Below are 56,270 nucleotides of genomic sequence, written 5' to 3' on the forward strand. Positions count from 1 at the left end.
TCCTCCACACCTACAACCACCACCGCTGCCACACCGCACTCGGCGGCCAGCCGCCCATCAACCGCGTCAACAACCCTGCGGGTCAATACACCTAGAAGCCGCTGCGGGCCCCGCCGTCCACCGGCACCATGATCCCCGTCAGGTACGAGGCCGCGGGCGAGAGCAGGAACGCGGCCGTGCGGCCGAACTCCTCCGGGGTGCCGTAGCGGCGCAGCGGGATGCCCGCCTCGTTGGCGGCGCGGGTCGCCTCCGGGTCGGGGGAGAGGCCGTCCAGCCGGCGCATGCGGTCGGTGGCGATGCGGCCGGGGAGTACGCCGACGACGCGGATGCCGCGTGGGCCGAGCTCGTCGGCGAGGGACTTGGCGAACCCGGCGAGGCCGGGACGCAGGCCGTTGGAGATGGTCAGGCCCGCGATCGGCTCGTACACCGACCCGGAGAGCACGAACCCGATGACGCCGCCCTCGTCCAGCTCCGCCGCGGCGGCGCGGGCGAGCCGCACGGCACCGAGGAAGACCGTCTCGAAGGCGGCCTGCCACTGCTCGTCGGTGTTGTCGGCGGCGAAGCCGGGCGCGGGCCCGCCGACGCTGATCAGTACGCCGTCGAAGCCGCCGAAGTGCTCGCGCGCCGCCGCGACCAGGCGGCCCGCGGCGGCCGGGTCGGCGTTGTCGGCGGCGACGCCCACCGCGTTCGCGCCGAGTTCGGCCGCGGCCTCGGCGACGGTCTTCTCGTCGCGCCCGGTGACGACGACCTTCGCGCCGTCGGCGACGAGCTGACGCGCGGTGGCGTTGCCGAGGCCGCGGGTGGCGCCGGTGACCACGTAGACACGGTTTTCCAGTCCAAGATCCATGCGCCTAGTCTCGCTCGTCCGCGCCGTAGAGCGCGAGGGCGGTGTTCACCAGGCCGATGTGGCTGAACGCCTGCGGGAAGTTGCCGAGCTGGCGGCCGCTCACCGGGTCGTACTCCTCCGCGAGCAGGCCCACGTCGTTGCAGAGCCCCACCAGGCGTTCGAACAGCGCGCGCGCCTCCTCCGTGCGCCCCGTCAGGTGCAGGGCGTCCGCGAGCCAGAAGGAGCAGACGAGGAAGGTGCCCTCCTCGCCGGGCAGGCCGTCGACCGTGTTCCCCGCCGCGGTGTAGCGCAGCATCAGGCCGTGGTGGTCGAGCTCGGCGCGGACCGCGTCGACGGTGCCGATGACGCGCGGGTCGTCGGGGGGCAGGAAACCCGTACGGGGGATGAGCAGCAGCGAGGCGTCCAGTTCGGCGGAGCCGTAGTACTGGGTGAAGGTGTTGCGCTCGGCGTCGTAGCCGCGCTCGCAGACCTCGTGGTGGATCTCGTCGCGCAGCTTGCGCCAGCACTCGACGTCGCCGCGGAGGTCCGGCTGCTCCTCCAGGGTGCGCACCGCGCGGTCCGCGGCGACCCACGCCATCACCTTGGAGTGCACGAAGTGCCGGTCGGGGCCCCGCATCTCCCACAGTCCCTTGTCCGGCTCGCGCCACTTCTCGCGCAGGAATTCGAGCAGGCTGAGCTGGAGGTTCCACGCGTGCGGGCGGCTGTGCAGGCCCGCCTTGCGCGCCAGGAACAGAGAGTCGGCGACCTCGCCGTACACGTCGAGCTGGAGCTGGTCCACGGCCTGGTTGCCGACGTGCACCGGACGCGAGCCCTCGTAGCCAGGCAGCCAGTCGACCTCGTACTCGGGCAGCCGCCGCTCCCCGGCGAGGCCGTACACGATCTGCAGGTCGTCGGCGTTGCCCGCGACCGCGCGGAGCAGCCAGTCGCGCCATGCCTCGGCCTCCTCCAGGTAGCCGGCGGCCACCAGGGCGTTCAGCGTGAGGGTGGAGTCGCGCAGCCAGCAGTAGCGGTAGTCCCAGTTCCGTACGCCGCCGATCTCCTCGGGCAGGGAGGTGGTGGGGGCGGCCACGATGCCGCCGGTGGGCGCGTAGGTGAGGGCCTTGAGGGTGATCAGGGAGCGGACGACGGTGTCGCGGTGCGGTCCCTCGTAGTGGCAGCGGTCGGCCCAGGCGCGCCAGTCCGCGAGGCTGTGCTCCAGCGCCTCGTAGGGGTCGACCAGTGGCGGGCGCGGTTCGTGGGAGGGGTGCCAGGTGAGGATGAACGCCACCTTCTCGCCCTCCTCGACGGTGAACTCGGAGTGGGTGCCGTAGGCGTGGCCCCAGGTGCGCACCGCGGGCTCGCTGCGCAGCCAGACGGAGTCGGGGCCCGCGACGGCGACGCGGTGGCCGTCCACCTGGCGCATCCACGGCACGACCGAGCCGTAGTCGAAGCGGAGCCGGAGCGTGCTGCGGACGGTGACGCTGCCCCTGAGGCCCTCGACGACGCGTACGACGTCGGGGGCGCGGTCACGCTGCGGCATGAAGTCCGTCACGCGGACGGAGCCGTCATCGGTGTCCCACTCGGAGTCGAGGACGAGGGAGTCGGGCCGGTAGGCGCGGCGGGTGCAGGACCCCGCGTCCTTCGGGGCGATGCGCCAGTGGCCGTTCTCCTCGTCGCCGAGCAGGGCGGCGAAGCAGGCGGCGGAGTCGAAGCGGGGCAGACACAACCAGTCCAGCGAGCCGTCACTGCCGACGAGGGCGGCGGTCTGGTGGTCGCCGATGAGCGCGAGGTCTTCAATGGGGCGAGACACGCAGAACGCGTTCCCGCGAGTCGGCTCCCCCAATCGGCGGGCCGGGACAAACGGTTCCGGCCTGCCGCTTCAGCCGTCCGCGGGTGGCCGGATGGCCGGCTTCCCGCGTCGTCGGCTCAGACCGCCGCGGGCGTCGGCTCCCGCCCGGCGGCCGCCGCGTCCGCGCGGTCGCGGCGCTCCCTGCGGACCAGGACGACCCAGCCCACCGGGACACCGGCGGCGAACAGCCACCACTGGACCGCGTACGCCATGTGGGCGCCGATGCTGCTGTGGTCGGGCTCGCCGATCAGCTCGGGGGTGTCGCCGGCGGGCTCGGGCGAGGTCTGCTCGACGTATCCGCCGAGGACCTCCTTGCCGAGGCTGTGGGCCTGCTGGCCGCTGCTGATCAGCATGATCTGACGGTCGGGCAGCCCGCGCACGTCCTTGATGCCGCTCGCCGCGGACGTCTCGTCGGCCATCAGGCGGCCGGTGACGACGGTCCTGCCCCGGGGCGGCGCGGGGATCTTCGGGAAGGCGGTCTGCGGGCCGTCGGCGGGAATCCAGCCGCGGTTGACGAGCAGGACCTTGCCGTCGTCGAGGACGAAGGGGGTCAGGACGTGGAAACCGACCTTGTCGTCGGAGTTCGTGCGGCGCCGCACGACGACCTCGTGCTCCGTGTCGAACCTGCCCTCGGCGCTCACCCTGCGGTACAGATCCGTCCTGGGCACCTCGTGCCCGGGGGAGGTGATCTCCTCGGCCGGGACCGGGTGGGCGGAGAGCGCCTCGGAGATCCGCTGGTTCTGCGCGACGCGGTGCTCGTGCCGGTGCAGCTGCCAGAAGCCCAGCTCGACCATCACGGGGATGAGAACGAGGGCGATGAGGGTGAGGATCACCCACTGCCGGGACAACAGGAAGCGGTACACCCCACGACCGTACAACTCGGTCATGGGGTGTCCGGAGGTGGGGTCGGGGTCAGACCTTGTCGATGATGCCCACCCGGCCCTCCGCGCGTGAGCAGTGGGCGCCGCAGTACCAGTGCCCGTCGACCTCGACGCCCTGGCCGATGATCCGGCACCGGCAGTGCTCGCAGATGGGCGCCATGCGGTGGATGGCGCAGGAGAAGCAGTCGAAGACGTGCACCGCGCCCTGCGCGTGCACCTCGAAGGACATGCCGTAGTCGTTTCCGCAGACCTCGCAACGTGCCATGCGCCACAGCGTGGGACGCCGCGGCGGTGCGGGGCGAGCCGTCGGCGGGCGAGTCGCCCGCCAATCACCCGTCTGACGGTCGCCGCGCCGCCGGCCGGCCCTTCATCCCTCCGAGGCGGGCGCCACGTCGGGGAGGAGCTGGCCGAAGGCGGCCTCGTCGATCACCGGGGTGCCGAACGCGCGCGCCTTGACCGTCTTGGAGGTGCCCGATTCCGGGTCGTTCGTGACGAGCAGGCTGGTCAGGCGCGACACGCTCGTGGCGATGTGCAGGCCCGCCTCGACCGCCCGGTCCTCAAGGAGGTCGCGCTCGATGGACGTGTCACCGGAGAACGCGATCCGCATGCCCTGCTTGAGCGGTTTGCCCGGTTCGTAACGCCCCGGGTTCGGATACGGGCACGGCGGGCGCTTGCGCGAGGGGCGCCAACTCGCGGGCCGGTACGCGGCGGAGGGCGCGGACCCCGTCGACTGGCGCACGACCCGGGGCGGGCCGTCGGACCACTCGGTGAGCGGACGGCACTCCAGGAGCGGCAGCCGGACATTGCCGCCGGCGGCCGCGAGGAGGCTCGGGCGGAACGCCTCGGCGAGGACGCGCGCGTCGTCGAGCGCGTTGTGCGCGTGGCGCTGCTCGACGCCGAAGTGCGCGGCCAGCGACTCCAGCTTGTGGTTGGGCAGCGGCAGCGCGAGCTCCTTGGAGAGCGCGATGGTGCACAGCCGCTGCCGCACGGGGGCGGTGCGCTCCGCGCGTGCGTACTCCCTGGCGATCATCGACCAGTCGAAGACGGCGTTGTGCGCGACCAGGACGCGGCCGTCGAGGCGGCTCGCGAACTCCTCGGCGATGTCCCCGAACAGGGGCGCGTCCGCGAGCACCTCGGAGGTGAGGCCGTGGATCCAGACGGGGCCCGGGTCGCGCTGGGGGTTGACCAGGGTGTACCAGTGGTCCTCGATCTCGCCCCTGGCGTCCACGCGGTAGACCGCGGCCGACACTATGCGGTCGTCGCGGGCCAGGCCGGTGGTCTCGACGTCGACGACCGCGTACCCCGTTGGATACGCGGCCGGCCAGGGGGCGGCGGACGCTGCGGTCGTGCGGTCTTCGAGCATGGTCCATGAGGATACGGGCCGCGACTGACAGTCAGCTCCCCGGTCCGACGAGCCCGGTCACCAGAGCCGTGACGGAGGTGGTGAAGAGCGCCTCCTGGTCGAGCGGTGCGGCGAGGGCGCGGGCGAGCGCGCCGTCCCGCTCCGCCGCCTCCGCCGTCCACAGCTCCTCCTCCCCGGGGCGCTGGACGGGGGCGCGTTCACGGTTGCGCTCGACCAGGACGTGGCCGACGACGTGCACCTGGACGGCGCGCACGGCGTCGGCGGCCCGGACGCCGCGCAGCCCCGCCCCGTGCACCTCGTGCACCAGGGCGCGCTGGGCGGGCAGGAACATCCGTTCGGTGAGCCCGCGTTCGTGGACCATCGCCACCAGGTGCGGGCGGTCGAGAAGCAGCCGGCGCAGCGCGCTGGCCACGGAGACGATCCGCCGGGCGGGCGTGCGGCCGGTGGGGCGGATCTCGCCGAGGTCGGCCAGCGTGCGCTCGACCAGGGCGTCGAGGAGGGACTCGCGGTTGCCCACGTGCCAGTAGATCGAGGTGACGGCGGTGCCCAGCTCGGCGGCGAGACCGCGCATCGTCAGGGCCCGCGGACCGTGCCGCTTCACCAGGCCCTCGGCCGCGGCGAGCACGTCGTCACGGTCCAGCGTGCGCGTCTCTTTCCCCTTCACGGCTCCTGTTGTAACTGTGTTACAGGCGCCTGGCAAGCCTTGGCGACCCCGCACGCCGCAATACCCGCAAGTCCCGGTCGCGGGCCTCCGGTCCGCGCTGACGAAGGGCGGCACGACATGGCACGCGTACGGTACGGGGCGCGCGACGAGGCGGAGACCGCCGCCGCGCGCACCGCGGCTTCGAGGCTCCCCGACATCTGGTCCACGGGCGTGGTCGCTCTCTGGGAGAGCGACCCCGACGCGGTCGCGGCCGTGCTGCCGCCGCCGCTGAAGCCCACGGGGCGGCCCCTCGTGCGGGCCGCCGTCAGCAAGGTGGACCTGCCCGGCTATCCGCTCGGCGCGGGCTCCGTGGCCGTCGCCGCCGAGCACGGGGGAGTGCGGGGCTGGTATCCGCTGGTGATGCCGATGACCCACGAGCGCGCCCTGACCGGGGGCCGCGAGGTCTTCGGGGAGCCGAAGAAGCTCGGTGAGGTGGAGGTCGAACGCGCGGGCCCGGTCGTGCGCGCCTCGCTGGCGCGGCACGGCATCGCGTTCGTGGAGGTGCGCGGCGCGGTCGACGGCGCCCTGCCGCTCCCCGAGCCGACGGCCAGGACCGACTTCTACTTCAAGTTCCTGCCCGCGGTGGACGGTTCGGGCTTCGACAGCGACCCGGTGCTCGTGCACTGCGTACGGAACGAGAAGGTCCGCAAGCTGGAGAGCGTCACCGGGGACGTCGTCCTGCGCGAGTCGGTGTACGACCCCGTGGCCGATCTGCCGGTGCGCGCGCTCGTCGGGATCACCATCGGCGAGAAGACCACCGGCCAGCGGGGCCGCGTCGTCGAGCGCGTCGACGCGCGGGCCCTGCTGCCCTACGTCCACCAGCGCTACGACGACCCCGCGCAGATCCTCGACGGCCCGCCGGAGGGGAGCGTCTGAGATGGAGCTGCGCGAAGGGCAGGTCGCCGTCGTCACGGGCGCGGCGAGCGGCGTCGGCCTCGCCATGGCCCGCCGGTTCGCCGCCGACGGCCTCACGGTCGTCCTCGCCGACGTCGAGGAGGGCGCCCTGGAGAAGGCCGCCGCGGGTCTGCGCGCCGACGGGGCCGCCGTGCACGCGCGCGTGGTCGACGTCGGACGGCGCGAAGAGGTCGTCGCCCTGGCCGACGACACGTACGACAGGTTCGGCGCCGTCCACGTGCTCTGCAACAACGCGGGGGTCGGATCGGGTGCCGAGGGCCGCATGTGGGAGCACGAGCCGAACGACTGGAAGTGGGCGTTCGCGGTCAACGTCTGGGGCGTCTTCCACGGCATCCAGGCCTTCGTGCCCCGGATGATCGCGGGCGGCGGGCCGGGGCACGTCGTCAACACCTCCTCCGGCGACGGCGGCATCGCGCCGCTGCCCACCGCCTCCGTGTACGCGGTCACCAAGGCGGCCGTGGTGACGATGACCGAGTCGCTGTACGCCCAGCTGAGGGCGGAGCACGCGCGCGTGGGCGCCTCCGTGCTCTTCCCCGGCCCCCACATGCTGCGCACCGGCCTGTGGGAGTCGCACCGCAACCGGCCCGAGCGGTACGCCAAGTCCCGCCCCCGCAGGACCCCTTACCGCAGCCTCGGCCAGTGGGAGGCCGCGATGCGGGAGGCGGGCGAGGAGGTCCGCTTCACACCCGTAGAGGAGGTCGCGGACTTCGTGGCGGAGGGCATTGCGGCCGGCCGCTTCTGGCTGCTGCCGGCGAGCGAGCACAGCGACCGGCAGATCAGGGCGAGGGCGCGGTCGATGCTGGACCGCGCCGACCCGGCGTACCTGGAGAGCTTCATCCTGGACCGAACGGAGCGCCACCCATGAGCGACGACGGCAAGGGGCACCAGGACCCGTACCTGGTCATCTCCTCCGACTGCCACGCCGGACTGCCCACCGAGGAGTACCGGCCCTACCTCGAAGGGCGCTTCCACCGCGCCTTCGACGGCTTCCTCGGTGAGCGCGGCGCCCGCCGCGAGGAGGCGACCCGGCTCGGCATCCGCAACGACGCGTTCGCCGACAAGTGGTTCAAGGACCACGAGGAGGGTCTGCGCGGCGGCTGGGAGACCGCGCGGCGCCTGAAGGAACTGGACGGCGACGGGGTGGCCGCCGAGGTCGTCTTCCCCGACGCGGACGCCGTGGACAGCCGCACGGCCGCGCCCTTCGGCGTGGGCCTCGGACTCTCCGGCGACCAGGACCCCGAACTCGGCATGGCGGGCGCGCGGGCGCACAACCGCTGGCTCGCGGAGTTCGTGTCCGAGCGTCCCGAACGGCACTGCGGCGTCGCCCTGCTGCCGGTCACCGGAGAGGTGGCCCGCGTCGTCGCCGAGATCCACCGGGCCAAGGAGTCGGGGCTCGGCGCCTTGATGATCCCCTCCATGTGGGTCGACAAGGCGCCCTACCACGACCGGCGTTACGACCCGGTGTGGGCTGCGGCGGCCGAGTGCGCGATGCCCGTGCTCACGCACTCCGGGGCGGCACCCCGGCACGAGTACGGGGACCACCTCGGGATCTACGTCTCCGAAGTGACCTGGTGGCCCGCGCGGCCGCTGTGGTTCCTGCTCTGGTCGGGCGTCTTCGAACGCCACCCGGGGCTGAGGTTCGGTGTCGCGGAGTCCGGCTGCTGGTGGCTGCCGAACCTGCTGTGGTTCATGGACCGCCTCTACCTGGGCGCGCACGGCGGCAAGAAGCTCTCCCCGTTCGCGGAGCTGAAGCGGCCCCCGCACGAGTACCTGGACCGGCAGGTCTTCGTCTGCGCCACCAACACCAAGCGGCGCGAGCTGGCCCAGCGGTACGAGATCGGCGTCGACAACATCCTCTGGGGCAGCGACTTCCCGCACCCCGAGGGCACGTGGCCCGACACGCGCGCGTGGCTGCGGAAGACCTTCCACGACATCCCCGTGGCGGAGACCCGCCGCATGCTCGGCCTCGCGGCGGCCGAGGTCTTCGGCTTCGACACCGGAAGGCTCGCACCGCTGGCCGCCCGCATCGGCCCCACGCCCGCCGACCTCGGGCAGGACCCCGACCAGACGGCCGTGGCGGCGTCCTGGGCGCGCTCGCGCGAGACGGGCCGCCACTGGCTGACCGGCCACGACTTCCCCGTGCTCGGGGCGGACTCATGACCGGGGACCGCTACACCGTCATCTCCGCCGACTGCCACGCGGGAGCCGACCTCCTGGACTACCGGCCCTACCTGGAGTCCCGCCACCACGACGCCTTCGACGCCTGGGCGGCCACCTACGTCAATCCCTACGAGGACCTGCTCGCCGACACCGCCGACCGCAACTGGAACTCGGAGCGCCGCATCGCCGACCTGGAGGCGGACGGCATCGTCGCCGAGGTCGTCTTCCCCAACACGATCCCGCCCTTCTTCCCCTCCGCCTCGCTGATGGCACCGGCCCCCACCCGCGAGGAGTACGAGCGGCGCCGGGCGGGGCTGCGCGCCCACAACCGCTGGCTCGCCGACTTCTGCGCCGCCGCGCCGGGCCGCAGGGCGGGCGTCTTCCAGATCCTGCTCAACGACGTGGAAGAGGCGGTCGGCGAGATACGCCGCTCGGTGGACGCGGGCCTCACGGGCGGCGTCCTGCTGCCGGGCACTCCGCCGGGTTCCGGTCTGCCGGAGCTGTACTCGTCGGCGTACGACCCGATCTGGGCGGTCTGCGCGGAGCTGGGCGTCCCGGTCAACCACCACGCGGGTTCCGCGTCGCCGCCGCTGGGCGACGAGCCCGCCGCGCGGGCGGTGTTCATGGTCGAGACGACGTGGTTCTCGCACCGGGCGCTGTGGCACCTCGTCTTCGGCGGCGCCTTCCGCCGCCACCCGGAGCTGCGGCTCGTCCTCACCGAGCAGGGCTCCGGGTGGATACCGGCGGTGCTCGACATGCTGGACTACTACCACGCCCGGCTGGTGGCGGCGGCCAGGAGCAGGGGGGCCGCGGAGACGGCCGAGTCGAAGTTCGGCGCGGGCCTCGCCGAGGCCATGGGCAAGGGCCCCTCCGAGGTGTGGCGCGAGAACTGCTTCGTGGGCGCCAGCTTCATGCGCCCCCACGAGGCGGCCCTGCGCGACCGCATCGGCCTCGACAAGATCATGTGGGGCAGCGACTACCCGCACGACGAGGGCACCCACCCGTACTCCCGCGAGGGACTGCGCGCCGCCTACGCGGGCCTGCCGAGGGACGAGATCGCCGCCATGGCCGGCGGCAACGCGGCCCGCGTCTACGGCTTCGACCTGGACCGTCTCGGAACGATCGCCGCGCGCGTGGGCCCCACGGTGAGCGAACTGGACGAACCCCTCAAGGAGCCCCCCGCCGACGCGACGAGCCCGGTCTTCGCGCCGGGCGGGGCGGTACGCGTCTGGTGAGCGACGGCTCCCGCGCCAGAGGTCCCGCCCCGGTGTTCGGGGCGGGACCTTTGGCAGGGATCGCCAACATCCCTCCCGTACCGACGGTAATACTTGTCGGTAACAACCCCTAGCCGCGAGCCACCGGCCGTTCTACGGTGCACGCATGTCCCCGAACCTGCCCGATGTCGTGCTGTGGTCCATCCCGGCCTTCGTGCTGCTCACCGTCGTCGAGATCGTGAGCCACCGAATCCATCCCGCCGCCGACGGGACCGCCGCGGGGTACGAGGCCAAGGACGCCGCCACCAGCGTCACCATGGGCCTGGGCAGCCTCGTCTTCGACTTCCTCTGGAAGATCCCGATCGTCGCCGTCTACACCGCGGTGTACGCGCTGACGCCGCTGCGCGTGCCCGTCCTGTGGTGGACGGTCCCGCTGATGCTGCTCGCACAGGACTTCTTCTACTACTGGTCGCACCGGGGCCACCACGTGATCCGCATCCTCTGGGCCTGCCACGTGGTGCACCACTCCAGCCGCAAGTTCAACCTCACCACCGCCCTGCGCCAGCCCTGGACCAGCCTCACCGTGTGGCCGTTCTACCTGCCGCTCATCGCCTGCGGCGTCCACCCGGCGGCGCTCGCCTTCTGCTCGTCCGCCAACCTCGTCTACCAGTTCTGGATTCACACCGAGCGCATCGGCAGGCTGCCGCGCCCCTTCGAGTACGTCTTCAACACGCCCTCGCACCACCGCGTCCACCACGCCTCGCAGGGCGGCTACCTGGACCGCAACTTCGGCGGCATCCTGATCATCTGGGACCGCGTGTTCGGCTCCTGGGTCGCCGAGACCGACCGGCCCGTGTACGGCCTGACGAAGAACATCGAGACGTACAACCCGCTGCGCGTCGCCACGCACGAGTACGCCGCCATCGCCAGGGACCTGAAGGCGGCCTCCGGTTGGCGCGAGCGTGCGGGACGGCTCTTCCGGGGCCCCGGCTGGCAACCGGGTGCGAACGCGGTGCCACCGGCCCCCGAAGCGCCCGGCGAGAGCCCCGCGCCGATGGCGGAGCGGGTCGCGTGACGCGACGACGGCGGCCCTCGCCGCGGCTGCTCGCGGGCGCCTTCGGCCTCGCCGCGCTCGGCGACCTCTGCGCGCTCCTCGCGGGCTCCGACGCCGCCCACGCCGTCCTCAAGCCCCTGCTCATGCCGCTCCTCGCCGCGTACGTGCTGACGCGGCGCGGGCCGCGGCTGCTCCTCGCCGCGCTGCTCTTCGGCTGGGGCGGCGACACGCTGCTGCTCCTCGACGCCGACGCCGCCTTCCTCGCCGGGATGGCCTCCTTCGCCGTCGGGCACGTCTGCTACCTCGTGCTGTTCAGGAGGTACGGGAGCGCGAACGGCGCCTCACGCGCGCGGGGGACCGCACTCGTGGCCGCGTACGCCCTCGCGCTCGTCGTCACCGTGGCGCTGCTCTGGCCCGGCCTGCCCGCCGGCCTGCGGGGCCCCGTCGCGGGCTACAGCCTGCTGCTCACCGCCATGGCCCTTTGCGCCACCACGCTGGGCCCCGTGGCGGCGGCCGGCGGTGCGCTGTTCCTGGTGTCGGACACGCTGATCGCGACCGGCGTCGCGGACTGGCCGCAGCTGCCGCGCCCCGACTTCGCGATCATGCTCACCTATCTGGCGGCGCAGGCCCTGCTGGCCCGGGGCGTACTCGCGGCTCACCAGCGGATCGGCACCGGCACCGCGGTGAGCAGCGCGGACAGCGCCACGACGACGCCGAGCGCGATCACCTCGCCCCGCGCCGGCGCGTAGGCCGACGCCCGGTCGGGCGAGCGGCGCAGCCGGCGGCGGGCGAGGACCGCGAGTACGGCGACGACGGCCACCAGGAGGATCTTGGCGAGCAGCGCCCGGCCGTAGGCCGTCCCGGTGAGCTGGTCGGCGACCGTGCTCGGCGGCATCCTGCGCAGCGTGCTGCACGTCCCGGTCACCGTGATCGCGGCGAACAGGACGGCGGCCACGCGCGCGTAGAGGCCGAGTACGGCGACGCCCGCCTCCGGATGGGTCACCCGCCAGCGCCGCAGCAGCCGCAGGACGGCGAGCAGACCGCCGGCCCACAGCGCCCCGCACGTCAGGTGCACCAGCGTCAGCCCGCTGCCGACCAGCGCGGAGTCCTCCACCGGCGGGTGGGCCCGCAGCGCCTCCGCGGCGACGATCGCGGCCAGCGGGAGCGCGGCCGTCCACGGGCGCCGGGTGCGGGCGCACAGGGCCGCCGCGATGAAGGCGTTGACCTCCACCAGGGCGAGCCTGCCGTCCCGGGTGTCGTAGAGGCGACCGATGTCCAGGTCGGCCAGCTCCCGCGGTACGAGATTGCCGTTCGCCACGATGGCGGCGAGCCCCAGCGCCGCGGCGCACCCGGCCCACGCCGCGTACGGGCCCCACGCGCGCGGCAGCCCGTTGAGCGGCGCCCCGGGGACGCGCCGGGCGAGCCGCCCCGCGAACACCTCGCCCGTCTGCACGCACAGGGCGGCGAAGAGCACCGTCCGCAGGAACGTGATGCCGCCCGTGCCCGGCGCCTGCGCCTCGCCGGTGCCGCGCAGCGCGGCCGAGGGGCCGAGCAGCGGGATCAGCGCGGCGACGGCCACCAGGACGAGCACGGCGACCGTGCGCCCCACGGGCGGGCGGCGGCGCGGCGCGCGGTGCGGGACGGGGACGGCCGTCATACCGGCGGCGGCTTGGCCACCGGGCTCGGCGGTCGGTTCTGTCGGGCTCACCACAAGATCTTCACCAGGCGCGCACCGGCGGGCAAGTCCAGGGGTACAAGCGGTGCAATACCGTTCCGATCGGACGCCCGCGCTCGACCTCGACGAGCGGTGACGGCAGCGGAGGGGCCGGGCGGTCGCGCCGCCCGGCCCCTCGTCACACGGGTGCCGCTACTTGCGCACGGCGTCCAGCGCGTCAACCATCCCGACGCCGTAGAAGCCGTTCTTGTCCTTGCCGCCCTCGCAGACTGCGTCGACCTTGCCGTCGCCGTCGATGTCGTACGGGTCGGTGCACGCGATCGCGTCGGCCTGGCGGCTCAGCAGCGCCTTGATGCGGGCCGGCGATGCGTGCGGGTGCGTCGACTTCAGCAGGGCGGCGACGCCCGCGGCGTGCGGGGACGCCATCGACGTACCGCCCTTGTAGCCGAACCTGCCGCCCGGCAGCGTCGACAGGATCCTGCCGTCCACGGCCGGCGGGTTCGGCGCCTGGTACTTCGTGGAGTCGCCGCCGGGGGCCGTGACGTCGATGACGCCCAGGCCGTAGTTGGAGTACGACGCCTTGATGCCCTTGGCGCCGGTGGCCGAGACCGTGACGACGCCGGGGAGCTGCGACGGCAGGTCGAAGCAGTCCTCGGTCCTGATGGTCCGCGGCACCGGCGTGGTGTCGTCCGGGCTGGAGTCGTCCAGGATCTCCTCCTGGGCGAGGTCGGTCCTGGCGTTGCCGGCCGCCGCGACGTTCACCGCGCCCTTGCGCTCCGCGTACCTGGTGGCCCTGCCCACCGCGTCGACCAGTGCCTTCTGGTCGGGGTCCGTGGTGCAGTTGAACAGCCACGGGTCGGTGTAGTAGCTGCTGTTGGTGACATCGACGCCGTGGTCGGCCGCCCACATGAAGCCGCAGACGACGGCCTCCGTGTAGTACATGCCGGTCGCGGGCTCCGCCACCTTCAGGCTCGCCACCTTCACGCCGGGCGCCACGCCCGTGATGCCGGTGCCGTTCTTCGCGGCGGCGATCGTGCCCGCCACGTGCATGCCGTGGTCGCTCTCCCCGGCCACCGGACGCCACGCGTCACCCTTCTGGACGGGCACGCCGCCCAGGCAGCTCGCCGACGCCCGGCGGTCGAAGTTGGGCGCGATGTCGGGGTGCGTGTCGTCGACCCCGGAGTCGAGCACGCCGACCGTGACGTGGCGGCTGCCCAGCGAGATCTTGTGCGCCTTGTCCGCCTTCATGGCGGGCAGGTCCCACTGGAGCGGTTCCATCTCGTCCTGGCCCGCCGACGCCTTGCCCGCCGCGGCCTTCGCCTCGGCGGCGGTCAGCGGACGCTCGGACTCCAGGGCGTCGTCGGACTGCGCGAAGAGCGGGGCGGTGCGGGTCGCGCCCGCCGACGTCACGCCGCGAGCCTTGCGGATCGTCTTCGCGAAGTCCGCGTTCACCGAGTGGACGACGATGACGCCGATCCTGTCGTACGCGATGACGACCTTGCCGCCCGCCTTGGCGATGGCCCGCTCGGCGAACTTGGCGGACCCCTTGCCGGGACGGACGTTGACCACGTAGCTCATCGACTCCGCGCCGGCGGAGGCCGTGGCCGCCGGGGCCGGGGCGTCCGGCGGCGCGGCGGGCCGCGCCGAGGCGGTGCCCGGCAGGAAGGCGACGGCGGAGGCCACCGCCAGGCCGAGGGGCAGGGCGAGCGCCTTGCGCGAGCGCGGCAGGGCGGCGGTCCTGCTGTGGGACTCGTTCACGTTCTCTTCCCCCGTCACTTCTTCTTCACGGCGTCGAGCGCGTCGACCAGGCCGGCGCCGTAGAAGCCGTTCTCGTTCCTGCCACCGCTCTCGCAGACCGCGTCGGCGTCGCCGTCACCGTCCGGGTCGTACGGCGCGGCCGGGCACTCCAGGCGGTCGGCCTGGGCCTTGAGCAGCCGCCGCAGCTCGGCGGGGCCCGCCTTGGGGTGCGTGGACTTCAGCAGCGCGGCGACGCCCGAGGCGTGCGGCGCGGCCATCGACGTACCGCGCAGCCAGCCGTACCCGCCGCCCGGCAGCGTGGAGAGGATGTTGCCGTTCTTCAGCGGGGTGTCGGTCGGCAGCTGGTACTTGTCGCCGCCGGGGGCCGTCACGTCGACGACGCCCTTGCCGTAACTGGAGTACGACGACTTCAGGTTCCGCACGCCCGTCGCGCTGGTGGTGACGACGCCCGGGAGCTGGGTGGGCACGTCGAGGCACTCGCTGGGGTCGATCGTGCGGGGCACCGGGGTGGAGTCGTCCGGGCTTGAGTCGTCCAGGATCGCGTCGGAGGCGAGGTCGTGGTTGGAGTTGCCCGCGGAGGCGACGTTGAGGATGCCCTTCCGCTGGGCGTACAGCTGGGCGCGGTTGACCGCGTCGAGGATCGCCCTCTGGTCGGGGTCGTCCTTGCAGTTGTACAGCCACGGGTCCACGTAGTAGCTGTTGTTGGTGATCTCGACGCCGTGCTCGGCGGCGAACACGAAGGCGCAGACGACGTTCTCGGGGTAGAACAGCTCGTCGACCGGGTCGGCCACCTTGATGCCCGCGATCTTCACGCCGGGCGCCACGCCCGCCACGCCGACGCCGTTGCGCGCGGCGCCGATCTCACCGGCGACGTGGGTGCCGTGGTAGTGGTCCTTGTTCTCCGGGCGCCAGGCTCCGGCGGAGGTGTCCGCCTTGCCGCCGACACAACTCGCGGACTGCGAGGCGGAGAAGTTCGGGGCGAGGTCGGGGTGGGTGTCGTCGACGCCGGTGTCGATCACGGCGACGGTCACCTTCTTGCTGCCCGGGTTGATCTTCGCCGCCTTGTCGGCGCCGATCGCCCGCAGGTCCCACTGGTCGGCCTCCATCGGCTCGGCGCCCGGGGCGGCCCTCCGCTCCAGGGCCTTGGCGTCGGCCTTGGAGAGCGGCTGCGCCTTGCCGTCGTCGGTGGTGCCCGCAGCCCGCAGCGGCGCCGTGTGCGTGGCGCCCGCCGACCGGACGCCGCGCACCTTCCGTATCCGCTCGCCGAAGGCGGCGTCCGACGAGTGGACGACGATGACGCCGATCTTCTCGTGCGTGACGACGACGGAACCGCCGGCCCTGGATATCGCGCGCTTCACGTACGCGACGGTCTCGCGGTCCGCGCGCGTGTTGACGACGTACGCGAAGACGGGGGCGTCCTCCGCGGGCTTCGCCGACACGGCGGAAGGGGCGTCGCCCGGGGCCGCCGACGCGGCGCCGGGCACGAAGCCCACCGAGGCGGCGAGTGCGACGCCGAGGGGCACGATCAGCGCCGCGCGACGTCTGGAACGCAGATGAGCCATGGGATCTCCACATCATCCGGAGAGGGGCCGTACGCGGAGTCGCATACGGAAACTGCCCGAACACAGACGGCGCTCGGGCAGGTACATGACGGGTCGTTCAGGGTGAAGCTAACCCCGAAACTCCCAGGCCATCAATGACCAGTCGAAGAAACCGCGGAGTTCGACCACGTCGCCCACGGCGTGAAGACGTTGAGCAGACAACAGAAGCAACATCAACCCCCTGTCGGATCACGTCCCATGGCCTTAGCATCGCCAACCGTGGCTCACGTGATCCGCGTCACGCCGGAATGTGAGACGCGCACAAGCCGATGGAAGAACTGACCGTCCCCACCCCACCCGCACCACGAGGAGACTCCGTGGCCACCGACGCACCGCCCCCTTCGAAGGGTGGCGCAGGAAACGATCCCGCTCCGCACGCGCCCTCCACGGAGGAGTACGTCCGGGTGCAGGAGAGCGCGGAGTTCGGTGAACTGCGCCGCTCACACCGCTCGTTCGCCTTCCCGCTCACCATCGCCTTCATCGCCTGGTACCTCGTGTACGTCCTGCTCTCCAACTACGCGGGCGACTTCATGGGCACCAAGCTCTTCGGCAACATCAACGTCGCCCTGGTACTCGGCCTCGGGCAGTTCCTGACCACCTTCCTCATCGCCTGGTTCTACTCGCGGCACGCCGCGGCGAAGCTCGACCCCAAGGCCGAGGCGATCAAGTCCCGCATGGAGACCCGCATGGAGACCCGCACGGAGGGCGACGCATGAGCCCCGCGCACACCGCCGCCATCGAACTCGCGGCGACGTCCGACGCCTCCGAGCACCGGACACTGATCATCAGCCTCTTCGCGGCCTTCGTCGTCGCGACGCTGTTCATCACCGTCTGGGCGGGCCGGCAGACCAAGAGCGCCGCCGACTTCTACGCGGGCGGGCGCCAGTTCACCGGCTTCCAGAACGGCCTGGCGATCTCCGGCGACTACATGTCCGCCGCGTCCTTCCTCGGCATCGCGGGCGCCATCGCCCTCTTCGGCTACGACGGCTTCCTGTACTCCATCGGCTTCCTGGTCGCCTGGCTCGTCGCGCTGCTCCTGGTCGCCGAGCCACTGCGCAACTCCGGGCGCTACACGATGGGCGACGTCCTCGCGTACCGCATGCGCCAGCGCCCGGTGCGCACCGCCGCGGGCACCTCCACCATCGTCGTCTCGATCTTCTACCTGCTCGCGCAGATGGCGGGCGCGGGCGTCCTGGTCTCACTGCTGCTCGGCATCACCTCCGACGCGGGCAAGATCCTCATCGTCGCCCTCGTCGGCGTCCTGATGATCGTCTACGTCACCATCGGCGGCATGAAGGGCACCACCTGGGTGCAGATGGTCAAGGCCGTGCTGCTCATCGCGGGCACGGTCCTCATCACCTTCCTGATCCTGCTGAAGTTCAACTTCAACGTCTCCGACCTGCTCGGCACCGCCGCCTCCAACAGCGGTCAGGGCTCGAAGTTCCTCGAACCCGGCCTCAAGTACGGCGGGAGCGGCACCTCGAAGCTCGACTTCCTCTCGCTCGGCATCGCCCTGGTCCTCGGCACCGCGGGACTCCCGCACATCCTGATCCGCTTCTACACCGTGCCCACGGCCAAGGCCGCCAGGAAGTCCGTGAACTGGGCGATCGGCATCATCGGCGCCTTCTACCTGATGACCATCGTGCTCGGCTTCGGCGCCGCGGCCCTGCTCAAGCCCGACGACATCACCGCCTCCAACAAGGCGGGCAACACGGCGGCGCCGCTCGCCGCCCTGGAGATCGGCGGCGGCGGTGACTCCACCGGCGGCGCCATCCTGCTCGCGGTGATCTCCGCGGTCGCCTTCGCCACGATCCTCGCGGTCGTCGCCGGCCTGACGCTGGCCTCCTCCTCGTCCTTCGCGCACGACATCTACGCGAACGTCATCCGCAAGGGCAAGGCCACCGAGAAGGAGGAGATGAAGGCGGCGCGCTGGTCGACCGTCTTCATCGGCATCGTCTCCATCGCGCTCGGCGCGCTCGCCCGCGACCTGAACGTCGCGGGCCTGGTCGCCCTCGCCTTCGCGGTCGCCGCGTCCGCGAACCTGCCGACGATCCTGTACAGCCTCTTCTGGAAGCGGTTCACCACGCAGGGGGCGCTCTGGTCCATCTACGGCGGCCTCGTCGCCGCCGTCGGCCTGGTCCTGTTCTCACCGGTCGTCTCGGGCAAGCCGAGTTCGATGTTCCCCGACGCGAACTTCGACTTCTTCCCGCTGGAGAACCCGGGCCTGATCTCCATCCCGCTCGGCTTCCTCCTCGGCTGGCTCGGCTCGGTCCTCTCCAAGGAGAAGCCCGACGAGGGCAAGTACGCCGAGCTGGAGGTCAAGTCCCTCACCGGCGTCGCGGCGCACTGACAGCGGACCCTCACCCGGCCCCGCCCCGACCGGGCCTCGTTCACACGGTCGTCACGGCCGCGTCGTAGAGTCCTACGACGCGGCCGCACCGTTCCTCGTGGCAAATGGCCCATGGTGTTGTCAGAGGTGTCGCGTAAGGTCGGAACCAGTGGACCCAACAGCATCCAACCGTCGGGGAGGGGGCCGAAGTGCTGATCGACACCTATGGCCGTGTAGCCACTGACCTGCGCGTATCACTGACGGACCGCTGCAATCTGCGCTGCACGTACTGCATGCCGGAAGAGGGCCTGCAGTGGCTGGCCAAGCCCGACCTGCTCACGGACGACGAGATCGTCCGCCTCGTGCGCGTCGCCGTCACCCGGCTCGGCGTCACCGAGGTCCGCTTCACCGGCGGCGAGCCGCTCCTGCGCCCCGGCCTCGTCGGCATCGTCGAGCGCTGCGCCCGGCTCGAACCCCGCCCCCGGATGTCCCTCACGACGAACGGCATCGGGCTCAAGCGCACCGCGGAGGCCCTGAAGGCGGCGGGCCTCGACCGGGTCAACGTCTCGCTCGACACCCTCCGCCCCGACGTCTTCAAGACCCTCACCCGCCGTGACCGCCACAAGGACGTCCTCGAAGGACTCAGGGCGGCCCGCGACGTCGGCCTCACCCCGGTCAAGGTCAACACCGTCCTGATGCCGGGGCTGAACGACGACGAGGCCCCCGACCTCCTGGCCTGGGCCGTGGAGAACGACTACGAACTGCGGTTCATCGAGCAGATGCCCCTGGACGCCCAGCACGGCTGGAAGCGCGAGGGCATGATCACCGCGGGCGACATCCTGCAGTCCCTGCGCACCCGCTTCGAGCTGACGGAAGAGGGCTCGGGGGAGCGCGGCTCCGCGCCCGCCGAGCGGTGGGTCGTGGACGGCGGCCCGCACCGCGTCGGCGTCATCGCCTCGGTGACCCGCCCCTTCTGCTCGGCCTGCGACCGCACCCGGCTCACGGCCGACGGACAGGTGCGCACCTGCCTCTTCGCCACCGAGGAGACCGACCTGCGCGCCGCCCTGCGCGCCGCCCCCGAGGACAGCGCGGACGGCTCCGACGAGGCGATCGCCCGCATCTGGAAGCTCGCGATGTGGGGCAAGAAGGCGGGCTCGGGCCTGGACGACCCCACCTTCCTCCAGCCGGACCGCCCGATGTCGGCGATCGGCGGCTAGTCCTGCCGGGCTTCCCACTCCGTCAGGAGCACGACGTCCTTGAGCATGCCGCGTACGCCGAGGAACTGGGAGAGGTGCTCGCGGTGGTCGTCGCACGCGAGCCACGTCTTGCGCCGGTCCGGCGTATGGATCTTCGGGTTGTTCCACGCGAGGACCCAGACCGCGTCCGAGCGGCAGCCCTTGGCGGAACAGATCGGCTTCTCGTCACTCACAGTCGCGTCCAAGGGTCCAGAACAAGGCGACGCCGAGCAGCCACGGGGGGAGCTGCCCGGCGTCGGTCTGTCGCTCCGACGGGGGATGCGGAGCGCGTACGAAGTATGTCACGGGGGACCCGGTGACTGGCACCGGAACTGCATGATTGATCTGAGCTTTTCCTGAGCTTGGCGCAACGTCGACGGTCAGGCTTTTTCGCGCTCGGCGTCCCGCCGCTGGTCGTACGCGGGCCTCGCGGGATCTTCCGGGACGGATTCCGCGGCCCCGCCGGGCGCGGGCGACGCCAGCATTGGCCGAGAAGGAGTGGGTACGAACGTCGAGGGGAGCGCGGGATTGCTCTCCCGCCCCGCGTTGGCGATGACCACGGAGACGTAGGGCAGCAGCACGCCGAGGACCAGCGCGACGACGGCCACGTGACGCTCGACGTTCCAGAGCGCGGCGGCGGCGACGACGGACACGGTCCGTACCGACATCGAGATCACATACCGGCGCTGCCTGCCCCGCACGTCCTCCGCGAGGCCCTGACGAGCCCCCGTGATCCGGAAGACCTGGCCGCCGCTCTGCTTCCGCATCACGCTCCACCACCCTGTCCGCTGTGCCGGACTCTCCCCGGTATCTGCCCCGGCCCGGCCCGCTCCACGTTACGCCTGGCCTGCGCAGCCGACGAGACCGGGGGCGGCCCCGCCTCGGCGCGACCGCTGCGCCGCGCCACGTATGGCGCCGCCCGACATGCGCCGTACGGGGTACGGGCCGACACTGGGCGTAATGCTCACGTAGAGCCGTACAAGGAGGCAGCTATGGGCTGGTTGTGGGCGATCATCGTGGGATTCGTGCTGGGGCTGATTGCCAAGGCGATCCTGCCCGGCAAGCAGCACAGTCCGATCTGGCTCACCACGGTGTTCGGCATCATCGGAGCCGTCCTGGGCAACTGGCTCGCGACCCAGTTCGGCATCAACGAGACCAAGGGCATCGACTGGGGCCGGCACGCGCTGCAACTTGTCGCGGCACTCGTCGTCGTCGGCATCGGCGACGCGATCTACAAGGCGGTCCGGGGCAACAGACGCACCGCCTGACCGCGCGCCCCACGCCGAAGGCCCGGCCCCCGCACGCGGGGAGCCGGGCCTTCGGTACGCCGTACGGTCGGCCCCGCCGGGGATCAGCCCGTGACCTCGACCGCGGCCAGGTTCTTCTTGCCGCGGCGCAGCACGAGCCAGCGCCCGTGCAGCAGGTCGTCGGCGGCCGGCACGGCGTCCTCGGCGGCGACCTTGACGTTGTTCACGTAGGCACCGCCCTCCTTGACCGTGCGCCGGGCGGCGGACTTGCTCGCCACCAGGCCGACCTCGGCGAGCATGTCCACGACCGGGCCCGGCTCGGCGACCTGGACGCGCGGCAGCTCGGAGAGGGCCGCGGCCAGCGTCGCCTCGTCGAGACCGGCGAGCTCGCCCTGGCCGAAGAGGGCCCTGGACGCGGCGATGACCGCGGCGCACTGCTCGGCGCCGTGCACCAGCGTCGTCAGCTCCTCGGCGAGCGCGCGCTGGGCGGCACGCGCCTGCGGACGCTCCTCGGTCTGCTTCTCGATCTCCTCCAGCTCCTCGCGGGACTTGAAGGACAGGATGCGCATGTACGTCGAGATGTCCCGGTCGTCCGTGTTCAGCCAGAACTGGTAGAACGCGTACGGCGTGGTCATCGCCGGGTCGAGCCAGACCGCGCCGCCCTCGGACTTGCCGAACTTGGTGCCGTCCGACTTGAGCATCAGCGGCGTGCCCATGGCGTGCACCACGGCGTCCGGCTCCAGGCGGTGGATCAGGTCGATGCCCGCCGTGAGGTTGCCCCACTGGTCGCTGCCGCCGGTCTGCAGGGTGCAGCCGTACCGCCGGTAGAGCTCCAGGAAGTCCATGCCCTGCAGGAGCTGGTAGCTGAACTCGGTGTACGAGATGCCCTCCTGCGACTCCAGGCGCCGGGCGACGGAGTCCTTGGTGAGCATCTTGTTCACCCGGAAGTGCTTGCCGATGTCGCGCAGGAACTCGATCGCGGACATCCCCGCGGTCCAGTCGAGGTTGTTGACCATCGTCGCGGCGTTCTCGCCCTCGAAGGACAGGTACGGCTCGATCTGCGAGCGCAGCCGGGCCACCCAGTTCGCGACCGTCTCCGGGTCGTTCAGGGTGCGCTCGGCGGTCGGCCGCGGGTCGCCGATCTGGCCGGTCGCCCCGCCCACCAGCGCCAGCGGGCGGTGCCCCGCCTGCTGGAGCCGCCGGACGGTGAGGACCTGCACGAGGTGTCCCACGTGCAGGCTCGCCGCGGTCGGGTCGAAGCCGCAATAGAACGTGACGGGACCGTCCGCGAGCGCCTTGCGCAGTGCGTCTTCATCGGTGGACAGGGAGAAAAGCCCCCGCCACTTCAGCTCGTCGACGATGTCCGTCACGGTCTCGCGTCTCCTTGGATGTACGGAAGGGTGCACGGGTGAGTGCAGGGTCCGAGGTTATACGCCCTGGCTGACCGAACTCATATTGAAATCGGGGACGCGCAGCGCGGGCATGGCGGCGCGGGTGAAGTAGTCGCCCCATTCGCGGGGCAGCGTCCTCTCCGTACGGCCCGCCTCCGAGGCCCTGCCGAGCAGGTCGACCGGCGACTCGTTGAAGCGGAAGTTGTTCACCTCGCCCACGACCTCGCCGTTCTCGACGAGATAGACGCCGTCGCGCGTCAGCCCCGTCAGGAGCAGGGTTGCGGGGTCCACCTCCCGGATGTACCAGAGGCAGGTCAGCAGCAGTCCGCGCTCGGTGGCCGCGACCATCTCGTCCAGGGAGCGGTCGCCGCCCCCGTCCAGGACGAGGTTGTCGACGGCCGGCGTCACCGGCAGCCCGGTCAGGCCCGCGCTGTGCCTGCTGGTGACCAGGTGCGCGAGGTCACCGCCGCGGACCCACTCCGTGGGGCCGAGCGGCAGCCCGTTGTCGAACACGGAGGAGTCGCCGCCCGAGGAGTGCGCCAGGACGAACGGCGCCGACTCCAGGCCCGGCTCGTGCGGGTCGCTGCGCAGCGTGAGCGGCAGCCCGGCGACGCGCTCGCCCAGGCGCGTGGCGCCCCCGGGCTTGGAGAAGACCGTGCGGCCCTCGGCGGCGTCCCGCGCCGACGACGACCAGAACTGGTAGATGAGCAGGTCGGCCACGGCGGTCGGCGGCAGCAGCGTCTCGTACCGCCCGGCGGGCAGGTCCACGCGGCGCCGGGCCCAGCCGAGGCGCTGCGCGAGCTCCGCGTCGAGCGCCGCCGGGTCGACGTCCTTGAAGTCACGGGTGGCCCGCCCCGCCCACGCCGACTTGGTGCGGTCCGGCGACTTGGCGTTCAGCTCCAGGGTGCCGGTGGGCTGGTCGTGCCGCAGCCGCAGCCCCGTCGACGTACCGAGATAGCTCGACACGTACTCGTGGTTCGCGAAGCCGTACAGCTCGCGCCCGCCCGCGCGGGCCCGCGCGAAGGCCTCGCCGAGCGCCGGGGCGAAGTCCGCGAAGACCGCGGAGGAGGTCTCGGCCGGGGCCTCCGTGAAGTCGGGGGAGGGGGCGACGCCGGTCACGAGCGGCTGTGCGTCCTCGGCGGGGCCCGCCCCGCGCGCGGCCTCCTCGGCGGCCCTGACCAGCGGCTCCAGGTCGTCGGCCGTGACGGCCGAGCGCGAGACGACGCCGGAGGCGGTGCCCTCCTTGCCGTCGACGGTCGCGATGACGGTGAGGGTGCGCCCGCGCGTGACGCCGTTGGTGGTCAGCGCGTTGCCCGCCCAGCGCAGGTTCGCCGTCGACTCCTCGTCGGCGATCACGACGCAGCCGTCGGCGGTGGACAGTTCGAGCGCGCGCTCGACGATCTCGTGCGGCTTGGTGGCGCTGCGGCTCATCGGCCGGCCTCCTGCGTGGTGTTCAGAATGTTCACGCCCCGGAACAGGGCGGACGGGCAGCCGTGCGACACCGCGGCGACCTGACCGGGCTGGGCCTTGCCGCAGTTGAAGGCGCCACCAAGGACGTACGTCCGCGGTCCGCCGACCGCGGCCATCGAGCCCCAGAAGTCGGTGGTCGTCGCCTGGTAGGCGACGTCGCGGAGCTGGCCGGCGAGCCGCCCGTTCTCGATCTTGTAGAAGCGCTGCCCGGTAAATTGAAAGTTGTACCTCTGCATGTCGATGGACCACGACCGGTCGCCGACCACATAGATGCCGCGGTCGACGCCCGCGATCAGGTCCTCCGTCGAGAGCCCGCCCGGGTCCGGCTGGAGCGACACGTTCGCCATGCGCTGCACCGGGACATGGCCGGGGGAGTCGGCGTACGCGCAGCCGTTGGACCGCTCGAAGCCGGTGAGCCGCGCGATGCGCCGGTCGAGCTGGTAGCCGACCAGGGTGCCGTCCCTGACCAGGTCCCAGGACTGCCCGGCGACGCCCTCGTCGTCGTACCCGATGGTCGCGAGGCCGTGCTCGGCCGTCCGGTCGCCCGTCACGTTCATCAGCGACGAGCCGTAGGCGAGCTTGCCGAGCTGGTCGAAGGTGGCGAACGACGTGCCCGCGTACGCCGCCTCGTAGCCGAGTGCCCGGTCCAGCTCGGTGGCGTGGCCGATGGACTCGTGGATCGTCAGCCAGAGGTTGGAGGGGTCCACGACGAGGTCGTAGGAGCCCGCACGGACGCTGGGCGCCCGCATTTTTTCCGCCAATTGCTCGGGGATGCGCTCCAGCTCGCCCTGCCAGTCCCAGCCGGTCCCCGTGAGGTACTCCCAGCCCCGCCCGACCGGCGGTGCCAGGGTGCGCATCGAGTCGAACTCACCGCTGGACCCGTCGACGGCGACGGCGGTGAGCTGCGGGTGCAGCCTGACGCGCTGCTGCGTGGTCACGGTGCCCGCGGTGTCCGCGTAGAACTTGTTCTCATGCACGGTGAGCAGCGAGGCGTCGACGTGCGCGACCCCGTCGGCGGCGAGCAGCCGCGCGCTCCAGTCGGCGAGGAGCCCCGCCTTCTCCTCGTCCGGCACCGAGAAGGGGTCGATCTCGTACGAGGAGACCCAGGTCTTGTCGGCGTGCACGGGCTCGTCCGCGAGCTCCACACGCTCGTCCGACCCGGCCGCCCTGATGACCTGCGCGGACAGCTTCGCCATGGCCACGGCCCGCGAGGCGACCCTCGCCGCCGCGTCCATCGTCATGTCGACACCGGAGGCGAACCCCCAGGTGCCGCCGTGCACCACCCGGACCGCGTATCCGAGGTCCGTCGAGTCGGAGGTACCGGACGGCCTGGCGTCGCGCAGCTGCCAGGAGGCGCTGCGCACCCGCTCCAGGCGGAAGTCCGCGTGGTCGGCGCCGAGCGCCCGCGCGCGGGCCAGCGCGGCGTCGGCGAGAGCCCGCAGCGGTAGCGCGAGGAACGATTGATCGATGTCATGGGCCATGGGCGGCCTCCCCTTCGGTCATGGCGCGGTCCGGGCGAGTGAACCATGTTGCCGAGAGGATCGGCGGCGGGGCTATTCGATGGTGCAGGAAGCCAGGCGCATGCCGGGCGGAGCTGTGGGGCTGAAGAACAGTCAGGAAGGCAGACTGCCGGTTAGGCTCGACAGGCGATCACGCTGCACGAGCAGCGTCGGCCTTCGTGCTATCGGAAAGGCGGTATCACCCCATGAGCAGCGCAGGGGCGTCCCAGGCATCAGACCCCCGACTCGTACGCCTGGCCAGGAGGTCCCGCAACTTCGGGTTCCTGCTGCCGCACCTTCCGCTGCTCGTCGCGTACGGAACCGCTGCCGAGAGCCATGTCTTCAGCGACCCGAACACGTCACTGATCAAATCCCGTCAGTTCGGGGAGGCTATGGCAGCCGACCTGGTCAGCCGGGGCCGGGTCCGAATGGAGGGCAGCACTCACTTCGACCGGCTGAGGGCGTTGGACAGGGAGGGGTATCTCCACGGCGATGTGGGCACCGCCTTCCACGAGGTGCGCACTCTGGGCAATGACGCGGCCCATTCAGGACTCGACACCGCTGACGACGCCTTCCGCGCCTTGCGCACCTGCTTCCGCCTGGGGACCTGGTACCACCGGCTGCTCACCGGCTCGCGCGACCAGCTGTCGTTCGTGCCGCCCAGCCCTGACCGTACCCCGGCTGCTGAGAACGAGCGCCTGCTTCAGGACGTTGCCCGGGCCCGTAAGGATCTGGAAGAGGCCCGTGTCAGCTATCGCGATCAGGCATCCCAGGCCCAGGCCGAGCAGGCCGCCCGGAGTGCCGTCGAGCGTGAGCTGGCCCAGGCGCAGGCCGAGCGCGAAGAATTGGCCCGTGCGGTCGCGGCCATGCAGAATCAGCTCAAGGAGTTCCAGGCTGCCGCCGAGGCCACGCAGATCGGCCGCAGGCGTGCCGATACCACTGACCGGGCCGCCGCGTCAGCTGCCGTCGCGGAGCGCGCCCGCCTCCTCGACAACGCCGAGCAGGCTTCCCGTGAACCCCTCACCGAAGTGCAGGTCCGCAAGCGGCTCGACGCGATGCTCGCGGCGGCGGGCTGGGACGTCCAGGACGGCGGCGCGGACCTCAACCTCCACGTCCTGGGCGACCGCCGGGGGAACGGTGTTGCCGTCCGTGAGGTCACTACCGCCCGGGGCCGCGCCGACTACGCCCTCTACGTCGACCGTAAGCTCGTCGGTGTCATCGAAGCCAAGCGAGAAGGCGCCGACCTGTCTGCCGCCGAGGCACAGGCCGACCGTTACGCCGATCATCCCGCCGATGCCCAGCAGCGCCACAACGCCTGGCGTACCCCGCTTCCGTTCCGGTACGTGAGTGACGGCGGCGAGACCCGCTTCCGGTCGACCCTCGACCCGGATTCCCGTACTCGCCGCATCTTCTCCTTTCACCAGCCACGCACACTGGCCCGCTGGGTCCGCCAGGCGGAGGAGGACGAGCAGGCCCCCAGCTACCGGGCCCGACTGCGCTGGCGCATGCCCGAACTCGACGAACGCCCACTGCGCCCGGCACAGATCGCGGCGGTACGCGGCGTCGAGAACTCGGTGGCTCTCGGCAGGGGCCAGCAGGGGATGGGCCAGTCCCGTTCCCTCGTCCAGATGGCCACCGGTGCGGGCAAGACGTTTACGGCGGTGACGTTCTCATACCGGATGCTCAAGCACGCGCGTGCCGAGCGCGTGCTGTTCCTCGTCGACCGCAACAACCTTGGCGTGCAGGCCTTCGCCGAGTTCGAGAATTTCAAGACTCCGGACACCGACCGCAAGTTTGCCGACCTCTACAACGTCCAGCGTCTTGGCCCGGAGGGCATGTTCGCCTCCTCCAAGGTCGTCATTTCCACCGTCCAGCGCCTCTACATGGAACTCACAGGCGCGAGCCTGCCAGGTACCGAACGGGCGGACGGAGACATCGACTACGACGTCGATGTGCCGGGCGGTATCGAAGTCGGCTACAACGCGGACATCCCTCCGGAGGCCTTCGACCTGATCGTCGTCGACGAGTGCCACCGTTCCATTTACGGTAAGTGGCGCTCCGTCCTCGAATACTTCGACGCTCCCATCGTCGGCCTCACCGCTACCCCCGTCGCTCAGACCTTCGGCTACTTCAACGGCAACCTGGTCAGTGAATACTCCTACCAGGAGGCGGTGGCCGACCGCGTCAACGTCGACTTCTCCGTCTACGAGATCGAGACGCGAATAACCGCCGAGGGCGGCGTCATCGCGCACGGCACCATTCCCGTACGCGACCGCCGCACGCGCCGCCAGCGTTATGAGGACATCGACGAGGACATCGAGTACGGCGCCAAGCAGGTCGGTGTCGGGGTCATCAGCAAGGATCAGTTGCGTACGGTCGTCCAGACTTTCCGCGACCGACTCTTCACCGAGATTTTCCCTGAGCGGGGAAAGCGCGACCCGGTCACAGGTGCCCTGCTGTGGGACGAGATGTACATTCCCAAGACGCTGGTCTTCGCCAAGAACGACAACCACGCGGAAGAAATCGTCGAGGTCATCCGCGATGTCTTCGGCAAAGGAAACGACTTCTGCGCGAAAATTACCAGTGCGGCACGTAATGCCGCCGAGCGCCTCTCATCCTTCCGTAACCTGCCGGAACTGCGTATCGCGGTCACCGTCGACATGATCGCCACAGGCACGGACGTCAAGCCACTGGAATGCCTGCTGTTCTTGAGGGACGTCAAGAGCTGGGCGTATTTCGAGCAGATGAAGGGCCGCGGTGCCCGGACCTTGACCTTGACAGACTTCGAAAAGGTCACTCCGGGCGTCGGCCCTAAAACCCGCTTCGTGATCGTCGACGCAGTCGGAGTGACGAAGAAGCCGAAGGTCGACGCGGCGCCGCTGGAACGGCACACCGACAAGCAGATCAGCCTGGAGAAGCTGCTTCGCAAGACTGCCGCGAACACCATCGAGGAGGAAGAGGTCTCCACCCTCGCGGCCCGCCTCGCCAAACTCGACATCCAGATGACGGACGAGGAGCGCTCCGAGATCCACCGTCTGAGCGGCGGACTGGAGCTGACGAAGATCGTTCACGGGATGGTCGACGCCGTCTCGGCGGACCGTCAGCTCGCAGTCCGGGAGGCCGCCGAGCGCGCGGGCCGCAACCCGGAGCGCGCGGTGCGCGACTTCATCGAGCAGGCCATTCAGCCGCTCGCCGCCCAGCCGCCACTACGCGCCCGTCTGCTGGAAATGCGGCGTGCGAAGGACATCCTTTACGACGAGAACGGCGCGGACGAATTGCTCCGCGCGGGCGCGGTCGTCGACGACAGGAACGCGGCGACGGAGACGGTCCGCGACTGGCGCAAGTACATCGCGGACAACCGCGACGAGATTGTGGCTATGTCACTGGCGTTCAGCGCCGGCTCCGACGTACCGCCGAGGGCCGCCATGAACATGCTCCAGGATGTGGCCCGCAGCATCGCCCGCCCGCCGCGCGCCTGGACACCGGACAGACTCTGGAAGGCATACGAGAAGCTCGGCGAGGCGGTCATCGACGAGGCCCGTCGTAAGCGCACAGCCTCCGATCTCCTGGCCCTCCTCCGCTACGAACTCGCGGGCGGCGCCGAGCGGGGTGCCCCGGCTCCGCGCCCGTACGAGGAGCTCGTGCGCGAGCGCTATCAGGCCTGGATCGCCCGCCAGGAACAGATGGGCACCCGCTTCACCGAACGTCAGCGCTGGTGGCTCGACCGCATCGCCGCAGCGACGGCTGAGCGTGTACGCTTCGACACCGCTGACCTCGATTACGCCCCTTTCACCTCGCGCAACGGCACGGACGGCTTCCTCGCCGAATTCGGGGGGACGCGGGCGGAGTACCTCATCACTGAACTGGACAGGGAGCTGAGCGCGTGACGACCGACTCGGGTGTGGGACCGGAGGGTTCGGGTGCCGGGGGGGATGTCGCGGGGGAGCTGCCTGTGGGGTGGACGTGGGCGACTATCGGTGAGCTGTGCCATGTGAACCCCCGGGGATTCGACAAGGAGCCCGGCGACGACGAGCTGATTTCCAAGGTGCCCATGGCTGCTGTTGAGGCAGCGACAGGACGGATGGACGCGTCGGTTCAGGTGCGGTATGGCGATTTCAAGAAGAAGTCGCTGACCAGGTTCCAAGAGAACGACGTGTTGTTCGCAAAAATCACCCCCTGCATGGAGAACGGAAAGATCGCGAAGGCGCAGGGGTTGGCTGGCGGGCGAGCCCTGGGAAGTACCGAGTTCCATGTACTACGGAGCCGCGGAGCCGTTCTCCCGGAATACTTGATGCACTTTTTGCTGCAACGGCACGTTCGCCGGGTGGCGGAGCAGCACATGACGGGCGCGGTGGGTCAGCGTCGCGTGCCGCGCCCGTATCTGGCTGAGCTGGAGATTCCCGTCCCGCCCCTCGCCGAGCAGCACCGCATCGTTGCCAAGCTGGGTGAACAGCTGGCACATATTGAGGCGGGGGAGGTGGCGGTCCGAGCCGCCCTGGCTGGCTCCGAAGTCCTAAGGTGCCAGATCACAGGGGATGGTGCGTGCGGGGGCCTTGATGAAATTGAGCGTTTCCCCGCTCTGCTCGCATCCGCAGATGCCGATGACGGAACGCTTCCCGATCTCCCGAGCGGATGGCGATGGGCGCGTCTCGGGGAGATTGCCGATGTGGTCGGGGGAGTCACTAAAGATAGCAAGAAGCAAAGTGACCCTAAATATGTCGAGGTTCCATACCTTCGGGTTGCTAATGTTCAGCGTGGGCGTATTGTACTCGATCGAGTCGAGAGTATCCGAGTCCCTCTGAAAAAAGCTGAATCACTGCGCCTTAAAGTTGGGGATGTTCTTCTCAATGAAGGTGGAGATCGAGATAAGCTAGGCCGTGGATGGGTTTGGGAAGGGCAGATCGAGAACTGCATTCACCAAAATCATGTATTCCGTGCGCGCGTAATGGGAAACGTTCTGAATCCTCGGTTGCTTGCCTGGCATGCGAACGCATTCGGTAAGAGCTGGTGTGACCGTAATGGAAAGCAAACCGTAAACCTTGCTTCCATTAGTCTTCGAAAGATCAAGCTACTCCCTGTTCCCGTTCCGCCGAAAACCGTGCAGGCCGACTTGGTCAAGGCGATCGAAAGTCGTTTGGCAGAGACAGAGGCCGCTCAGCAGGTGACCCGGGAGGTGTACGAGCAAGGCAGAAACCTGCGTAGCGCCCTCCTCCATGCCGCCTTCACAGGTGCCCTTGTTCCCCAAGACCCCGACGATGAGCCCGCCTCAGAGCTCCTCGAACGGATCCGCGCTCAGCACGCCGCCGACGTGAAGCCGGTCAGGCCTAAGCGTGCGCCCCGTACAACACTCGCGGCTGACCCCCCGGCCCCTGGCCGACCGGTTTCCTCCGGCATCCAAGAAGCACTCCCTCTGTGAGCACCATCATGAGCAGCAGCACTGAGCAGCCGACCTCTGCGGATTCCACTGAGGCGGTGGCTTCTTCGGCACCCGGCGCAACCCCTGCGCCCCGCACAGCCGAGGCCAAGACCAAGGGTGCCCCCACCGCCCCAGTCTCGACCTCCACCCTCGTCAACCGGCTCTGGTCGTACTGTGAACTGCTCCGGCACTCTGGCGTCTCCACCCTCGACTACGTTGAGCAGCTCACGTATCTCCTCTTCCTGAAGATGGCCGACGAGCGTGCCAACCGCCCGGCTCTCTTCAGGCGCAACGCTTCCGAACGGCCTTTGGTCCCCGAAGGCCGGGACTGGAAGAGCTTGACCACCCGGTCCGCCGAAGCGCTGCTCGACCATTACGAGTTCATCCTTAAGGACCTCGGTCAGCGCGGTGGCACGATGCTCGGCGAGGTCTTCACCAAGGCGCAGAACAAGATCCATGAGCCGGCCGTCCTCGAACGCCTGATCAAGGACCTGATCGACCCTTACACCTGGACCACCGAGAACCAGGATCTCAAGGGCGATGCCTATGAAGGCCTCCTCCAGCGTGGCGCCGAGGACCGCAAGACCGGTGCGGGGCAGTACTTTACGCCCCGCCCGCTCGTCGACGCCATGGTCGACTGCGTCCAGCCGAAGCCCGGCGAGACCATCACTGACCCGGCCTGTGGTACCGGCGGCTTCCTCATCGCGGCGCACGCCCACCTTCTCCAGAACTACGAGGACGAGCTGTACGGCGACAAGGGCCGTGCCCTCCAGACCGGCGCGATCACCGGTTACGAACTCGTCCGCGATACCGGTCGCCTCGCCCTGATGAACATGCTGCTGCACGGCATCGGAAGTTCCGGGGCGAAGCCGCTTATCACCATTCAGGACTCTCTGGCCCGCCCCCCGAAGCGACACTACGACATCGTGCTCGCCAACCCGCCCTTCGGTGTCGGCTCGGTGACGGGCGAGTCTTACACCTCCCGCACCGACTTCTGGGCACAGACCACCAACAAGCAGCTCAACTTCGTCCAGCACATCTATAACCTGCTGAACACCAATGGCAGAGCCGCCCTCGTCCTCCCCGACAACGTTCTCTTCGAGGGCGGCGCGGGGGAGACCGTCCGTAAGAACCTCCTCAACCTCTGCGACGTCCACACCCTCCTGCGGCTGCCCACCGGCATCTTCTACGCCAACGGCGTCAAGGCCAATATCCTGTTCTTCGACAAGACGGGTCAGCGCACCGGAGGCCGCCCTGGCACCCGCAAGCTCTGGGTCTACGACTTCCGCACGGACCAGCGCTTCACGCTCAAGCAGCGTCAGCTGGGCCGCCAGCACCTCGATGACTTCGTCGCCGCGTACCACTCCGGCGGCACGGACTTCACCAAGCGCACTCCGAGTGACCGCTTTCAGGCGTACGACTACGACAGGCTGATCGCCCGCGACAAGGTCAACCTCGACCTCTCGGTGCTTAGGTCTAACTCAGCCACGACCACGAAGTACGTGTCGCCGGACGTGATCGCTCAGGAGATCGTCGGCGAACTCGAAGTGGCACTGGCCGAGTTCACGGCTGTGGCCCGAGCCCTGAAAAGGGACGCGCAGCCGTCGGCTGACGACAAGTAGACACAGCTAACGGGCCGGTGGTTCTTCAGGAACCACCGGCCCGCTCCGTTTCCTCCTCTACGAGCTCACAGCTCGCCCGCGATCACACCTGCCCGGAACGCGGCCCACTCCGAAGCGGTGAACCGCAGCGGTTCCCGCTCCGGGTTCTTCGAGTCACGTACGGCCCGCGCGCCGTGCGGCAGCTCGGCGACCTCGACGCAGTCGTTCTCGGCTCCGCTGGCTGTTGCCTTGCGCCAGACGGTGTCATGGAGCTCTTGTTCGTACAGCTCAGTCTTGCGGTCGGTCACTTCCGGAAGCCTTCTTCCAGCTCGGCGATGCGTACGAGCGAGTCCTCGACGGGCAGGGCGGTGGCGCGGATGCGCTCGTACGCCCGCTCGAAGGGGACCGCGTCTTCGCCTTCAACGTACGTGGCTCCGCCCGGGTTCTCCAAGAGGACGACGCTCGGTAGCGGTGCCCGGAACTTGGTGAGAGAGAAGCCGCCCTCAAGCCCTGGATGAGGGGTTGCAGTGAGGGGCATCAACTGCACCGCCACGTTGGGAAGTTCTGCGGTCTCGCGTAGTCGGCGTAGCTGCTCATGCATGGTGCCGGGCCGACTCGCGAATCTCAGGCGCAGGGCTGCCTCGTGAATGATCGCCCAAAACTCCAGAGGGGCGCCAGGTCGGCTGAGCACGGATTGGCGAGCCATGCGCACCTCCGCAAGCGCGGTGACCTCTTCGGCGCTTCGGGTGGTGGTGATGCCGGCGATCGTCTCCCGGGCATAGGCGGCGCTCTGCAGTAGTCCCGGGATCAGGAGGGGTGACCAGGAGCACACTACTTCGGCGTCCGTCTCCAGTGAGATGTAGTCGGCATAAAGAGGGCTGACGACCTGCGAGTATGCCTGCCACCAGCCCTTCTTCGCGGCGTCGTTCCTCAGCTGTTCCAAGACGCTGCGGACCTCGCTGTCGTCTACTCCATACACAGTGAGCAGCTTGTCCAGGTCGGCAGGGCGGATCGCCTGTACGGCATTCTCGATCTTCGACATCTTCGGGCTCTGCCACGCCATCGCGGAGGCGGCGCGGTCCAGGCTGAGACCGGCCTCATTGCGGAGCCTGCGCAGTGCTCCTCCAAGGCGGCGACGTCTGACGGTGGGGGCCAAGGGGGCGTTCGGCATGCCGACATGTTGCCATTCATGCCACGTCGACGGGGCGAGGAAATCGAAACTGTCACCCATTGGGGTTGAAAGGTTGCGATGAAGAAGGGGCAGAGGCCAGGCTCAAGTCACACCAAGGCGACGAGAGTTCGCCTCCGACATAGGAGTCCCCCATGCCCCACTCCCTCGGCTGGTACCACACCCCCACCCCCAACAGCTTCGTTCTCCATCTCTCCGCCACCCCTAATCACCTCCGCGCCATCCGCGCCCTCGTCGGCAAGACGCTCGCTGACTGCGGAATCGACGAAGGGCAGTCACACGCCGTGCAGTTGGTGATGTCCGAGCTGTTCGGGAACGCGGTCCGCGCCTGCGGTGACTTCGTACCACTCGTCGCTGAAGTGGCAGTCGAACGGCCGCAGGGGTTCGGCGGCGGCGCGGAGCGGGGCGTCAGGGTGAGGCTGCACGACCCGTACCGCCTGGCGCAGCCCGTACGCGGGGGCGTACGGCTGGACGACCCCGAGGCGGAGTCGGGGCGTGGGCTGCCGCTGGTCGATCTGCTCGCCCCGGGGTGGCGGGTCGCGGGAACGCCTGTCGGCAAGCAGGTTCGCTGCCGGATTCCGGCTGAGCGGGAGTCCGGGTCCTGAAGGGGCAGTTGCCGCTGGGAAGCCACCTTGTAGCGCTGGAGTTTGAGCTAGCGCCTACCATGGAGGGGAGTTGATCGCCTACGGCCCGGTCGGCCGGTCTGATGTGTTCTCGGAGCCCTTCGCCACTGGTTCCGGCGCTGTGTCGGAACCAGGGAGTGGCCCGTCGGCGTATCCACTCGGACCGGGACGTTCGAGAACGGGTGGGGCATGGCGACGGAAAGCCACAGCATCGGAGTGAGAGGGCCGGAGGCGCGCTGGACCGCGGAGACGATCCATGGGCGCTGGAAGCGGTTCTACGAGCAGAAGACCAGCACCAAGGCGCTGTCGCGAGTGGAGTTCACCGAGCATATCGCGTACCTGCTCTTCCTGAAGCTTGACCATGAACGGGCGCAGCGGAAGGGGCTGTTCGCAACTCAGCCGATCGCCCCGGCGGGCAGCTGGTCGCACCTGGCATTGGCCAGCGGTGAGGACTTGCACCGCGCCCTCACCGGGCTGATGATCGAACTCGGCAGGCCAAACCCGCAGGATCCCCGCCGGGCCATCGCAAGCGTCGTTTTCCAGGACTCCCGCCCCTGGCCCGTGGACAAGATGGCGGAACTCGGACGGCTGATCATCGAAGAGTTCGACCCGTACAGGTGGTCGGACGTGAGTCGAAAAGAACTCGGCGCGGCCTTCTCCTTGTTGATTGCCGACTGCCGCGACGTCCTCGTCGGAGCGAAGCGGAATACGGGCCAGTTCCTCACCCCGCCCCACCTGCTCACCGTCATAGCCAAGGCGCTCGCTCTCACCCCGCAGGATCGGGTGATCGATGCTGCCGTGGGGGTCGGGTCCAGCCTGATCGCCGCTCACCGTGAGATGGCAGCACACGAGGATCGCGTAGACGCCGCCGCCATCGCGGGTGCCGACATCGACGTACAGATGTGTCGTCTGGCGACGATGAACGTGCTCCTCAACACCGGGCGCCAGTTCCACGACGTGCCACCGATCCTGCGTGCCGACTCGCTCAAGGAGAGGGAGTACGCGGTCCGCAGACATGAGCGGGACGTGCCCCCCACCGTCGCCATCTGCAATCCGCCGTTCAGGAGCGATGTCGAGGCGGATACCGAGCAGCGAAACGACTTCTGGGCGCAGAACGCCGCCCTCCCGGCCAACTTCCTCCAGCATCTGGCCATCACCCTGCCTCAGGGGGCAAGAGCGGCCGTTTTTGTCCCCGATGGTGTGCTGTTCCATAGGGGTGCGGCAGCCACCATCCGCAGGGTGCTGCTGAAAAGCTGCAACGTGCATACCCTGCTGCGGCTGCCGACCGGCATGTTCCACGACACCGGCTCCAAGTCGAACGTGCTCTTCTTCACCAAGTCCGTCCCGCGCCCGACAGGCGAGCCGGCCACCGATGAGCTGTGGGTCTACGACCTCCGTGACCGTCACCATACGGACACCGAAAGCCCGCTCACCGAGGACGACTTCGCGGAGTTTCTTGAGGCGTACCGGCCCGGGGAGGAACGTTTCTCCGGTCGTACGGAATCGCGACGCTTCAAGCGCTACGACGCTGACGCCGTTCGTCAGATACTGGCCAGCCCTGGGGCCAAGCTCGACCTGAAGGCCGATCTCGCCAGCGCACCGGACGACTTCGGCAATCCGCGCGATATTGCTCAGTCGATCGTGGATCACCTCGGTGACGCGCAGAGGAGTTTCCAGGCGGTGAGGGATTCCTTCAGCTGAGGTTTCCGTGCCATCCCTTCGCCGCTTGTAGACAGCCGGACAGGAAGACCATGAACGCCATTCCCCAGCAGCCCGACGTCCCCACCCAGGTCCGCCAGACGGCACGTGCCTTCGACGAGACGTACACCGACCTCATCGATATGAGCGACTTCGGCAATCGGCCGCCGGAGCAGACCACGCCCGCCTTCCGCTCCCGGGCGCTGGCCGCGCATGCCGTGCGGATGATGACAGGGTGGGACCCCGAGCAGGCGGCTGACTGCGTCATCGACGGCGGCCAAGACCAAGGGATCGACGCCATCGCCATCGACGAGGCGACGGCACACATCTACCTCGTGCAGGCCAAGTGGAGTCCGAACGGGACGGCCAAGGCCGACGAGACCGCAGTGCAGAAGCTCTTCGCGGGATTGACCCTCATCGACTCCGGAGAGGCCGCGCAGTTCAACCCGCGCGGCCAGATACTCGCCAAGCGGGCACACGAACTCATCGGCGCGAAGGCGACCCGGATCACGCAGGTGATCGTTCTCATGGGAACCGAGCCGCCCGCACCGGGCGTACGACAGGCCATCAAGAACGGCGAGAGTGAGTTCAACTCTCACGGAGACTACGTCGACCACAAATTCCTGCACGCCCCCGAGATCTACGCGCTCATCCGTGAGGATCAGCGAAGCGAACCCGTCACCCTGGAAGTGACGCTGCGCCCCTGGTTCAGTGTGCCCTCGCCCTACCTCTCCTATGAGGGGATCGTGCAGGCGGAGGAGATCGCGAGCTGGGCCGAGCACGGTAACGAGCTGTTCGCCCGCAACATCCGCAACCCGCTGGGGCTGACCCCGATCAACAAGGAACTGGTGGACACCCTCACCGACGAACCGTCCCACTTCTGGTACTTCAACAACGGCGTCACGGTCCTGTGCGACTCCGTGGACGCTGTGCCCGCGTCACAGAAGTTTCCGGAGCGTCACCCCGTCCGCCTCACGGCCCACGGCGCCAGCGTGGTGAATGGTGCACAGACCGTACGCTCCGTCATCGATGCGGCCCAGCAGGCAGAAGACGCCGAACTCGCCCAGGTCACCGTTCGTTTTATCGTCACCGGCGGCGACGCCGAGTTCGCTAACCGCACCACCCAGGCCACCAACCGGCAGAATCACATCACCGAACGCGACCGCATTGCCCTTGACCCCGTCCAGGCGGAGCTCATGGCCGAGTTCCGCGCCGAGCTCGGTCTTGTGTACAGCGTGCGCCGCAGCGAACTCGAACCGCAGGACGACGAGGGCTGCTCCGTTGTGGAAGCCGCGTGCGCGCTCGCCTGCGCTCACACCGGCAGCCGGTTCGCGGCCCGGCTCGTAGCGTCCGGTTCCACCGACGTGCTGTGGGAACGGGGCGGCAGTGGTATCTACGATCCCCTGTTCCGCTCGGTGCCCAGCGTGTACGAGACCTGGAACGCTGTGAACGTCCTGCGGGCGGTGCGGACGGCGCTGCGTACGGAGCGCGAACAGTACGAGGGCCGCGCGGCTGCCGTCATCGACGACGGTACGTTCCTCCTCACCCACCTGGTGTTCCGGCAGCTGCTCGCTCAGGACGCCGGCATGGGGGAGCCGGACCAGTCACTGACATGGGCCGCCGAGGCGGTGGCGCACGTACCCGAACTCGTCAAGCGCGTCGTCCCGGTACTCGTGCAGGTTCTGGACGACGAGGTGGGCACCAGGTCGAGTCTCCAGCGTGTGTGCGCCGACTCCGGGCAGGCGGCCGATCTCGTGACCGCGGTCCTGGCGTCCCTCGACGAAGGGGGCGGCCCCGGGGATGCCGCCGCGAAGTACCGGCGACAGGACAACAAGCCGCGTAAGCGCCGCAGGCCGAATGCGGTGCATGTGATCGTCAACAGTGGTGCCTTGAATGAGGGCGCGCCCCTTCACCTGGCCCTGTACCTCCAGCCGGAAAAGGAGGCGCTGGCCGAGTGGCTCGCCGCGAACCCGCGCCGGGCACTCGCGAAGTGGACCAACACCAACCGGACGCGTCCGATTATCTGGGCCGCCGACGGTGCCGCGTACTCACCCAGCGGTCTCATCGCACGGATGTGGGAGCTGGCCGAATGGGAAGGGCGTCCCGTTTCGAACCAGGGCACCGCCCGCTGGGCCACACAGGAGGGGGAGACGCTCGCCATACTTGCCCGGCGACTCCTCGATGGTATGGAGGAGGAGAAAGACGGCGAGTAGCGGCCAAGCGGGTCAGGGATTCTCCGGCCGTAACGCGGACCCCTCCTTTGTGGTTACAGTGATTGCTATGTAGGCACAAACGAGGGGGACGCCATGAGCGCCATCTCCGTCCGTGAGTTCTCGTACAACCCCAGCGCCGTGTTCGCCCGCGTCGAGAAGGGCGAAGCGGTGCAGGTCACGCGCCACGGCAAGGTCATCGCCATACTGCTGCCCGGCGCGGGGCCGGTCGCCCGCTACTCCGACCTTGTGGCGCAGGGGAAGATCCGCCTGAAGGCGACCACGACGGCGGATCTCGACCGCCTTCCGAGCTATTGCCTGCCTGCCGGGTCTCCCGATCCGGTCGAACTTCTCCTTTCGGAGCGCGAGGAGAACGACCGTTGATCTACATGGACTCCTCGGCGCTGTTGACACTGCTCACTGGGCGTGCGGGCGCCCACGAGCTGCGTGACTTCCTCTCTGCACGGTCGGGACTTCCCATGGCCACCAGCACTGTCGGGGTGGTGGAGACGGTGCGGCAACTGGACAGGGTCGGGTCTTTCCCGAATGCCCTGGCCGACCTGGATCGTATGGTCACGGAGATTCTCCTCACAGAGGAGGTCCGGGACCTGGCCACCCGGGTTCCGGCGACCCTCCGGTCGCTCGATGCCCTCCACGTGGCGAGTGCCCTGGTCATCGGAGAGGCTCTCGATTCGCTGATCACATACGACAAGCGGATGCTCGACGCGGCCCGGGACGCCGGGCTGGCAGCGCACGCGCCCGGAACGGCGTACTAACCCCTGCGCCGAACGGCTGTCCGCTTGCGCACCAGATGTGACGGACCGATTCGCTGCGCCGGGTCGGTCCGACTGTAGGAACCCCACAGGAGCGGCATTGCGCCACTGTCGGTCGCCGATTCTCTGTATCGCGGGAGGTACCGATAGGTTTCCGAGGTACCAGACCGCTATCGAAAGGGTGATCCGTTGAGCCGCTCGGTTCTCGTCACCGGAGGAAACCGGGGCATCGGCCTCGCCATCGCCCGCGCTTTCGCCGACGCCGGCGACAAGGTCGCGATCACCTTCCGCTCGGGTGAGCCGCCGAAGGAACTCACCGACGCCGGGGTCCTCGCCGTCAGGTGCGACATCACCGACCCCGAGCAGGTGGAGCAGGCCTACAAGGAGATCGAGGACAAGCACGGGAACGTCGAGGTCCTGGTCGCCAACGCGGGCATCACCAGGGACCAGCTCCTGATGCGCATGACCGAGGAGGACTTCACGTCCGTCCTCGACACCAACCTCACCGGCACCTTCCGCGTCGTCAAGCGCGCCAACCGCGGCATGCTGCGGGCGAGGAAGGGCCGCGTCGTCCTGATCTCCTCCGTGGTGGGCCTGATGGGCGGCCCCGGACAGGCCAACTACGCCGCCTCCAAGGCGGGTCTGGTCGGTTTCGCGCGTTCGCTCGCCCGCGAGCTCGGATCGCGCAACCTCACCTTCAACGTCGTCGCGCCCGGTTTTGTCGACACCGACATGACCAAGGTGCTCACGGAGGAGCAGCGCAAGGGCATCGTCGCCCAGGTGCCGCTCGGCCGTTACGCGCAGCCCGAGGAGATCGCCGCCGCGGTGAAGTTCCTCGCGTCCGACGACGCCTCGTACATCACTGGAGCCGTCATCCCCGTTGACGGCGGATTGGGCATGGGTCACTGATCACCATGAGCGGAATTCTCGACGGCAAGCGCATCCTCGTCACCGGCGTGCTGACGGAGGCGTCCATCGCCTTCCACGCGGCCAAGGTCGCCCAGGAGCAGGGTGCCGAGGTCATCCTGACCGCCTTCCCGCGGCCCACGCTCACCGAGCGCATCGCCAAGAAGCTGCCCGAGCCCGCCAAGGTCATCGAGCTCGACGTGACCAACCAGGAGCACCTGGACCGCCTCGCGGGCGTCGTGAAGGAGGAGCTCGGCGGCCTCGACGGCATCGTGCACTCCATCGGCTTCGCGCCGCAGGGTGCCTTCAACTTCCTGGAGGCCTCCTTCGAGGACGTCTCGACGGCCATGCACGTCTCGGCGTTCTCCCTGAAGTCGCTCACGATGGCCTGCCGCCCGCTCTTCGAGGACGGCGCCTCGGTCGTCGGCCTCACCTTCGACGCGCAGTACGCCTGGCCGAAGTACGACTGGATGGGCCCGGCCAAGGCCGCCCTGGAGGCCACCAGCCGCTACCTCGCCCGCGACCTGGGCAAGGAGAACGTCCGCTGCAACCTGATCTCCGCGGGTCCGCTCGGCTCCATGGCCGCCAAGTCCATCCCGGGCTTCGGCGAGCTGGCGGACGTCTGGAACAGCCGTTCCCCGCTGAACTGGGACATGTCCGACCCGGAGCCCGCGGGCCGCGGCGTCGTCGCCCTGCTCTCGGACTTCTTCCCGAAGACCACCGGCGAGATCATCCACGTCGACGGCGGCGTCCACATGATGGGTGCCTGAGCCGCTTCCGAGCAGCTTCTCCGTACGTGGCCGAGGCCCCGACCCGCGCAGTCGCGGGGGCGGGGCCTCACCCGTTCGGACCACCGGCCGGGCGGCGGCGGGGGAGCGCCGCGCATGGTGGAGTGTGCGTCTCCCCGGTGCGGTGCTCGCCGCTCTCGCCCTGCTGGTCGCCGTGCCCTCGGGCGCCGCGTCCCTCGCCGCGGACGGCCACGGGGCGGGCCGGGACGCCGCTCACGCGCGCGTGCAGAAGCCGCGGCCCTTCGGCTCGGAGTGCCGTACCGGGATCAGCGGCTCCAACGTCGTCGCGTACTGCCACAACCCCTACCCCGAGACCGACCACGTGCGCCTGCACGTGGAGTGCGACCGGTGGTGGGACATCGACGTAGACGGCGCCCCGGTCGCCGCCGGGCCCGCCGAGACCGTGCGGCTGACTGGGCGGTGCTGGAAAGAGGTCCGCTCGGCCTGGGTCAGCCACGCGAGGTGAGCCGGCCGGGGCGGCACATGAACGGGTAGCTCGCCGCCTCGCTGCCCGCGGCCTCCGCGTCCCCGGAGCGGATCGCCTCGACAAGACGGGTGTGGTCCATGTGCGACTCCGGGCCGAGCTCCTCGCCGATGTCGTCCCGCAGCCAGTCGCGCATGACCTCGCCGAGGTCCGCGTAGAGGACCGTCATGACGTCGTTGTGCGAAGCGGCCACCACGGCCGTGTGGAACGCCGCGTCGGCCGACACGAACTCCTCCGCGTTCCCCGACGCCCACGTCTCCTCCCGCCGCACCAGGGCGGCGTCGAGCTGCTGGAGGTCGCGGTCGGTGCGGCGCCGGGCGGCCAGCTCGGCGGCGCTCGACTCCAGTGCGATCCGCAGCTCGGCGACGTGCCGGGGATCGGCGTCGGAGAACCTGCGGTGCATCACCCCCGCGAGTTCGCTCGCCGCCACCACGAAGGTGCCGGAGCCCTGCCGGATGTCGAGCATGCCGTTGTGCGCGAGGGCCCGCACGGCCTCCCTGACCGTGTTCCTGGCCACGCCCAGCTGCTCGACCAGCTCGGGCTCCGTCGGGATGCGGGAGCCGACCGGCCACTCGCCCGAGGAGATCTGCTTGCGCAGCTCGGCGATGACCTGTTCGGAGAGAGCCGAGCGGCGAGGAGTGGTCAGCGGCATGACGGTCCTTCGTAGGAGGCGGGTGCCGGCGGTCGCGGGGTGCCGGCCGGGGCCGTGGACGGAGTGTGACGCGATCGGATTGGACAGCCAATCATCCCATGATTCTATGATGGCCCCATGGCTACCGAGGACACCGACACGATGGCAAGGGCAGTGACAGTGAAGCGCACGGGGACGGCGGCGGCCGCGGGGCAGGCGAAACAGGCCCCCACGCGCGCGTGGGCGACGCGCCTCATCACCGTCGGCATCGTCCTCGCGGCCCTCAACCTCCGCCCGGCCATCACCAGCCTCGGCGCACTCCTCGAAGAAGTGCGCGACGGCCTCGGCATGAGCGGCACCCTCGCCGGACTGCTCACCTCCGTGCCGCCGCTCTGCTTCGCGGTCTTCGGCGTGATGGCACCCCGGTTCGCCCGGCGCTTCGGGCCCAGCGCGGTCGTCTGCGTCGGCATGGCCGCCATCGCCGCGGGACTGGTCGTCCGCCCCTTCGTCGGCGGCACGGCCGGCTTCCTCGCCGCCACCGCGCTCGCCCTCATGGGCATCGCCGTCAGCAACGTCCTGATGCCGGTGATCGTCAAGCGCTGGTTCCCCGACCGGGTCGGCTCGATGACCGGCCTGTACTCGATGGCGCTCGCGCTCGGCACCTCCCTCGCCGCGGCCCTGACGGTCCCGATGACCGACGCCCTCGGCGGGCGCTGGCAGACCGGGCTCGCCGTCTGGGCGGCGCTCGCCGTCGTCGCCGTCGTGCCGTGGATACCGCTCGTCCGCGACAAGGGCACGGCCTCCGCTGCACCCGAGCACGTCAGCGCCACCGTCCGCCAGGAGGACGCCGGACTGCGCATCACCCACAGCCGCACCGCCTGGGCGCTCGCCGTCTTCTTCGGGCTCCAGGCCACGGCCGCGTACATCACGATGGGCTGGATGCCGCAGATCTTCCGTGACGCTGGTGTCCCCGCGGGCGAGGCGGGCGTCCTGCTCGCCGTCACGATGGCCATGGGCGTGCCGCTGGCGTTCGTCATCCCGCGCGTGGCCACCCGGCTCACCAACCAGGGTCCCGTCGTCATGGTCCTCGGCGCCTGCGGCCTCGCCGGATACGCGGGCCTCTACCTCGCACCCGCGGGCGGCGCGTGGGCCTGGGCCCTGCTGCTCGGCATCTCCAACTGCGCCTTCCCGCTCGCCCTCACCATGGTGGGCATGCGGGCCAAGAGCAGCGTGGGCGTGGCCAAGCTGTCGGCCTTCGCGCAGAGCACCGGCTACCTGATCTCGATCCCGGGACCGCTCCTCGTCGGCGTCCTCTACCAGCACAGCGGCGGCTGGGGCCTGCCCATCGCGCTCATGGCGGGCCTGATGGTGCCGCAGATCGTCGTCGGTACGCTCGCGGGCCGCAACCGCACGGTCGAGGAAGAGGTGGCCGCCAGGGCGGCGAAGGCCTGACCCCGGCGGCGGCCCCGGGGCAAAGGGTGCGAGACTGGCCGTATGCCCGTCCTTGACCCGAACCCCCAGAACGGCCAGAAGAAGCTGCTCGTCGTGCTCGGCGCGATGCTGGCCATCACCGTGATCATCGGCATCGTCGCCTCCATCGCCTCGCCGTGAGCCGGCCGCGGAAGCGGCGCTCCGGCGGGGCATGGTGGGGCTAGCACCCCCATCCCCTAGGGGGCCAGTGTCAGGGTCAAGTGGGTGGCACACCTGATGGGTTCAGGACCGCCGATCGCCTAGTTTCGAGGTGTGCCCGCGACGACGCGGCACGCAGACCCGAGGACCACGGAGGCGGCATGTCGGCCCGTTCGCACACCCGGCGCGACCCGGCGGGGTCGTCCGGCGTCGAGATCCAGCTCCCCTGGTGGGCGATCGCCCTGCCCGCCGCGGCCTTCGCGGCCCTCCTCCTGCTGATACTGAACCCGGTGGACGCGCACGCCGCCTCCAGCCAGCCCGTCGTGGCCCATCTCCTGGAGCGCGTCCAGGAGACGGTGCAGCGCATGGCCCTGTGACCCGGGTCCGCCCGACCGGATCAGCCACACCGCGGCACCCCGCCAACTACCCGCGCCCCGTGGCGCGTTTCATGCGAAGCTGGGACGCATGAGCGTCGCAGAACCCCGCAGGATTGTCCTCTTCCGGCATGCGAAGGCCGACTGGCCCGAGGTGGCCGATCACGAGCGCCCGCTCGCTGATCGAGGCCGCAGGGACGCCCCCGTCGCCGGACGCAAGCTGGCCGACAGCGGCATCGCCTTCGACCTGGCCCTCTGTTCCACCGCGGTCCGCACCCGCGAGACCTGGAAGCTCGCCGTCCAGGAGCTTCCGCAGCGGCCGAGGACCGTCTACGAGGAGCGGCTGTACGAAGCCTCTCCCGGCGAGCTGATCGCCGTGCTCAACGAAACCCCGGACGACGTGCAGAACCTCGTCCTCGTCGGGCACAACCCCGGAGTGCAGGGACTGACCGACGTCCTCGCCGGAGACGCCGAGGGCGACGCGCGGCAGCGGCTCAACCGCCGGGGCTTCCCGACCGCGACCTTCGCCGTCCTGACGTACTCCGGTTCCTGGAAGGCGCTGGAGCCGGGTGTCGCCACCCTCGTCGACTACTGGGCGCCGTCCGAGTAGCCGCCCCTCCCACCCCCTCCTGGCGTACGCAGCAGGGCCCCGCGCCGAGTGGCGCGGGGCCCGTGCGCGTCGGGGGCCGGGGTCAGTCCGAGTCCGTGTGGGTCTCCGCCGCCTCGACCTCTTCGCGGGTGATGCCGAGGAGATAGAGGACGGTGTCGAGGAACGGCACGTTCACCGCGGTGTGCGCGGCCTCGCGGACCACGGGCTTGGCGTTGAAGGCGACGCCGAGACCGGCCGCGTTCAGCATGTCGAGGTCGTTGGCGCCGTCACCGATCGCGACGGTCTGCTCCAGCGGCACCCCGGCCTCCGCGGCGAAGCGGCGCAGCAGCCGGGCCTTGCCCGCGCGGTCCACGATCTCCCCGGTCACCCTGCCGGTGAGCTTGCCGTCGACGATCTCCAGGGTGTTGGCCTGGGCGAAGTCGAGGCCGAGGCGTTCCTTCAGATCGTCGGTGACCTGGGTGAAGCCGCCGGAGACGACCCCCACCTCGTAACCGAGGCGCTTGAGGGTGCGGATGAGGGTGCGGGCGCCCGGGGTGAGCCTGACCTCGGAGCGGACCTTGTCGACGACCGACGCGTCGAGGCCCGCGAGCAGCCGCACGCGCGCGTGCAGCGACTGCTCGAAGTCGAGCTCGCCGCGCATCGCCGCCGCGGTCACCTCGGCGACCTCGTTCTCGCACCCGGCGTGGGCGGCGAACAGCTCGATGACCTCGTCCTGGATGAGCGTCGAGTCGACGTCCATCACGATCAGGCGCTGCGCACGGCGGTGCAGGCCCGCGGCGACGACCGCGACGTCCACGCCGAGCTTCGCGGCCTCTATGGCGAGGGCGGTGCGCAGGGGCTCCGTCTCCGTTCCGGACACCGCGAACTCCACGGCGGTGACCGGGTACTTGGCGAGCCGGAAGATGCGGTCGATGTTGCCGCCCGTTGAGGTGATGCTGGCGGCGATGGCCGCCGTCGACTCCGAGGTCAGGGGGTGACCGAGGACGGTGACGTGCGAGCGTCCGTGACCGCGCGGCAGGTTGTCGCCGATGCCCGAGATGATCTCGGCCTGCATCTTCATCGACTCCGCCCAGCTGTGGACGGTGGCGCGCAGGTCCCCCTCCATACCGGCGGGCGGCTCGGTCACGAGCGCGCACAGCACTATGCGGCCGCGGGTGACGACCTGCTCGATGTCGACCACGTCGACGGAGTAGGCGGCGAGGGTGTCGAAGAGGCCGGCGGTGAGGCCGGGACGGTCCTTGCCGAAGATCTTGACGAGGAGCGTCGGGACGTCGGCGGGCTGAGGGGGCTGAGAAGCACTCATGGTGCCGCTTACGGTAGCGGCCGCGCTCTTCCGGCCGCCCGCCGGTCCGGCCCTCGGACACGTGACCGCCCTCGCGAGCGGGGCCCCCGAACCGGGGCCGCCGGACCGGTCCGCCGGGTCCCCCTTCTTCTCGGCCCCTTCTTCTCGGTCCGCTCTTCTCGGTCCGCGGGCGGTGCTCCGTCCTCGGCCGTTGTCCGCGCCCCTGACCGGGCCGGTCAGCGCGGCCTCCTCGGTGGTGGGCCCTGGTCCGGGGGAGGCGGCGGGGGCGGAGGAGGAGGCGGTGGTGGGGGCCAGTCGCCGGAGCGGGGACGGGGACGGGGGCCGGAGCGGGGCGGTGGGACCACTGGACCGGCCACCGTCTCCGCGCCGTAGACGTCCCGGGCGGGAGGCTCCCTGTCCGGTGGTGCCCCCGGGCGCAGGTACGGGTTCGTGTCGGGGTTCGGGGGGCGGTGCGGGGTTGTGGGTGTGTACGGGCCCGGCGCGCCCGCCGCGGCAGAAGAGGCGGAAGGGGCAGAAGAGACAGAGGGGGTAGAAGAGGCTGAAGAGGCGGAGGTGTTCTCGCGCGGCGCCGCCGCCGACGGGAGCGCGAACGGGGACGCCCGGCCTCCCGCCGCGCCCGTGGCCACCGCGAGGACCGCCCCGAGGACCCCCGCCCCGAGGCCCCAGGCCAGCCCCAGCAGCGCGGCCGGCCCGATCCGCCCGTGCAGCTCCACCCCGGCCCCGAACGCGTCGAAGCCCAGTACGGAGAGCGAGGCGTCGGCGGACACCCCGGTCAGCCGCACCAGCAGCGGAAGCCCCACCGCCGTCACGGCCCCCAGCCGCACTCCGCACCGCCCCGCGAACCCCGCGGCACGCAGGCCGCCCACCGGGGTCCGCACCGCCGTGAGCACCCCCGCGAACAGCATCGTCAGCCCCGCGGCGACACCGAGGAGCCAGACCCGCCCGTCGAGTTCGGCGAGCCGCCCCAGCGTGAGCGCCTTGTCGGAGGAGCCGCCGAGCAGATCGTCGACCGGGTCGGGCAGGAATCGCGTGAGCGCACCCGTGGCACGGCCGTCGAACGGCACGAGGAGCCCCACCGGAACGCCCAGCCACACACCGTTCGGCGCTCCCAGCAGCGCGGCGCCCGCGATCCGCTTCGGGTGATCGTCGCCGATCATGGCGTACGCCGCCGCGGCGAGACCCGCGACGACCGCCATCAGAACCACCGTGACCAGCCCGGACACCGCGGGCCGCACCACCCGGTGCAGTGCGTCGAGGGCGCGCGGCAGCGGCGTGCGGCGCGAGGCGAGCAGGGCGATGAGCAGGACGACGGCCACCCAGCCCGCCCCGCCGAGCAGCGTCGCCGCGGTGTCGACCGTGAACCCGACCGACGCCTTCGCCTCCGCCAGGTCGCCGAGCCGCTCCGGCAGCAGCCCGCCGACCCCGCCGGGCAGCTCGTCGGCGATGCCGCCCGGCAGCTCGTCGAGCCCCTTCTCGATCCCTTCCTCGATCCCTCCGCCGATGCCGAGCCGTTCACCGTCGATCGTGACGATGTCGTGCCCCACGTAGGCGAGTCCCGCGAGCATCGCCACGAAGAGGGCGATCACCGCGCCCGCGCGGGCGGCCAGTTCGGCGGGCGCGAGGAACGCCCCGGCCCCCCGCAGCGAGCGCAGGAAGAAGTGGGCGAGGAGCAGCGCCCCGACGAGGCCGACGCCGAGCGGCATGACGTCGATCGCCGTGGCCGCCTCCGCACCCTCCAGGCCGAACGCCGACACGTCCCCGGACGGCGTGACCGAACCGCCCGCTCCCAGGGCCACCACCGCCGCCGTCATCGGGCCGAGGGAACCCACCTCGTCGGCGCCGAGCAGCCGCAGTGCGAGCGCGGCCGTCCCGGCCATGCCGATCAGCGCCCAGCTCACCGCGGCGATCGCGGAGAGCAGTACGTCGCCCCACCGCACGCCGCGGCCGGCGCCCCTGTCTTCACCGGCCTGCATCAAGGACCCCCCGAACCGCGGTGCGTGACCCGTCGGCCGCGTTCGGGGGGCGTGGGTGGAACGCACTCCCCGCGCATGATCCGTATGCGCTGATTGCGACTGATGGTCGCTGATGGGTGCTTACCACTCTCCGGGGCGGTTTCTGCCCCGTCAACGGGGTGTCCCGAAAGGCACCTGCGCAGTCTTCACAAGGCCCGACTTTCGGTCAGAGCCCTCAGCCTGAAATAGTTCCTCCCGATGTTCGACATCCCTAGACTCCCCACATGGGGGCTAGCTCGGGGGACAACTCAGTGGGGCATGGAGTGCCGGAACTCGTACTGGAATTGAATGGAAGGACCTGGACGCTCGATCCGTCCAGGTCGTACTCGCTCGGACGCGATCCGCAGGGGGACATCCCGCTCGACGACGCCAGGGTGTCCTGGCGTCACGCCACGATCAGCTGGAGCGGGCACAGTTGGGTCATTGAGGACCACGGCAGCACCAATGGCACCTTCATACAGGGCCAGCGGATCCACCAGAGGGAAATCGGCCCCGGTTCGGCCGTGAACCTCGGGAACGCGAACGACGGGCCGCGGCTGAATCTGTCCGGTGGCGGGGCCGCCGCCGCGGTCTCCGCGCCGCAGCAGCAGCATGCCCAGCAGCACGCCGCGCCGCAGCGGCACGCGCAGCAGGAGGCTCCGGGCTGGGCGGCGCAGCAGCAGGCCCCGCACCAGCAGCAGGCTCCGCAGCAGCCGCAGCAGCACGGCTGGCAGCAACCGCCTCAGCAGCACCAGCCCCCTCAACAGCACCAGCAGCACCAGCACCAGCACCAGCACCAGCAGCAGCCGCATGTGCCGCAACAGCAGGGCGGCCCGGCGGAGCAGTACGCGCAGAAGACCCCTGGTTCCGGCGGCGCCGCGGGGGCACCGCCGGTCTACGGCGACCGCAGCCCGACGACGTTCCACCAGCTCGCGCTCGGCCGCAAGATGCGCATCGGCCGTGCCCTGGAGAACGAACTGGTCGTCTCCGACCTCCAGGTCTCGCGCCACCACGCCGAGTTCACGGCGACACCGGACGGCCGCTTCGAGCTCCACGACCTCGGGTCGCACAACGGCACGTACGTCAACGGCCAGCCGATCGCGAAGTCCTCGACGGTCCTCATCGGCCCGAACGACATCGTCGGCGTGGGCCACTCGACCTTCCGCCTCGTCGGCGGGCAGCTTGAGGAGTTCGTCGACACCGGTGACGTCTCCTTCTCGGCCCGCCACCTCACGGTCACGGTCGACGGCGGCAAGCAGATCCTCAAGGACGTCACCTTCGGCGTCCCGGAGAAGTCGCTCATCGCGGTCATTGGACCCTCGGGTTCCGGCAAGTCCACCCTGCTCAAGGCGCTCACCGGCTACCGGCCCGCCAACCAGGGCGACGTCCTCTACGACAACCGGAACCTCTACAAGCAGTTCGCCGAGCTGCGGCAGCGCATCGGTCTGGTCCCGCAGGACGACATCCTGCACAAGGAGCTGACCGTCAAGAAGGCCCTCAAGTACGCGGCCAAGCTGCGCTTCCCCGCGGACACCACGGAGGCCGAGCGCGAGTCCCGCATCGACGAGGTGCTGCGCGAGCTCAAGCTGGACATCCACAAGGAGAAGAAGGTCACCTCCCTCTCCGGTGGCCAGCGCAAGCGCGTCTCGGTCGCCCTGGAGCTGCTCACCAAGCCGTCGCTGATCTTCCTGGACGAGCCGACCTCCGGCCTCGACCCGGGCATGGACCGCGACGTCATGCAGCTCCTGCGCGGCCTCGCCGACGACGGCCGCACGGTCCTCGTCGTCACGCACTCGGTCGCCGAGCTGGCGATCTGCGACAAGCTGCTCGTCATGGCGCCGGGCGGTTCGGTGGCGTACTTCGGCCCGCCGGAGGAAGCGCTGAACTTCTTCGGCTACAAGACCTGGGCCGACGTCTTCTCCGCCTTCGAGGAGTACCGCGACTACGACTGGGCGGGCCGCTGGAAGGGCTCGCAGCACTACCAGATGTACGCCGCGGACATCGACGCCGTCGCCGCGCAGTCCGTACCGATGCCGCCGCCGCAGGCGGTGAAGCCGCCGAAGCCGCAGGGCTGGGGTTCCCAGCTGTGGACCCTGATCCGCCGCTACGTCTCGGTGATCGCCTCCGACAAGGGCTTCATGGGCCTGATGGTGATCCTGCCCGCGGTCCTCGGCATCGTCAGCGTCGTCATCCCGGCCGACTTCGGGCTCGCACCGCCGAAGCCGCCGTCGAAGTTCAACGGCGACGCGGGCACGATCATGCTGATCCTCGCGGTCGGCATGTGCTTCTCGGGCGCCGCCAACTCCGTACGAGAGCTGATCAAGGAACGGGTCATCTACGAACGGGAACGGGCGACCGGCCTGTCCCGCTCGGCGTACCTGATGTCCAAGGTCATCGTCCTCGGCATCATCACGGCTGTGCAGGGCGTCATCATCTGCGCCATCGGCTTCGCCCCGCGCGAGCTGCCGGAGGAGGGGCTGATCATGCCCCCGGCCGCGGAGATCTGCCTGACGATCATCGCGCTCGGCTTCACGTCGATGATGTTCGGCCTGGTCATCTCCTCGCTGGTGAAGACCTCCGAGAAGACCATGCCGCTCCTGGTGATGTTCGCGATCGTCCAGGTCGTCTTCACCGGCGTCCTCTTCCAGGTCTACGGTTCGCCCGGCCTGGAGCAGTTCGCCTGGCTGATGCCGTCCCGCTGGGCCATCGCGGGCGCGGGTGCCACGCTCGACCTCGCGCACCTGATGCCGCCGTGGGACCCGAAGAACCCCACCGACCTGGACCCGCTGTGGGAGCACACGGCCGGACAGTGGGGCATGAACCTCACCGTCCTGCTCGCGCTGGGCATCATCTGCGGCTTCGCGGTCGCGCGCCTGCTGCGCCGCCACGAGCCGGAGGTCATGCGCAAGTGAGCGCGTCCCGGCGCACGCGAAGGCGGCGTGCGCGCAGGTGACGTAAGAGAGGTGACGTACGAGAAGGTGGCGTACGAGAAGGGCGGCACCCCTTGCGGGATGCCGCCCTTCGGCGTCTTGAGAACCTCATCTTCGGCTGAAGAGGTCCAGTGATCAGGCGATCAAGGCTCAGTAGGCGCCGTTCACGTTGTCCATCGAGCCGTAGCGGTCGGCGGCGTAGTTGGCCGCGGCCGTGATGTTGGCGACGGGGTCGTAGATGTTCGTGGACGTGCCCTCGACGTGGTAGGCGTCGAACGTCGGCTTGATGACCTGGAGCAGGCCGATCGACGGGGTGCCGTTGATGGCGTTGATGTCCCAGCCGTTCACGGCCTGCGGGTTGCCGGAGGACTCGCGGATGATGTTGCGGTGCAGGCCCTCGTAGGAGCCGGGGATGCCCTTGGCCTTCATGATGTCCAGGGACTGGCGGATCCAGCCGTCCAGGTTGTTGGCGTAGACGGGCTTGCGGGCGGCGGAGCGGCTGGCGGCGGCAGCGGCGTTGCGCTCCTCCTCGGCCTTCTTCTTCGCGGCGGCCTCGTCGGCGGCCTTCTTCTCGTCGGCCGCCTTCTTGTCGGCGGCGGCCTTCGCGGCGGCGGCCTTGGCCTGCTCGTCGGCGTGCGTGAGCTGCTTGGCCACGTTGGCGTGGACCGCCTGCTGCGCGTCCGTGGAGACGGCGAAGGAGGCGGGGGCGGCGCCGGCCGCCCGGGCCTCACCGGCGTCGGAGTTGCCGGGCACGAGGGAGAACGCGAGGGCGGCGGCACCGATCGCGGCGACGCCGGCGATGGAGAGCTTCTGGTTCTTGGTCACGGCGTTTCGGCCGGGGCCGGGGAGATGATGCTGGGACATGCGAGTTGGACCTCTTCGGATAGCGGAGGTCGCTCTGGTCCGGCGGGGACATGTTGCTGCTCCGGCACAAGCGCCGCGGTGCGAGGACCGCGGCGCCGAGCGACGGGAGCAATTGTTAGCGGCGGCAAAATTGCGTGGCAAAGGTGTGACGTACGATCCCGGGTAGTGGATCACGGGGGACTTCGACGCTTCTCTCCACGTTCGCATCCCCGCACATTAAGGGTTTCTTGCCGTACATAAACGGATATTTGGTGCGCTTCACTCGCAACTAGCCTCGTTCGTACGTGACGTGCACCCTATGTGCGGGCTCACATCAGGCAGGTAGCGGTCTCACTGCGCGTTGCCCTTGCAATGCTCTCGGTCAGCGTTCCCCGCCCTGAGGAGGAGGTGCACGTCGCCGAACTCGTGCCAGAGGTAGAGACGGCGTACCGCCTCCGCGTACCCCCGCTCCACCGCCGCCCGCCCCGCCACCGCCTCCAGCATCAGCAGGTGCGAGGCCTCCGGCTCGTGCAGCCCCGTGAGCAGGCCGTCCACCACGCGCACACCCCGCCGCGGCGTCACCACCAGCTCGGTCCGCCCGGCCGCCGCCCGCACCACGCCGTCGGGCCCCGCCGCGGACTCCACGGCCCGCACGGCCGTCGTGCCGACCGCGATCACCCGGCCGCCGCCCGCCCGCGCGGCGTTGATCAGCGCGGCGGAGGTCCCCGGCACCTCGAACGGCTCCGGATACGGCGGCTCGTGCGCCTCCTGCGAGGCCACCCCCGTGTGCAGCGTGACCGGCGCGAACTGCACACCCCTGCTCACCAGCTCCGCCACCGTCGCCGCCGTGAACGGCCGCCCGGCGCTCGGCATCTCCGCGCTCCCCGCCCCGTCCGCCGACGGCAGCGCGAACACGGTCTGATGGGCGGAGAGCGGCTGATCCCTGTCCGTGTAGGGGTAGCGGATGGGCCGCCCGTGCCGCCGCAGCAGCGCGGGCACGTCACCCTCGACCCGCACCCACCACAGCCGCCGGCTCTCCGCCGCCAGCGGCTCCTCCCATACGAGGGACACGCCTCCGGGGAACCGCACGCACGCCCCGGCGGGACCACCGGCACGCGCGCGTGTGGTGCCCCTCCCGTCCGGGTCCCGCAGCTCCACCGCCCACCGGCCGTCCGCACCCCGCGTCGAGAAGTGCACCACCACGCGTGCGTGCCCGAGCCACCCGTCCACGGCCGCCGGCAGCGTCCGCGAGGTGTTGACCACGAGAAGGTCCCCGGCCCGCAGCAGAACGGGCAGCTCCCTGAACGCGTGGTGCGACACCTCCGTGCCGCGCGACAGCAGCAGCCGCACCGCGTCCCTGCCGAGACCGGCCCCCCGCTGCTCGACGGGCACCCGCGCGTGCAGGCCCTCCGGCACCCGCGGCCACGCCCCCAGCACGCTCACCGGGCACCCGCCAGAAGCGCGGACGCGGCAAGGCGACCGCCGGCCGGACGCTCCGCGACCAGCCGCAGGAACGCGGGCACCACGCTCCGCGGCAGCGGCCTGCCCGATGCGTCGTCCAGGGGCACCGCCGCCCGGTACAGGTCCGTCCGCAGGTCACCGGGGTCCACCGCCCACACCCTGACGCCGGGCTCCTCCACCGCGAGGACCGCGGAGAGCTGGTCGAGAGCGGCCTTCGACGCCCCGTAGCCGCCCCATGTCCCGTACGCCTCGACGGCCGCGTCGGAGCTGACGTTCAGCACCGCTCCCGCCGACTCCCGCAACAGCGGCAGAGCCTCCTGGACCAGGCCCAGGGGCGCCACCACATTCGTCTCCAGAGCCGCCCGCAGCCCGTCGAGCGCCAGCCCGTCAAGCCGTACGAGGGGCTCCGCGCCCAACGCGCTCGCGTTGTTCACCAGGAGATCGAGACCGCCGAGCCGCCGCGCCGCGGCCACCAGCTCCGCCCGGTGCCCCGCGTCGGTGACGTCCCCCGGCAGCGCCTCCACGCGCGTGCCGTACGAACGCAGCTCCTCGGCCGACTCGTCGAGCACGGAGGCGGTTCTCGCGTCGAGCACGAGGTCCCAGCCGTTCTCCGCGAGTCCCGCGCCCAGCGCGCGCCCCAGCCCCTTCGATGCCCCCGTGATGATCGCCACCGGCATGATGCCCGTCCCCTCACAGTCCGCGCCCGGCACCCCGGACGCCCAGCAGATGCCCTCACCGTAGGAACGCCGGCCCTGCCGGCACCTCGTGCCCGGGACGCAACAGGGCAGGTCCCTTCGTCCTGGTCCCGGCCCCGCGACCTAAGCCATCGGCCCTAGCGGACGGCCCCCACAGGGCCGATACGCGCTGTCACACCCCGCCGGTACGGTGTGGCCATGAGTCAAGGACCCAGGTCGGGGCTGAACGCGGTGAGTTCCGCGCTGCTCGCCATGAGCAGGCATCTGGAGGTGCGCGACGTCCTCAAGACGATCGTCGCCTCCGCCCGCGAGCTGCTCGACGCCGAGTACGCCGCGCTCGGGGTCCCCGACGACCACGGCGGCTTCGCCCAGTTCGTCGTCGACGGCGTCAGCGAGGAGCAGTGGAAGGCCATCGGCCCGCTGCCCCGGCAGCACGGCATCCTCGCCGCCATGCTCCAGAAGGCCGAGCCCGAGCGCCTCGCCGACGTGCGCGAGGACCCCCGCTTCGGAGGCTGGCCCGACGCCCACCCGGACATGTCCGACTTCCTCGGCCTCCCCATCCGCTACGGCGACGAGACGCTCGGCGCGCTCTTCCTCGCCAACAAGCGCTGCCCCAGGATCGAGGGCCGGTGCGGCTTCACCGCGGACGACGAGGAGCTCCTGAGCATCCTCGCGCAGCACGCCGCCATCGCCCTGACCAACGCCCGCCTGTACGAACGCAGCCGCGAGCTGACCATCGCCGAGGAGCGCTCGCGCCTGGCGCACGAGCTGCACGACGCCGTCAGCCAGAAGCTCTTCTCGCTGCGCCTGACCGCCCAGGCCGCCGCCGCCCTGGTGGACCGCGACCCGTCCCGCGCCAAGGGCGAGCTCCAGCAGGTCGCGGCGCTCGCCGCCGAGGCCGCGGACGAGCTGCGGGCCGCCGTCGTGGAGCTGCGCCCCGCCGCCCTCGACGAGGACGGCCTCGTGGCCACCCTGCGCACGCACAGCCAGGTGCTGCACCGCGCGCACTCCGCCCGGGTCACCTTCGAGAGCAACGGCGTACGGGCCCTGCCCGCCGCGCAGGAGGAAGCCATGCTGCGGGTCGCCCAAGAGGCCCTGCACAACGCCCTGCGCCACTCGGGGGCCGAGTCCGTCACGGTGACCCTGGACAAGCGGGGCGCGGGGGCCGTCCTGCGCGTCACCGACGACGGCAAGGGCTTCGACCCGCAGGTCATACGGCGCGCGGGACGGCACCTGGGCCTGGTCTCCATGCGTGACCGCGCGAGCGGGGTCGGCGGACGGCTGACCGTGGATTCGGCGCCCGGCAAGGGCACGACGATCGAGATGGAGGTCCCCGGTGGCTGACGCGGTGCGTGGGGCGAGGGCAGGAATCCGGGTGCTGCTGGTCGACGACCACCAGGTGGTCCGCCGGGGGCTGCGGACGTTCCTGGAGGTCCAGGACGACATCGAGGTCGTGGGGGAGGCGGCGGACGGCGCCGAGGGGGTCGCGCTGGCCGAGGAGCTCCACCCGGACGTCGTCCTGATGGACGTGAAGATGCCCGGCATGGACGGCGTCGAGGCGCTGCGCAAGCTCCGCGAGCTCGCCAACCCCGCGCGCGTGCTCATCGTCACCAGCTTCACCGAGCAGCGCACGGTGGTCCCCGCCCTGCGCGCGGGCGCCGCGGGGTACGTCTACAAGGACGTGGACCCGGACGCCCTCGCGGGAGCCATCCGCTCGGTGCACGCGGGACACGTCCTGCTCCAGCCCGAGGTGGCGGGCGCACTGCTCTCCCAGGAGGAGGCGAACGGAGGCCAGGGCAGAGGCGGCTCACTGACCGAGCGCGAGCGGGAGGTCCTCGGCCTGATCGCCGACGGCCGCTCCAACCGCGAGATCGCCCGTGCCCTCGTCCTCTCCGAGAAGACCGTCAAGACACATGTCTCGAACATCTTGATGAAGCTGGACCTCGCCGACCGCACCCAGGCCGCCCTGTGGGCCGTACGGCACGGCGTGGCCGGCTGAATCCGCGGGCCGGAGCCGCCCGACTCCGGGCGGCCCCGGCAGTTGCACCCCGGGATGAGATTCATACCGTCGTGTGGATGTCGCCCATATGGCGCAACCCGAACGCCGGCCCGGCGTTCTCCAGGGCGTGCTGCGGCGGCCGCCGCAGCCTTCGTCCAGGAGGAGCCCGAAGTGAAGAACCTGAAGAAGGCCGCTGTCGTCACGGTGATGACGGGCGGCCTGATCGCGGCCGGCGCCGGCATGGCCTCCGCGTCGCACGGCGCCGAGGCCGACGGCGTCGCCACGAACAGCCCGGGTGTCGGCAGCGGCAACGTGCTCCAGGTGCCGATCCACATCCCGGTGAACCTCTGCGGCAACACCGTCACGGTCATCGGCGGCCTGAACCCCGCGTTCGGGAACGCCTGCGTCAACACCTGACCGCACCCGGGCGGTCACCTCTCCTGCCCGTGACCGGGACCGGCCCGCGACGGCGGGAGGAGCCCCCCGAAGCGGGCCCCGCGGACCACCCCGGTCCGCGGGGCCCGCGGCACGACGGCCCCGCGGCCTCAGGACCCGTCCCGCTCCCGCTCCTCCACGTACGCGTTGTACGCGGCCACCTGGGCGCGCCGCGCCGTCCGCTCCACCGGACGCAGCGCCTGCCCCCGCGCGGCCATCTCCGATGCGCTCACGGCGCCGCCGTGCCCGCTCTCGTACGCCAGCGACACCAGCAGCCCGACCCGCTGCGCCAGCTCAAGGACCCGCACCGCACGCGGCGGGTACCCCGGCGCCAGCACCTCGCGGCCCCGCTCCGCCCGCGCCCGGTACGCGTCGAGCGCCGCCTCGGCCACCGGGCCCGACCCCGCCACATCGAGCCGCGAGAGCACCTCCGTCGCCTCCCGCAGCGCCTCCGCGAGCTCGCGCTCCGCCTCGCCGAGCGACGGCACGTCGGCGGGCGGCGCCTCCCGCA

General features: G+C 70.5%; 52 protein-coding genes (1 of these 52 running past the window's edge). 29 read left to right on the forward strand and 23 right to left on the reverse strand.

The window, feature by feature from the left end; all coding sequences use genetic code 11:
• Positions 1-91: 91 nt before the first annotated feature.
• The 6 genes from AB0I16_RS28585 to AB0I16_RS28610 form a co-directional block, all read right to left on the reverse strand.
• Positions 92-847, reverse strand: coding sequence for an SDR family oxidoreductase (locus tag AB0I16_RS28585; RefSeq protein ID WP_363252488.1), 756 nt, complete (start codon positions 845-847; stop codon positions 92-94).
• 4 nt (positions 848-851) lie between these two features.
• Positions 852-2,636 (reverse strand): glycoside hydrolase family 15 protein, encoded by a 1,785-nt coding sequence (locus AB0I16_RS28590; protein ID WP_363252489.1) that lies wholly within the window; start codon positions 2,634-2,636, stop codon positions 852-854.
• 116 nt (positions 2,637-2,752) lie between these two features.
• Positions 2,753-3,538, reverse strand: coding sequence for an SURF1 family protein (locus AB0I16_RS28595; RefSeq protein WP_363252543.1), 786 nt, complete (start codon positions 3,536-3,538; stop codon positions 2,753-2,755).
• A 49-nt stretch (positions 3,539-3,587) separates the two neighbouring features.
• Positions 3,588-3,821: a hypothetical protein gene (locus AB0I16_RS28600; RefSeq protein WP_076686896.1), complete on the reverse strand. Its 234-nt coding sequence runs from the start codon at positions 3,819-3,821 to the stop codon at positions 3,588-3,590.
• 102 nt (positions 3,822-3,923) lie between these two features.
• Positions 3,924-4,919, reverse strand: a complete 996-nt coding sequence (locus AB0I16_RS28605; protein ID WP_363252491.1) for a DEDDh family exonuclease — start codon at positions 4,917-4,919, stop codon at positions 3,924-3,926.
• Between the two features lie 31 nt (positions 4,920-4,950).
• Positions 4,951-5,583: a TetR/AcrR family transcriptional regulator gene (locus AB0I16_RS28610; RefSeq protein WP_363252492.1), complete on the reverse strand. Its 633-nt coding sequence runs from the start codon at positions 5,581-5,583 to the stop codon at positions 4,951-4,953.
• A 117-nt stretch (positions 5,584-5,700) separates the two neighbouring features.
• On the opposite strand from AB0I16_RS28610, the gene AB0I16_RS28615 reads away from it, so the two are divergent.
• The 6 genes from AB0I16_RS28615 (at position 5,701) to AB0I16_RS28640 (ending at position 11,714) form a co-directional block, all read left to right on the forward strand.
• Complete coding sequence (locus tag AB0I16_RS28615) at positions 5,701-6,498, forward strand: acetoacetate decarboxylase family protein (protein WP_363252493.1); 798 nt, start codon at positions 5,701-5,703, stop codon at positions 6,496-6,498.
• 1 nt (position 6,499) lies between these two features.
• On the forward strand, positions 6,500-7,402 hold the full coding sequence (locus tag AB0I16_RS28620) for an SDR family NAD(P)-dependent oxidoreductase (RefSeq protein WP_363252494.1): 903 nt from the start codon (positions 6,500-6,502) through the stop codon (positions 7,400-7,402).
• Positions 7,399-8,697 (forward strand): amidohydrolase family protein, encoded by a 1,299-nt coding sequence (locus AB0I16_RS28625; RefSeq protein WP_363252495.1) that lies wholly within the window; start codon positions 7,399-7,401, stop codon positions 8,695-8,697. The genes AB0I16_RS28620 and AB0I16_RS28625 overlap by 4 nt, the downstream gene beginning before the upstream one ends.
• Positions 8,694-9,932 carry an amidohydrolase family protein gene (locus AB0I16_RS28630; protein WP_363252496.1) on the forward strand — a complete coding sequence of 413 codons (1,239 nt, stop codon included), beginning with the start codon at positions 8,694-8,696 and terminating at the stop codon, positions 9,930-9,932. The genes AB0I16_RS28625 and AB0I16_RS28630 overlap by 4 nt, the downstream gene beginning before the upstream one ends.
• A gap of 145 nt (positions 9,933-10,077) precedes the next feature.
• Positions 10,078-10,986, forward strand: a complete 909-nt coding sequence (locus tag AB0I16_RS28635; RefSeq protein ID WP_363252497.1) for a sterol desaturase family protein — start codon at positions 10,078-10,080, stop codon at positions 10,984-10,986.
• Positions 10,983-11,714, forward strand: coding sequence for a lysoplasmalogenase (locus tag AB0I16_RS28640; protein ID WP_363252498.1), 732 nt, complete (start codon positions 10,983-10,985; stop codon positions 11,712-11,714). Before AB0I16_RS28635 ends, AB0I16_RS28640 begins: the two co-directional genes overlap by 4 nt.
• On the opposite strand, the gene AB0I16_RS28645 is transcribed toward AB0I16_RS28640, so the two are convergent.
• The 3 genes from AB0I16_RS28645 to AB0I16_RS28655 form a co-directional block, all read right to left on the reverse strand.
• Positions 11,621-12,622, reverse strand: a complete 1,002-nt coding sequence (locus AB0I16_RS28645) for a CopD family protein (RefSeq protein WP_363252544.1) — start codon at positions 12,620-12,622, stop codon at positions 11,621-11,623. The two genes, AB0I16_RS28640 and AB0I16_RS28645, sit on opposite strands and share 94 nt — an antisense overlap.
• A gap of 210 nt (positions 12,623-12,832) precedes the next feature.
• A complete protein-coding gene (locus AB0I16_RS28650; RefSeq protein ID WP_363252499.1) occupies positions 12,833-14,398 on the reverse strand; it encodes a S8 family serine peptidase in 1,566 nt (521 codons plus the stop codon).
• A 14-nt stretch (positions 14,399-14,412) separates the two neighbouring features.
• The gene (locus AB0I16_RS28655; protein WP_363252500.1) at positions 14,413-15,960 is read right to left on the reverse strand and encodes a S8 family serine peptidase; all 1,548 of its coding nucleotides are present in this window, start codon (positions 15,958-15,960) and stop codon (positions 14,413-14,415) included.
• A 356-nt stretch (positions 15,961-16,316) separates the two neighbouring features.
• Here AB0I16_RS28655 and AB0I16_RS28660 point away from each other — a divergent pair, with 356 nt between their 5' ends.
• From AB0I16_RS28660 to moaA, 3 genes are all read left to right on the forward strand, one after another.
• Positions 16,317-16,715, forward strand: coding sequence for a DUF485 domain-containing protein (locus AB0I16_RS28660; protein ID WP_363252501.1), 399 nt, complete (start codon positions 16,317-16,319; stop codon positions 16,713-16,715).
• Positions 16,712-18,349 carry a cation acetate symporter gene (locus tag AB0I16_RS28665; RefSeq protein ID WP_363252502.1) on the forward strand — a complete coding sequence of 546 codons (1,638 nt, stop codon included), beginning with the start codon at positions 16,712-16,714 and terminating at the stop codon, positions 18,347-18,349. The genes AB0I16_RS28660 and AB0I16_RS28665 overlap by 4 nt, the downstream gene beginning before the upstream one ends.
• 188 nt (positions 18,350-18,537) lie before the next feature.
• Entirely contained in the window at positions 18,538-19,545 is a 1,008-nt protein-coding gene (gene moaA / locus AB0I16_RS28670; protein WP_363252503.1) for a GTP 3',8-cyclase MoaA, read from the forward strand.
• Here moaA and AB0I16_RS28675 read toward each other — a convergent pair.
• Entirely contained in the window at positions 19,542-19,757 is a 216-nt protein-coding gene (locus tag AB0I16_RS28675; RefSeq protein WP_062771971.1) for a hypothetical protein, read from the reverse strand. The genes moaA and AB0I16_RS28675 overlap by 4 nt on opposite strands.
• Positions 19,758-19,943: 186 nt before the next feature.
• Positions 19,944-20,330, reverse strand: coding sequence for a DUF3099 domain-containing protein (locus AB0I16_RS28680; RefSeq protein WP_363252504.1), 387 nt, complete (start codon positions 20,328-20,330; stop codon positions 19,944-19,946).
• A gap of 225 nt (positions 20,331-20,555) precedes the next feature.
• Here AB0I16_RS28680 and AB0I16_RS28685 point away from each other — a divergent pair, with 225 nt between their 5' ends.
• Positions 20,556-20,831 carry a GlsB/YeaQ/YmgE family stress response membrane protein gene (locus AB0I16_RS28685; protein WP_363252505.1) on the forward strand — a complete coding sequence of 92 codons (276 nt, stop codon included), beginning with the start codon at positions 20,556-20,558 and terminating at the stop codon, positions 20,829-20,831.
• 83 nt (positions 20,832-20,914) lie between these two features.
• Here AB0I16_RS28685 and tyrS read toward each other — a convergent pair whose 3' ends face one another.
• The 3 genes from tyrS to AB0I16_RS28700 are packed head-to-tail and all read right to left on the reverse strand — an operon-like array spanning position 20,915 to position 25,152.
• Positions 20,915-22,180 (reverse strand): tyrosine--tRNA ligase, encoded by a 1,266-nt coding sequence (tyrS, locus tag AB0I16_RS28690; RefSeq protein ID WP_363252506.1) that lies wholly within the window; start codon positions 22,178-22,180, stop codon positions 20,915-20,917.
• Between the two features lie 57 nt (positions 22,181-22,237).
• The gene (locus tag AB0I16_RS28695; protein WP_363252507.1) at positions 22,238-23,632 is read right to left on the reverse strand and encodes a TldD/PmbA family protein; all 1,395 of its coding nucleotides are present in this window, start codon (positions 23,630-23,632) and stop codon (positions 22,238-22,240) included.
• A complete protein-coding gene (locus AB0I16_RS28700) occupies positions 23,629-25,152 on the reverse strand; it encodes a TldD/PmbA family protein (RefSeq protein WP_363252508.1) in 1,524 nt (507 codons plus the stop codon). Before AB0I16_RS28700 ends, AB0I16_RS28695 begins: the two co-directional genes overlap by 4 nt.
• 224 nt (positions 25,153-25,376) lie before the next feature.
• Here AB0I16_RS28700 and AB0I16_RS28705 point away from each other — a divergent pair, with 224 nt between their 5' ends.
• The 3 genes from AB0I16_RS28705 to AB0I16_RS28715 are packed head-to-tail and all read left to right on the forward strand — an operon-like array spanning position 25,377 to position 32,208.
• Positions 25,377-29,057, forward strand: coding sequence for a DEAD/DEAH box helicase family protein (locus AB0I16_RS28705; protein ID WP_363252509.1), 3,681 nt, complete (start codon positions 25,377-25,379; stop codon positions 29,055-29,057).
• Positions 29,054-30,586 carry a restriction endonuclease subunit S gene (locus AB0I16_RS28710; protein ID WP_363252510.1) on the forward strand — a complete coding sequence of 511 codons (1,533 nt, stop codon included), beginning with the start codon at positions 29,054-29,056 and terminating at the stop codon, positions 30,584-30,586. The genes AB0I16_RS28705 and AB0I16_RS28710 overlap by 4 nt, the downstream gene beginning before the upstream one ends.
• Positions 30,583-32,208 (forward strand): class I SAM-dependent DNA methyltransferase, encoded by a 1,626-nt coding sequence (locus tag AB0I16_RS28715; protein ID WP_363252511.1) that lies wholly within the window; start codon positions 30,583-30,585, stop codon positions 32,206-32,208. Before AB0I16_RS28710 ends, AB0I16_RS28715 begins: the two co-directional genes overlap by 4 nt.
• Before the next feature lie 65 nt (positions 32,209-32,273).
• Here the strand turns inward: AB0I16_RS28715 and AB0I16_RS28720 are convergent, their stop codons facing one another.
• Both AB0I16_RS28720 and AB0I16_RS28725 read right to left on the reverse strand, forming a co-directional pair.
• Positions 32,274-32,495 (reverse strand): DUF397 domain-containing protein, encoded by a 222-nt coding sequence (locus tag AB0I16_RS28720; RefSeq protein ID WP_363252512.1) that lies wholly within the window; start codon positions 32,493-32,495, stop codon positions 32,274-32,276.
• Positions 32,492-33,418, reverse strand: a complete 927-nt coding sequence (locus tag AB0I16_RS28725; RefSeq protein ID WP_363252513.1) for a helix-turn-helix transcriptional regulator — start codon at positions 33,416-33,418, stop codon at positions 32,492-32,494. The genes AB0I16_RS28720 and AB0I16_RS28725 overlap by 4 nt, the downstream gene beginning before the upstream one ends.
• A 92-nt stretch (positions 33,419-33,510) precedes the next feature.
• Here AB0I16_RS28725 and AB0I16_RS28730 point away from each other — a divergent pair, with 92 nt between their 5' ends.
• The 8 genes from AB0I16_RS28730 (at position 33,511) to AB0I16_RS28765 (ending at position 40,840) form a co-directional block, all read left to right on the forward strand.
• Complete coding sequence (locus AB0I16_RS28730; RefSeq protein WP_363252514.1) at positions 33,511-33,981, forward strand: ATP-binding protein; 471 nt, start codon at positions 33,511-33,513, stop codon at positions 33,979-33,981.
• A gap of 207 nt (positions 33,982-34,188) precedes the next feature.
• A complete protein-coding gene (locus AB0I16_RS28735; RefSeq protein ID WP_363252515.1) occupies positions 34,189-35,700 on the forward strand; it encodes an N-6 DNA methylase in 1,512 nt (503 codons plus the stop codon).
• Between the two features lie 50 nt (positions 35,701-35,750).
• Positions 35,751-37,910 (forward strand): AIPR family protein, encoded by a 2,160-nt coding sequence (locus tag AB0I16_RS28740; protein WP_363252516.1) that lies wholly within the window; start codon positions 35,751-35,753, stop codon positions 37,908-37,910.
• Between the two features lie 93 nt (positions 37,911-38,003).
• Positions 38,004-38,291 carry a hypothetical protein gene (locus tag AB0I16_RS28745; protein ID WP_363252517.1) on the forward strand — a complete coding sequence of 96 codons (288 nt, stop codon included), beginning with the start codon at positions 38,004-38,006 and terminating at the stop codon, positions 38,289-38,291.
• Between the two features lie 5 nt (positions 38,292-38,296).
• Positions 38,297-38,683: a PIN domain-containing protein gene (locus AB0I16_RS28750; protein ID WP_363252545.1), complete on the forward strand. Its 387-nt coding sequence runs from the start codon at positions 38,297-38,299 to the stop codon at positions 38,681-38,683.
• A gap of 186 nt (positions 38,684-38,869) precedes the next feature.
• Positions 38,870-39,589, forward strand: coding sequence for a 3-oxoacyl-[acyl-carrier-protein] reductase (fabG, locus tag AB0I16_RS28755; protein ID WP_363252518.1), 720 nt, complete (start codon positions 38,870-38,872; stop codon positions 39,587-39,589).
• Positions 39,590-39,594: 5 nt separating this feature from the next.
• On the forward strand, positions 39,595-40,356 hold the full coding sequence (fabI, locus tag AB0I16_RS28760) for an enoyl-ACP reductase FabI (protein ID WP_363252519.1): 762 nt from the start codon (positions 39,595-39,597) through the stop codon (positions 40,354-40,356).
• 124 nt (positions 40,357-40,480) lie between these two features.
• Positions 40,481-40,840: a hypothetical protein gene (locus AB0I16_RS28765; RefSeq protein WP_363252520.1), complete on the forward strand. Its 360-nt coding sequence runs from the start codon at positions 40,481-40,483 to the stop codon at positions 40,838-40,840.
• Here AB0I16_RS28765 and AB0I16_RS28770 read toward each other — a convergent pair.
• Positions 40,824-41,510: a FadR/GntR family transcriptional regulator gene (locus AB0I16_RS28770; RefSeq protein ID WP_363252521.1), complete on the reverse strand. Its 687-nt coding sequence runs from the start codon at positions 41,508-41,510 to the stop codon at positions 40,824-40,826. The genes AB0I16_RS28765 and AB0I16_RS28770 overlap by 17 nt on opposite strands.
• A 117-nt stretch (positions 41,511-41,627) precedes the next feature.
• Between AB0I16_RS28770 and AB0I16_RS28775 the strand changes: the two genes are divergently transcribed.
• From AB0I16_RS28775 to AB0I16_RS28790, 4 genes are all read left to right on the forward strand, one after another.
• The gene (locus tag AB0I16_RS28775) at positions 41,628-42,941 is read left to right on the forward strand and encodes an MFS transporter (RefSeq protein WP_363252522.1); all 1,314 of its coding nucleotides are present in this window, start codon (positions 41,628-41,630) and stop codon (positions 42,939-42,941) included.
• 42 nt (positions 42,942-42,983) lie between these two features.
• A complete protein-coding gene (locus AB0I16_RS28780) occupies positions 42,984-43,100 on the forward strand; it encodes an SGM_5486 family transporter-associated protein (protein ID WP_103557516.1) in 117 nt (38 codons plus the stop codon).
• A 179-nt stretch (positions 43,101-43,279) separates the two neighbouring features.
• The gene (locus AB0I16_RS28785; protein WP_363252524.1) at positions 43,280-43,495 is read left to right on the forward strand and encodes a hypothetical protein; all 216 of its coding nucleotides are present in this window, start codon (positions 43,280-43,282) and stop codon (positions 43,493-43,495) included.
• Between the two features lie 88 nt (positions 43,496-43,583).
• Positions 43,584-44,102, forward strand: a complete 519-nt coding sequence (locus tag AB0I16_RS28790; RefSeq protein WP_363252525.1) for a histidine phosphatase family protein — start codon at positions 43,584-43,586, stop codon at positions 44,100-44,102.
• An 82-nt stretch (positions 44,103-44,184) separates the two neighbouring features.
• Here the strand turns inward: AB0I16_RS28790 and serB are convergent, their stop codons facing one another.
• The gene (serB, locus tag AB0I16_RS28795) at positions 44,185-45,405 is read right to left on the reverse strand and encodes a phosphoserine phosphatase SerB (protein WP_363252526.1); all 1,221 of its coding nucleotides are present in this window, start codon (positions 45,403-45,405) and stop codon (positions 44,185-44,187) included.
• Between the two features lie 215 nt (positions 45,406-45,620).
• Positions 45,621-47,378, reverse strand: a complete 1,758-nt coding sequence (locus AB0I16_RS28800; RefSeq protein WP_363252527.1) for a streptophobe family protein — start codon at positions 47,376-47,378, stop codon at positions 45,621-45,623.
• A gap of 263 nt (positions 47,379-47,641) precedes the next feature.
• Between AB0I16_RS28800 and AB0I16_RS28805 the strand changes: the two genes are divergently transcribed.
• Positions 47,642-50,308, forward strand: a complete 2,667-nt coding sequence (locus AB0I16_RS28805; protein ID WP_363252528.1) for an FHA domain-containing protein — start codon at positions 47,642-47,644, stop codon at positions 50,306-50,308.
• A 168-nt stretch (positions 50,309-50,476) separates the two neighbouring features.
• On the opposite strand, the gene AB0I16_RS28810 is transcribed toward AB0I16_RS28805, so the two are convergent.
• The 3 genes from AB0I16_RS28810 to AB0I16_RS28820 form a co-directional block, all read right to left on the reverse strand.
• Positions 50,477-51,190 carry a transglycosylase SLT domain-containing protein gene (locus AB0I16_RS28810; RefSeq protein ID WP_363252529.1) on the reverse strand — a complete coding sequence of 238 codons (714 nt, stop codon included), beginning with the start codon at positions 51,188-51,190 and terminating at the stop codon, positions 50,477-50,479.
• 330 nt (positions 51,191-51,520) lie between these two features.
• Positions 51,521-52,612 (reverse strand): S-adenosylmethionine:tRNA ribosyltransferase-isomerase, encoded by a 1,092-nt coding sequence (locus AB0I16_RS28815; RefSeq protein WP_363252530.1) that lies wholly within the window; start codon positions 52,610-52,612, stop codon positions 51,521-51,523.
• Positions 52,609-53,307 carry an SDR family oxidoreductase gene (locus AB0I16_RS28820; RefSeq protein ID WP_363252531.1) on the reverse strand — a complete coding sequence of 233 codons (699 nt, stop codon included), beginning with the start codon at positions 53,305-53,307 and terminating at the stop codon, positions 52,609-52,611. Before AB0I16_RS28820 ends, AB0I16_RS28815 begins: the two co-directional genes overlap by 4 nt.
• 216 nt (positions 53,308-53,523) lie before the next feature.
• On the opposite strand from AB0I16_RS28820, the gene AB0I16_RS28825 reads away from it, so the two are divergent.
• The 3 genes from AB0I16_RS28825 (at position 53,524) to AB0I16_RS28835 (ending at position 55,741) form a co-directional block, all read left to right on the forward strand.
• The gene (locus AB0I16_RS28825; protein ID WP_363252532.1) at positions 53,524-54,669 is read left to right on the forward strand and encodes a GAF domain-containing sensor histidine kinase; all 1,146 of its coding nucleotides are present in this window, start codon (positions 53,524-53,526) and stop codon (positions 54,667-54,669) included.
• Positions 54,662-55,324, forward strand: coding sequence for a response regulator transcription factor (locus AB0I16_RS28830; RefSeq protein WP_363252533.1), 663 nt, complete (start codon positions 54,662-54,664; stop codon positions 55,322-55,324). Before AB0I16_RS28825 ends, AB0I16_RS28830 begins: the two co-directional genes overlap by 8 nt.
• 171 nt (positions 55,325-55,495) lie before the next feature.
• On the forward strand, positions 55,496-55,741 hold the full coding sequence (locus AB0I16_RS28835) for a chaplin (protein WP_363252534.1): 246 nt from the start codon (positions 55,496-55,498) through the stop codon (positions 55,739-55,741).
• 128 nt (positions 55,742-55,869) lie between these two features.
• Here the strand turns inward: AB0I16_RS28835 and AB0I16_RS28840 are convergent, their stop codons facing one another.
• Positions 55,870-56,270: the 3' portion of a hypothetical protein gene (locus AB0I16_RS28840; protein WP_363252535.1), read on the reverse strand. Its footprint extends 388 nt past the window's final position; only the last 401 of its 789 coding nucleotides appear in the window; its start codon lies off the right edge, out of view; the stop codon is at positions 55,870-55,872.

The sequence above is a fragment of the Streptomyces sp. NPDC050703 genome (assembly GCF_040654435.1).
Taxonomy (GTDB): domain Bacteria; phylum Actinomycetota; class Actinomycetes; order Streptomycetales; family Streptomycetaceae; genus Streptomyces.

Coding starts and splice junctions, on each gene's coding strand:
- AB0I16_RS28800 (WP_363252527.1), bottom strand. CDS start 47,378: ATGCAGGCCGGTGAAGACAGGGGCGCCGGCCGCGGCGTGCGGTGGGGC.
- AB0I16_RS28785 (WP_363252524.1), top strand. CDS start 43,280: ATGTCGGCCCGTTCGCACACCCGGCGCGACCCGGCGGGGTCGTCCGGC.
- AB0I16_RS28735 (WP_363252515.1), top strand. CDS start 34,189: ATGGCGACGGAAAGCCACAGCATCGGAGTGAGAGGGCCGGAGGCGCGC.
- AB0I16_RS28680 (WP_363252504.1), bottom strand. CDS start 20,330: ATGCGGAAGCAGAGCGGCGGCCAGGTCTTCCGGATCACGGGGGCTCGT.
- AB0I16_RS28705 (WP_363252509.1), top strand. CDS start 25,377: ATGAGCAGCGCAGGGGCGTCCCAGGCATCAGACCCCCGACTCGTACGC.
- serB (WP_363252526.1), bottom strand. CDS start 45,405: ATGAGTGCTTCTCAGCCCCCTCAGCCCGCCGACGTCCCGACGCTCCTC.
- AB0I16_RS28600 (WP_076686896.1), bottom strand. CDS start 3,821: ATGGCACGTTGCGAGGTCTGCGGAAACGACTACGGCATGTCCTTCGAG.
- AB0I16_RS28740 (WP_363252516.1), top strand. CDS start 35,751: ATGAACGCCATTCCCCAGCAGCCCGACGTCCCCACCCAGGTCCGCCAG.
- AB0I16_RS28625 (WP_363252495.1), top strand. CDS start 7,399: ATGAGCGACGACGGCAAGGGGCACCAGGACCCGTACCTGGTCATCTCC.
- AB0I16_RS28605 (WP_363252491.1), bottom strand. CDS start 4,919: ATGCTCGAAGACCGCACGACCGCAGCGTCCGCCGCCCCCTGGCCGGCC.
- AB0I16_RS28745 (WP_363252517.1), top strand. CDS start 38,004: ATGAGCGCCATCTCCGTCCGTGAGTTCTCGTACAACCCCAGCGCCGTG.
- AB0I16_RS28665 (WP_363252502.1), top strand. CDS start 16,712: ATGAGCCCCGCGCACACCGCCGCCATCGAACTCGCGGCGACGTCCGAC.
- AB0I16_RS28770 (WP_363252521.1), bottom strand. CDS start 41,510: ATGCCGCTGACCACTCCTCGCCGCTCGGCTCTCTCCGAACAGGTCATC.
- AB0I16_RS28730 (WP_363252514.1), top strand. CDS start 33,511: ATGCCCCACTCCCTCGGCTGGTACCACACCCCCACCCCCAACAGCTTC.
- AB0I16_RS28825 (WP_363252532.1), top strand. CDS start 53,524: ATGAGTCAAGGACCCAGGTCGGGGCTGAACGCGGTGAGTTCCGCGCTG.
- AB0I16_RS28635 (WP_363252497.1), top strand. CDS start 10,078: ATGTCCCCGAACCTGCCCGATGTCGTGCTGTGGTCCATCCCGGCCTTC.
- AB0I16_RS28620 (WP_363252494.1), top strand. CDS start 6,500: ATGGAGCTGCGCGAAGGGCAGGTCGCCGTCGTCACGGGCGCGGCGAGC.
- AB0I16_RS28725 (WP_363252513.1), bottom strand. CDS start 33,418: ATGGGTGACAGTTTCGATTTCCTCGCCCCGTCGACGTGGCATGAATGG.
- AB0I16_RS28750 (WP_363252545.1), top strand. CDS start 38,297: ATGGACTCCTCGGCGCTGTTGACACTGCTCACTGGGCGTGCGGGCGCC.
- AB0I16_RS28700 (WP_363252508.1), bottom strand. CDS start 25,152: ATGGCCCATGACATCGATCAATCGTTCCTCGCGCTACCGCTGCGGGCT.
- AB0I16_RS28585 (WP_363252488.1), bottom strand. CDS start 847: ATGGATCTTGGACTGGAAAACCGTGTCTACGTGGTCACCGGCGCCACC.
- AB0I16_RS28790 (WP_363252525.1), top strand. CDS start 43,584: ATGAGCGTCGCAGAACCCCGCAGGATTGTCCTCTTCCGGCATGCGAAG.
- AB0I16_RS28805 (WP_363252528.1), top strand. CDS start 47,642: ATGGGGGCTAGCTCGGGGGACAACTCAGTGGGGCATGGAGTGCCGGAA.
- AB0I16_RS28810 (WP_363252529.1), bottom strand. CDS start 51,190: ATGTCCCAGCATCATCTCCCCGGCCCCGGCCGAAACGCCGTGACCAAG.
- fabI (WP_363252519.1), top strand. CDS start 39,595: ATGAGCGGAATTCTCGACGGCAAGCGCATCCTCGTCACCGGCGTGCTG.
- AB0I16_RS28655 (WP_363252500.1), bottom strand. CDS start 15,960: ATGGCTCATCTGCGTTCCAGACGTCGCGCGGCGCTGATCGTGCCCCTC.
- AB0I16_RS28645 (WP_363252544.1), bottom strand. CDS start 12,622: ATGACGGCCGTCCCCGTCCCGCACCGCGCGCCGCGCCGCCGCCCGCCC.
- AB0I16_RS28780 (WP_103557516.1), top strand. CDS start 42,984: ATGCCCGTCCTTGACCCGAACCCCCAGAACGGCCAGAAGAAGCTGCTC.
- AB0I16_RS28630 (WP_363252496.1), top strand. CDS start 8,694: ATGACCGGGGACCGCTACACCGTCATCTCCGCCGACTGCCACGCGGGA.
- AB0I16_RS28615 (WP_363252493.1), top strand. CDS start 5,701: ATGGCACGCGTACGGTACGGGGCGCGCGACGAGGCGGAGACCGCCGCC.
- AB0I16_RS28820 (WP_363252531.1), bottom strand. CDS start 53,307: ATGCCGGTGGCGATCATCACGGGGGCATCGAAGGGGCTGGGGCGCGCG.
- AB0I16_RS28695 (WP_363252507.1), bottom strand. CDS start 23,632: ATGAGCCGCAGCGCCACCAAGCCGCACGAGATCGTCGAGCGCGCGCTC.
- AB0I16_RS28775 (WP_363252522.1), top strand. CDS start 41,628: ATGGCTACCGAGGACACCGACACGATGGCAAGGGCAGTGACAGTGAAG.
- AB0I16_RS28685 (WP_363252505.1), top strand. CDS start 20,556: ATGGGCTGGTTGTGGGCGATCATCGTGGGATTCGTGCTGGGGCTGATT.